General features: G+C 63.7%; 51 protein-coding genes and 3 pseudogenes (2 of these 54 only partly in view). 23 read left to right on the plus strand and 31 right to left on the minus strand.

Annotated features, from left to right (window positions below; genetic code table 11):
• The 5 genes in view from B4383_RS08310 to B4383_RS08330 are tightly spaced (each overlapping or abutting the next) and all read right to left on the minus strand, a layout consistent with a single transcriptional unit that may run on beyond the window.
• A protein-coding gene (locus B4383_RS08310) for a DUF58 domain-containing protein (RefSeq protein ID WP_078290104.1) crosses the window boundary here: on the minus strand, positions 1-377 show its 5' portion. It extends 973 nt beyond the left edge of the window; only the first 377 of its 1350 coding nucleotides appear in the window; its start codon is at positions 375-377; its stop codon lies off the left edge, out of view.
• Positions 377-1342, minus strand: coding sequence for a MoxR family ATPase (locus B4383_RS08315; RefSeq protein WP_078290105.1), 966 nt, complete (start codon positions 1340-1342; stop codon positions 377-379). Before B4383_RS08315 ends, B4383_RS08310 begins: the two co-directional genes overlap by 1 nt.
• The gene (locus B4383_RS08320; RefSeq protein WP_078290106.1) at positions 1339-2478 is read right to left on the minus strand and encodes a DUF4350 domain-containing protein; all 1140 of its coding nucleotides are present in this window, start codon (positions 2476-2478) and stop codon (positions 1339-1341) included. Before B4383_RS08320 ends, B4383_RS08315 begins: the two co-directional genes overlap by 4 nt.
• A complete protein-coding gene (locus tag B4383_RS08325; protein ID WP_078290107.1) occupies positions 2475-3122 on the minus strand; it encodes a DUF4129 domain-containing protein in 648 nt (215 codons plus the stop codon). Before B4383_RS08325 ends, B4383_RS08320 begins: the two co-directional genes overlap by 4 nt.
• Positions 3122-4150 carry a glycerophosphoryl diester phosphodiesterase membrane domain-containing protein gene (locus B4383_RS08330; RefSeq protein WP_078290108.1) on the minus strand — a complete coding sequence of 343 codons (1029 nt, stop codon included), beginning with the start codon at positions 4148-4150 and terminating at the stop codon, positions 3122-3124. Before B4383_RS08330 ends, B4383_RS08325 begins: the two co-directional genes overlap by 1 nt.
• Positions 4151-4426: 276 nt before the next feature.
• On the opposite strand from B4383_RS08330, the gene B4383_RS08335 reads away from it, so the two are divergent.
• Positions 4427-5125, plus strand: a complete 699-nt coding sequence (locus B4383_RS08335) for a class I SAM-dependent methyltransferase (RefSeq protein WP_078290109.1) — start codon at positions 4427-4429, stop codon at positions 5123-5125.
• Here the strand turns inward: B4383_RS08335 and B4383_RS08340 are convergent.
• The 4 genes from B4383_RS08340 to B4383_RS08355 all read right to left on the minus strand — a co-directional run bounded on the left by B4383_RS08340 (position 5122) and on the right by B4383_RS08355 (position 9214).
• A complete protein-coding gene (locus tag B4383_RS08340) occupies positions 5122-6450 on the minus strand; it encodes an HNH endonuclease signature motif containing protein (RefSeq protein ID WP_078290110.1) in 1329 nt (442 codons plus the stop codon). The two genes, B4383_RS08335 and B4383_RS08340, sit on opposite strands and share 4 nt — an antisense overlap.
• 92 nt (positions 6451-6542) lie before the next feature.
• Complete coding sequence (locus B4383_RS08345; protein ID WP_078290111.1) at positions 6543-7367, minus strand: 3-methyladenine DNA glycosylase; 825 nt, start codon at positions 7365-7367, stop codon at positions 6543-6545.
• A 38-nt stretch (positions 7368-7405) separates the two neighbouring features.
• The gene (locus tag B4383_RS08350; RefSeq protein ID WP_078290112.1) at positions 7406-8011 is read right to left on the minus strand and encodes a hypothetical protein; all 606 of its coding nucleotides are present in this window, start codon (positions 8009-8011) and stop codon (positions 7406-7408) included.
• A gap of 219 nt (positions 8012-8230) precedes the next feature.
• Positions 8231-9214: a NaeI family type II restriction endonuclease gene (locus B4383_RS08355; protein WP_286143810.1), complete on the minus strand. Its 984-nt coding sequence runs from the start codon at positions 9212-9214 to the stop codon at positions 8231-8233.
• A gap of 194 nt (positions 9215-9408) precedes the next feature.
• On the opposite strand from B4383_RS08355, the gene B4383_RS08360 reads away from it, so the two are divergent.
• The gene (locus tag B4383_RS08360) at positions 9409-10197 is read left to right on the plus strand and encodes an HNH endonuclease (protein WP_078290113.1); all 789 of its coding nucleotides are present in this window, start codon (positions 9409-9411) and stop codon (positions 10195-10197) included.
• Here B4383_RS08360 and B4383_RS08365 read toward each other — a convergent pair.
• Positions 10194-11189 (minus strand): DNA cytosine methyltransferase, encoded by a 996-nt coding sequence (locus B4383_RS08365; RefSeq protein WP_078290114.1) that lies wholly within the window; start codon positions 11187-11189, stop codon positions 10194-10196. The two genes, B4383_RS08360 and B4383_RS08365, sit on opposite strands and share 4 nt — an antisense overlap.
• A gap of 93 nt (positions 11190-11282) precedes the next feature.
• On the opposite strand from B4383_RS08365, the gene B4383_RS08370 reads away from it, so the two are divergent.
• From B4383_RS08370 to B4383_RS08380, 3 genes are all read left to right on the plus strand, one after another.
• Positions 11283-11744, plus strand: a complete 462-nt coding sequence (locus B4383_RS08370; protein WP_078290115.1) for a very short patch repair endonuclease — start codon at positions 11283-11285, stop codon at positions 11742-11744.
• Between the two features lie 216 nt (positions 11745-11960).
• The gene (locus B4383_RS08375) at positions 11961-13187 is read left to right on the plus strand and encodes an acyltransferase (protein WP_078290116.1); all 1227 of its coding nucleotides are present in this window, start codon (positions 11961-11963) and stop codon (positions 13185-13187) included.
• Positions 13188-13259: 72 nt separating this feature from the next.
• Entirely contained in the window at positions 13260-13952 is a 693-nt protein-coding gene (locus tag B4383_RS08380) for a GDSL lipase (RefSeq protein ID WP_078290117.1), read from the plus strand.
• A 5-nt stretch (positions 13953-13957) separates the two neighbouring features.
• Here the strand turns inward: B4383_RS08380 and B4383_RS08385 are convergent.
• The 5 genes and pseudogenes from B4383_RS08385 to B4383_RS27075 form a co-directional block, all read right to left on the minus strand.
• Positions 13958-14433 (minus strand): annotated as a pseudogene (locus tag B4383_RS08385) (GNAT family N-acetyltransferase); the annotation flags it as partial.
• Between the two features lie 161 nt (positions 14434-14594).
• Complete coding sequence (locus B4383_RS08390; protein ID WP_078290118.1) at positions 14595-15179, minus strand: hypothetical protein; 585 nt, start codon at positions 15177-15179, stop codon at positions 14595-14597.
• A 69-nt stretch (positions 15180-15248) separates the two neighbouring features.
• Positions 15249-15392: a hypothetical protein gene (locus B4383_RS26605; protein WP_176126413.1), complete on the minus strand. Its 144-nt coding sequence runs from the start codon at positions 15390-15392 to the stop codon at positions 15249-15251.
• Between the two features lie 459 nt (positions 15393-15851).
• Positions 15852-18938: an MMPL family transporter gene (locus tag B4383_RS08395; protein ID WP_067992162.1), complete on the minus strand. Its 3087-nt coding sequence runs from the start codon at positions 18936-18938 to the stop codon at positions 15852-15854.
• Positions 18939-19048: 110 nt separating this feature from the next.
• Positions 19049-19174 carry a hypothetical protein gene (locus tag B4383_RS27075; RefSeq protein ID WP_255620133.1) on the minus strand — a complete coding sequence of 42 codons (126 nt, stop codon included), beginning with the start codon at positions 19172-19174 and terminating at the stop codon, positions 19049-19051.
• 137 nt (positions 19175-19311) lie between these two features.
• On the opposite strand from B4383_RS27075, the gene B4383_RS08400 reads away from it, so the two are divergent.
• Complete coding sequence (locus B4383_RS08400; protein WP_085981140.1) at positions 19312-19953, plus strand: TetR/AcrR family transcriptional regulator; 642 nt, start codon at positions 19312-19314, stop codon at positions 19951-19953.
• Between the two features lie 91 nt (positions 19954-20044).
• Here B4383_RS08400 and B4383_RS08405 read toward each other — a convergent pair whose 3' ends face one another.
• A complete protein-coding gene (locus B4383_RS08405; protein WP_232783764.1) occupies positions 20045-20713 on the minus strand; it encodes a TetR/AcrR family transcriptional regulator in 669 nt (222 codons plus the stop codon).
• Between the two features lie 75 nt (positions 20714-20788).
• On the opposite strand from B4383_RS08405, the gene B4383_RS08410 reads away from it, so the two are divergent.
• A complete protein-coding gene (locus B4383_RS08410) occupies positions 20789-21658 on the plus strand; it encodes a metal-dependent hydrolase (RefSeq protein ID WP_011895469.1) in 870 nt (289 codons plus the stop codon).
• A 179-nt stretch (positions 21659-21837) separates the two neighbouring features.
• Complete coding sequence (locus B4383_RS08415; protein WP_052537336.1) at positions 21838-22386, plus strand: hypothetical protein; 549 nt, start codon at positions 21838-21840, stop codon at positions 22384-22386.
• A 31-nt stretch (positions 22387-22417) separates the two neighbouring features.
• Here the strand turns inward: B4383_RS08415 and B4383_RS08420 are convergent, their stop codons facing one another.
• Genes B4383_RS08420 through B4383_RS08430 form a run of 3 tightly spaced genes read right to left on the minus strand, consistent with a single transcriptional unit; the run spans position 22418 to position 25616 of the window.
• The gene (locus B4383_RS08420) at positions 22418-22969 is read right to left on the minus strand and encodes a carboxymuconolactone decarboxylase family protein (RefSeq protein ID WP_011895467.1); all 552 of its coding nucleotides are present in this window, start codon (positions 22967-22969) and stop codon (positions 22418-22420) included.
• Between the two features lie 59 nt (positions 22970-23028).
• Positions 23029-24126, minus strand: coding sequence for a medium chain dehydrogenase/reductase family protein (locus B4383_RS08425; RefSeq protein WP_067992164.1), 1098 nt, complete (start codon positions 24124-24126; stop codon positions 23029-23031).
• On the minus strand, positions 24123-25616 hold the full coding sequence (locus B4383_RS08430) for an acetyl-CoA acetyltransferase (protein ID WP_067992167.1): 1494 nt from the start codon (positions 25614-25616) through the stop codon (positions 24123-24125). The genes B4383_RS08425 and B4383_RS08430 overlap by 4 nt, the downstream gene beginning before the upstream one ends.
• Before the next feature lie 180 nt (positions 25617-25796).
• On the opposite strand from B4383_RS08430, the gene B4383_RS08435 reads away from it, so the two are divergent.
• The 5 genes from B4383_RS08435 to B4383_RS08450 all read left to right on the plus strand — a co-directional run bounded on the left by B4383_RS08435 (position 25797) and on the right by B4383_RS08450 (position 29902).
• Positions 25797-26390, plus strand: a complete 594-nt coding sequence (locus tag B4383_RS08435; protein WP_011895464.1) for a TetR/AcrR family transcriptional regulator — start codon at positions 25797-25799, stop codon at positions 26388-26390.
• 48 nt (positions 26391-26438) lie between these two features.
• Complete coding sequence (locus B4383_RS08440) at positions 26439-26873, plus strand: PaaI family thioesterase (RefSeq protein WP_011895463.1); 435 nt, start codon at positions 26439-26441, stop codon at positions 26871-26873.
• Positions 26874-26925: 52 nt separating this feature from the next.
• Positions 26926-27825: an alpha/beta hydrolase gene (locus tag B4383_RS08445; protein WP_011895462.1), complete on the plus strand. Its 900-nt coding sequence runs from the start codon at positions 26926-26928 to the stop codon at positions 27823-27825.
• 466 nt (positions 27826-28291) lie between these two features.
• The gene (locus B4383_RS26230; protein ID WP_131805205.1) at positions 28292-28591 is read left to right on the plus strand and encodes a hypothetical protein; all 300 of its coding nucleotides are present in this window, start codon (positions 28292-28294) and stop codon (positions 28589-28591) included.
• Between the two features lie 18 nt (positions 28592-28609).
• Entirely contained in the window at positions 28610-29902 is a 1293-nt protein-coding gene (locus B4383_RS08450) for a helix-turn-helix domain-containing protein (protein ID WP_078290120.1), read from the plus strand.
• 458 nt (positions 29903-30360) lie between these two features.
• Here the strand turns inward: B4383_RS08450 and B4383_RS08455 are convergent.
• The 5 genes and pseudogenes from B4383_RS08455 to B4383_RS08475 form a co-directional block, all read right to left on the minus strand.
• Positions 30361-31757 (minus strand): annotated as a pseudogene (locus B4383_RS08455) (IS1380 family transposase).
• 267 nt (positions 31758-32024) lie between these two features.
• Complete coding sequence (locus B4383_RS08460) at positions 32025-33581, minus strand: long-chain fatty acid--CoA ligase (protein WP_067992169.1); 1557 nt, start codon at positions 33579-33581, stop codon at positions 32025-32027.
• 126 nt (positions 33582-33707) lie between these two features.
• The gene (locus B4383_RS08465) at positions 33708-34862 is read right to left on the minus strand and encodes an acyl-CoA dehydrogenase family protein (RefSeq protein WP_067992172.1); all 1155 of its coding nucleotides are present in this window, start codon (positions 34860-34862) and stop codon (positions 33708-33710) included.
• A 58-nt stretch (positions 34863-34920) separates the two neighbouring features.
• Positions 34921-36936 carry a biotin carboxylase N-terminal domain-containing protein gene (locus tag B4383_RS08470; RefSeq protein WP_172527842.1) on the minus strand — a complete coding sequence of 672 codons (2016 nt, stop codon included), beginning with the start codon at positions 36934-36936 and terminating at the stop codon, positions 34921-34923.
• Positions 36937-36941: 5 nt separating this feature from the next.
• A complete protein-coding gene (locus tag B4383_RS08475; RefSeq protein WP_067992181.1) occupies positions 36942-38543 on the minus strand; it encodes a carboxyl transferase domain-containing protein in 1602 nt (533 codons plus the stop codon).
• Positions 38544-38670: 127 nt separating this feature from the next.
• Here B4383_RS08475 and B4383_RS08480 point away from each other — a divergent pair, with 127 nt between their 5' ends.
• Entirely contained in the window at positions 38671-39849 is a 1179-nt protein-coding gene (locus tag B4383_RS08480; protein WP_011895454.1) for an acyl-CoA dehydrogenase family protein, read from the plus strand.
• A gap of 147 nt (positions 39850-39996) precedes the next feature.
• On the opposite strand, the gene B4383_RS08485 is transcribed toward B4383_RS08480, so the two are convergent.
• Positions 39997-40638: a TetR/AcrR family transcriptional regulator gene (locus B4383_RS08485; protein ID WP_085981139.1), complete on the minus strand. Its 642-nt coding sequence runs from the start codon at positions 40636-40638 to the stop codon at positions 39997-39999.
• 141 nt (positions 40639-40779) lie between these two features.
• On the opposite strand from B4383_RS08485, the gene B4383_RS08490 reads away from it, so the two are divergent.
• The 8 genes and pseudogenes from B4383_RS08490 (at position 40780) to B4383_RS08525 (ending at position 50456) form a co-directional block, all read left to right on the plus strand.
• Positions 40780-41616, plus strand: coding sequence for an SDR family NAD(P)-dependent oxidoreductase (locus B4383_RS08490; protein ID WP_011895452.1), 837 nt, complete (start codon positions 40780-40782; stop codon positions 41614-41616).
• Positions 41617-41647: 31 nt separating this feature from the next.
• Entirely contained in the window at positions 41648-42571 is a 924-nt protein-coding gene (locus tag B4383_RS08495) for a hypothetical protein (RefSeq protein ID WP_011895451.1), read from the plus strand.
• Positions 42568-44238, plus strand: coding sequence for an NAD(P)/FAD-dependent oxidoreductase (locus tag B4383_RS08500; protein WP_011895450.1), 1671 nt, complete (start codon positions 42568-42570; stop codon positions 44236-44238). The genes B4383_RS08495 and B4383_RS08500 overlap by 4 nt, the downstream gene beginning before the upstream one ends.
• Before the next feature lie 71 nt (positions 44239-44309).
• Complete coding sequence (locus B4383_RS08505; protein WP_041800854.1) at positions 44310-45824, plus strand: NAD(P)/FAD-dependent oxidoreductase; 1515 nt, start codon at positions 44310-44312, stop codon at positions 45822-45824.
• Positions 45821-46783: an alpha/beta hydrolase gene (locus tag B4383_RS08510; protein WP_067992185.1), complete on the plus strand. Its 963-nt coding sequence runs from the start codon at positions 45821-45823 to the stop codon at positions 46781-46783. The genes B4383_RS08505 and B4383_RS08510 overlap by 4 nt, the downstream gene beginning before the upstream one ends.
• 62 nt (positions 46784-46845) lie before the next feature.
• A complete protein-coding gene (locus tag B4383_RS08515; protein ID WP_068001988.1) occupies positions 46846-48435 on the plus strand; it encodes an NAD(P)/FAD-dependent oxidoreductase in 1590 nt (529 codons plus the stop codon).
• Between the two features lie 271 nt (positions 48436-48706).
• Positions 48707-49492: pseudogene (locus tag B4383_RS08520) on the plus strand (cytochrome P450); the annotation flags it as partial.
• 163 nt (positions 49493-49655) lie between these two features.
• Complete coding sequence (locus tag B4383_RS08525) at positions 49656-50456, plus strand: SDR family NAD(P)-dependent oxidoreductase (RefSeq protein WP_109558230.1); 801 nt, start codon at positions 49656-49658, stop codon at positions 50454-50456.
• A 53-nt stretch (positions 50457-50509) separates the two neighbouring features.
• On the opposite strand, the gene B4383_RS08530 is transcribed toward B4383_RS08525, so the two are convergent.
• Entirely contained in the window at positions 50510-51187 is a 678-nt protein-coding gene (locus B4383_RS08530) for a TetR/AcrR family transcriptional regulator (RefSeq protein WP_225397498.1), read from the minus strand.
• 143 nt (positions 51188-51330) lie between these two features.
• On the opposite strand from B4383_RS08530, the gene B4383_RS08535 reads away from it, so the two are divergent.
• The gene (locus B4383_RS08535; protein WP_011895443.1) at positions 51331-52476 is read left to right on the plus strand and encodes an acyl-CoA dehydrogenase family protein; all 1146 of its coding nucleotides are present in this window, start codon (positions 51331-51333) and stop codon (positions 52474-52476) included.
• A gap of 604 nt (positions 52477-53080) precedes the next feature.
• Here the strand turns inward: B4383_RS08535 and B4383_RS27390 are convergent.
• The 5 genes from B4383_RS27390 to B4383_RS08560 all read right to left on the minus strand — a co-directional run.
• Positions 53081-53425: an adenylate cyclase regulatory domain-containing protein gene (locus B4383_RS27390; RefSeq protein ID WP_078281695.1), complete on the minus strand. Its 345-nt coding sequence runs from the start codon at positions 53423-53425 to the stop codon at positions 53081-53083.
• Positions 53385-54047 (minus strand): TetR/AcrR family transcriptional regulator, encoded by a 663-nt coding sequence (locus B4383_RS08545; RefSeq protein WP_011895441.1) that lies wholly within the window; start codon positions 54045-54047, stop codon positions 53385-53387. Before B4383_RS08545 ends, B4383_RS27390 begins: the two co-directional genes overlap by 41 nt.
• 413 nt (positions 54048-54460) lie before the next feature.
• A complete protein-coding gene (locus B4383_RS08550) occupies positions 54461-56197 on the minus strand; it encodes an acyclic terpene utilization AtuA family protein (protein WP_067992188.1) in 1737 nt (578 codons plus the stop codon).
• Entirely contained in the window at positions 56194-57006 is an 813-nt protein-coding gene (locus tag B4383_RS08555; protein WP_011895439.1) for a TIGR03084 family metal-binding protein, read from the minus strand. The genes B4383_RS08550 and B4383_RS08555 overlap by 4 nt, the downstream gene beginning before the upstream one ends.
• 2 nt (positions 57007-57008) lie before the next feature.
• Positions 57009-57671 carry the 3' portion of an enoyl-CoA hydratase-related protein gene (locus B4383_RS08560; RefSeq protein WP_011895438.1) on the minus strand. The gene runs 105 nt beyond the window's last position, so only the last 663 of its 768 coding nucleotides appear in the window; the start codon falls outside the window, past its right edge; its stop codon occupies positions 57009-57011.

Below are 57671 nucleotides of genomic sequence, written 5' to 3' on the forward strand. Positions count from 1 at the left end.
GGCTTGTGATCGCCACGGCGTAGGGGGCGCAAGGAGGTAAAAACCCGGGTGCGTTCGCCGGTGCGCAGATCCAACCGATGCGCACGCGGGGTGGCGCGCATACTCGGTGCCCAACTGTCGCGGATCCATCCGCGTGCCCGACGGCCCGGATTCTGGATCTGCAGGGCGACGTCCGCGGATTCGCCAAGTCGGATGGCATCGGGCCCTGACCGGATGAAGGTGAGTCGGCGTGGGCTGGCGGCGGCGAAGATATCGACGACAATCAGCACCGCGAGCGTCAGGAGCAGCAGCCAGAACAGCCGAACCGGCCATGGCGACACCAGAATCAGCAGCGCGCCGAGCAGCGCCGCCAATCCCGTGCGTCCGGTGAGAATCACTATCGCGGCACCGGAACCGTGACCAGGATGCCGTCCAGAACCCGGTCCGAGGTCGCACCCTCCAGCTCGGCCTCGGGGCGCAGACCGATACGGTGACGCAGGGTGGGGCGCGCCATGGCCTTGACATCGTCGGGGGTGACGTAGTTACGACCGGAAAGCCAGGCCCACGCGCGGGATGTCGCCAGCAGCGCCGTCGCCGCACGGGGGGAGGCGCCGAGCTGCAGCGAGGGTGACTGACGGGTGGCGCGGATGACGTCGACCACGTAGGCCAGTACCTCGGGAGCCACCAGCACCCGGCCCACCGCGGCGCGGCCCGCCTCCAAGTCGGCGGCCGAGGCCACCGGGGTGACGTGCGACAGATTGCGGGGGTCGAAGCCCTGTGCGTGCCGTTCCAGAATGGCGATCTCTTGATCACGTTCCGGTAGAGAAACGTTGAGCTTCATCAGGAAGCGGTCCAGCTGAGCCTCGGGCAGCTGGTAGGTGCCCTCGTACTCGATGGGGTTCTGGGTCGCGGCGACGATGAACGGATCAGGGAGTGGGCGTGGGGTGCCGTCGACCGTCACCTGACGTTCCTCCATGGCCTCCAGTAGCGCCGCCTGAGTCTTGGGAGGGGTGCGGTTGATCTCGTCGGCCAGTAGCAGATTGGTGAACACCGGACCGGCGCGGAATTCGAATGCTGCGGTACGCGCGTCGTAGACCAGGGACCCGGTGACATCGCCGGGCATCAGGTCGGGGGTGAACTGTACCCGTTTGAACTCCAGGGACAGTGCCGCCGAGAGTGTGCGCACCAAAAGGGTTTTCGCGACGCCCGGTACGCCTTCTAACAGTACGTGTCCGCGGCATAGCAGCGCGACGACCAGGCCGCTGACCACCGAGTCCTGTCCGACGACCACGGTGGCGATTTGTTCACGTAACGCGGCGAGGGCATTGCGTGCGGAGTCCTCACTGGAAGTTGCCTGTGTCACGAGTCGCGGACCTGCCTTTCGATGATGTCAAGCTGCTGAGTCAGATTGGTGAGCTGCTGGTCGTCCGTCGGGACGGGGCCGAACAGCACATGATGAATCTCCATGGGATTTACGCCGATTCGCTCTGCCACCGTGGCGGTGATGACCTGTGGTCTCTCGTCGACAGGGAGGCCGAGCCGGCGCACGATCCGGTACCGCGCCGCCTCGCGCAGTGAGTCGGAGGCGAGGTCGCGGGCACGGCGCGACCGGTACAGCCGTCCGCGCCCCTCGGTGGTTTCCGAGGCGCGCACGATCACCGGAAGTTTCTCGGCGACAACGGGTCCCAAGCGGCGTCCGCGCCAGATAGCCAGTAGCAGCACCACGATGCAGAGCTGCCAGATGGCCATGCTCACCTGGTCGGGGATCAGATCGCCCATGGATTTCGGTTGGGCGCTGGTGCCGACCTTCGGCCGTTCGGGTACGTACCACACCAGGTGGGAGGAGCGGCCGGCGAGATTCATGGCAAGCGCCGCGTTGCCCTGCTTGGTCAGTTGCACATTGGTCAGCGGGGTGTCATCACCGAGCACGGTGATGGTGTGGTTGCCGTCCTGGTAGCGCACCAGCGTGCCCGCATAGCAGCTGACCTGGCCCGGGCCGGGTGTGGTGAATGTGTAGGTGGGGCCGATGTATGTCTGAATTGTTCCGGCGTGCTGGGCTTCCCGTAGATCGCAGTGTGGCTCGGCGATCGCGTTCCCTTGATACGAGGTGATGCGTACCTGTGCGGCCAGTCGTTCTCGGGTAGCGGAAAAGGGCGCCAGCAGCAGGCGATCTCCCGGAAGCTCGGCGAGGACGTCCAGTATTTCGTCGGAGATGTTCCCGTTGTCCAGCACCATGAGTTGGCTGCCGGGTCGCATGGCATCGCGGACCTCGGAGATGGTGGTAGCGCGTGTGACGGTGACGCCGTGGTCGCGGAGCAGTTGGGCGAGCGCGTGCCCCCCACGCTGAGTGACGGCATCCGGATCGAGATACCCCTCGGGCCGAGGCGGTTTGGTGACGAGCAGGGCAGTGACGACAATGCCGGCCACGGCGGCCAGGACCCACGCCCAGGTACGCCAGCGGTCCCGGAGGCGCGGTGATGTCGCGGTGCTGGTGGTCATCGCACCGCCTCCCAACCCGTCGTCACAGCGGGATCCGCGGATGTGACGCGGACCGGCGCATCGCGGATGTGGTCGTCCAACTCGGCGATCTTGCGATACGACTTCTCGGTGCCCGGGCGTTCGCCGTAGCTCACGTCGTTAAAGATTTCCGCGCCGGACCGGAACTCCGCTGCTAACGACGGCAATTCGCGCCCGGCGTCGGCGGCCAGCTCGTTGGCGGTACGGCCCGGCACCGGGGTCAGAATCGTGCGCTCCTCGAGCTGGCGTGCCACCGCACGCAGTCGGTGTCGGATTGCCGATGCCCAATCACCCTGGGCTGCGGCAAGTTCGGCAGCTGCCCGGTGTTCTGCCGCGGTCAGATCGCCAGATTCGAACAGTCCGAAGTCACCGCCGTCCTTGGTTCGAACAGCGCGGCGGGCAATGCGGATCAACAGCACCACGGCGGCGATGACGATGAGTGTCGTCACCAGGATGGTGAACCAGCCGCCGGGAAGCTCGCTGGCCCGGAACTCCAGGTAGTCCAGGTGCTCGATGATCCAATTGATCAGACGGTCGAGCGGCGAGGGGTGCTCGTAAATCGGTTTGGCGAGTTCGTGTTGGGCTGCCTCGGCCGCGGATTCGCGGTCGATGTCGACGGCCGGCATTACACCTGAACCGGGGGATACGCGGGCAGCCACAACGCATCAGGGTCGATGCCCGGCTGGCTGAGGCGTTCTCGCGTTCTGGTTTCGGTTTGCAGCACCAGATCGAATGCCTCGGTGCGCATCCGCTGATCGGTGTACAGCAGCACGTTCATCGCGGCATTGAAGGGGAGCGTGATGATCTGGGCGATGATGACGCCCACAGTTGTCAGTGCCAGACCCAAGATCATGGTCGTGCTGCTGGTATTCGAGGTGCCCATACCCATGGCGACCTGCCCGCCGATGCTGAAGGGCATTCCCAGAATGCCCGCCACGAAGCCGACGATGATCGAGGTGAGTATCAGGATGCCCAGGAGGCGCCAGTAGCTTTTGCGCACCAACGACATCGATCGGCTCAGCGCCCCGAAGACGGTCCGGCGCTCCAGGATCAGCACCGGTGAGGCGAGGGCGAACACGGGGATCAGATAGAAGTACAGCGCCAAGAAGCCGAACCCGAGTGCGAAACCCGCGGGTACCGCGCCCCAGGGGCCGACGGTGAGGGCAAGCCCTACTACGCCGGCGATGCCGATCGCGAGAGGCAGGGTCAGCAAGAGACCCGAGGCGAGCGCCAGCCCGAGGAGGGCCCATATGCGTGGTTTGGCGCGCCGCCATGCCGCCGCGGGGGTGGTGTGTTCGCCGAACACCGAGCGGCCCACGGTGACCGTCAGCATGCCGCTGAGAACGATGGTGACCAGCATGGTGATCACATAGCCGATGAGTGCCCCGCCGAAGTACCCGATTCCGAATGCGGCGGCAAATGCGTCATCCCTGTTCGCGTCCAAGCCGGTGGCACCGCCCAGGAGCCCGATGATGGGGCCCGCCTGCAACGCGAAGGTCAGCAGCTGGCTGATGACCACGACGACGGCCGTGATCCCGATGGTTGCTTTGGGGTTGGCGCGGATGGCGGCGACGGCCCCGTTGTACAGGGCGGACAGATCCAACGGCCGCAACGGGATGACTCCGGGTTTCAGCGCGGGCGGCGCCGGCGTCACCCAGTAGGGAACCGGTGGCGGACTCGGGTATCCGGGTGGCGGCGACGGGTATCCGAAACCCGGGGGCGGATATCCATACGCCGGTGCAGCGGCATAGCCAGGCGTAGGAGGAGGGTAGGCAGGCGGGGGTCCCGGGGGTAGCGGAGACGGAGTGACGCCCCCCTCGTCGTTGCTCATTGCTCCATTTTGGCGGCTAAGGACGTTCCTGGCAATTGCCTCTCGATTCTCATGTCAATGCCTTTGACATATGTCAGGTGGGTTGACATTTTGAAATGTATGACTGAGAAGATCGCTACAGAGGAATTCGATCTCGCGTTCGAGGCCGCGTACCGCGGCGAGCGTTCCGATGGCCTGGGTGTGAGGCCGCCGTGGAGTATTGGCGAACCACAGCCGGAGATCGCGACGCTGATCGCCGAGGGCAAGGTGCGTGGAGAGGTGTTGGACGCCGGCTGTGGCGAGGCGGCAACGTCGCTGTATCTGGCCGAGGTGGGACACACCACCGTCGGGCTCGACTCCGCGCCCAAGGCTATCGAGTTGGCGAAAGGCTATGCGGCCGAACGCGGTCTGACGAATGCCAGCTTCGCGGTCGCCGATATCTCGGCATTCACCGGGTTCGACGGCCAATTCGACACCATCATCGATTCGACGCTATTCCACTCGATGCCCGTCGAACTGCGCGACGGCTATCAGCGTTCGATCGTTCGAGCGGCCGCACCAGGTGCTCGCTACTACGTGCTGGTCTTCGATCGTGCCGCCTTCCCGGCGGAATCACCCGTCAATGCTGTTACCGAAAACGAACTGAGGGATGTGGTTTCGAAGTACTGGTCTATCGACGATATTCGTCCGGCGAAGATCTACGCGAACTTCACTGGGTTCGAATCGGGTGTGGCGCAGGGCTTCGCCCGGCACCAGGTCGAGCCCGATGGCCGGGCATCGGTTGCGGCATGGTTGCTGTCGGCGCACCTGGCAGGCTAGCTGTCCAGGAGGAACCGCTCAGGGTGGTGGTAGGCATTAGTGCGGACCTGGCCGGTTTCGAGGTGCGGCGGAGGAATCCATTCGGTGATCCCGTCGCTGCGGCGTTTTCGGGTGGTCCAGCCCTGTTGGAGCAGTCGATGGTGTGGGCCGCAGGCGAAGGTCAGATTGTCGATGTCGGTGGGTCCGTCGTCGCGCCAATCCTCGACGTGATGCACCTGGCAGAGATAGCCGGGCACTGTACATCCGGGCGCGGAACAACCGCGGTCCTTGGCGTGTAAGACAATTCGTTGATCGGGAGTGGCGATCCTTTTGGACCGTCCGAGGTAGAGAGGACGGCCGTCGTCGTCGAATATTGAGAGGTAATGCAGGGCGTGGGCGGCCATCCGGATCAGATCGGGGATGGGCACCAGGTTGCCGCTACCCGACATCGCCTGCCCGGCCGCGCTCTGCAGCTCGCTCAGCGTCGTCGAGACCACCACGGTGACGGGCAATCCATGATGTGAGCCCAGCTTGCCCGAGGCCAAGGTGCTGCGCAGGCATGCTCGTAGTCCGTCGTGGTTTCGCTGGGCGGTAGTTCGAGTGTCGCGCTCGGCGGCTGCCGCGTCGGGTTCACCTTCGGTCATGGGAGATTCATCGCGCGGATCGCACATGCCCGGTGCCGCGAGCTTGCTCAGCACTGCGTCGAGGTAGGCGCGGGTCTCCGGATCCAGCAGGCCGCTGATGGCGCTCATTCCGTCGGTTCCCTGGCGTCCGAGCGATATGCCACGCCTGCGGGCGCGGTCGATGTCAGAGAATCTGCCGTCGGGATTGATAAGAGACGCGATCCGATCAGCACCGGCGCGGAGTTGTTCCGGGCCGAATTCGGTTCCCATTGACGCCAGCCGCTCTTCGGCAGCGTCGCGGGTATCGGCGTCGACCGCGTCGGGTAGGACGTCGAAGAACCTGCGGATGATCCGCACGTGATCGTCACCCAGGCGGCCCTCTCGTAATGCATGGGCGGTATGCGGAAGTAGGGGTCGCAGAGGCTCGCCGGTGAATGCACGCCGTGGACCGAGATGTGTGGTGTCAGCGAGGCGGCGCCGGGCAGTTGCGGTATTTATCGACAGGTGCCGTGCCAGCACCTCCGCGAATGATGTACCGCCCAACGCCACCGGTGAACCGCGTTCCACCAGCCGGGCGGTGAGCGTGTATGTGGCCGCGGTGATCTTGCGCTGGGCGACTTCCAGTTGCCTTAGTGCCGAGAGTAACTCGGGATTATTGAGCTCATCGAACGACGACTCGACGACAGCCGTGGCCGTCGTCAGCAGATCGTCGATGGGACTCATGCCTGAAGGCTATGGACGACGACCGACAGCTGGCCGGGGTTGTCCACAACCACGATGGCTATCCACAAGTTTGACGAACCGCTTGTCGGATGTCAGAAGTTGCGGTAGTCCCGGACCGGCATCCGTGATCCGCGCCGCTCTGGCTTGGGTGCCGCTAGCTCGATGAGCCGAATCACGCGATAGCGTTGCCCGGCATAGGGTTCCAGGAGTTCCAGCATGCCGGCGTCGTCAGTTTTGTGGCCGGTGAGCGCGAAGCCCACCTGTCCGGCGATGTGGTAGTCCCCGACGGGGACGGCGTCGGGATCGCCGAGCGCACGTGCTCGGATCTCGGCCTCGGTCCACGGTCCGACTCCGTGGATCGAGGTCAGGTGCTCCGGTTTGGTTTCCACGTCGACGGTGGCAGCGATACGGATGGTGCGCATGCGGACCGGCTCGGCACCGGACTTGTGCCACTCCCACGATGGGATGTCGAGCCATTCCCGTTGGGGCGGTGGGACCTTGGCGCCACCCACATCGGTACCGACATGGTTGATCAGATAGCGCCAGGCGCGCCAGGCCTCCGCGCCGGGCACCTTCTGTTCCAGCACAGCGGGGACGAGGGCTTCCCAGACGCGATCGCTAGCGCCGAGACGGACGCCTTTCGCGCCCTGGACCAGCCGGGTGATGACGTCGTGTTTTGGTGTGAGTGCCTCGGGTTCGTCGTCGGCGCCCAGTAGTCGTGGAAGGCGGTCGAGCAGCCATTCGGCGCCGTCACCGTAGGCGTGGCCGACGACGGTCTTGTCTTCACGCGAGATCGTCAGCACGCCAGGGCCATCCGGCGTATACGAGCCTCGGGTGATGGATCCTCCGGGGGATACGCGATATGTCGGGTCGGCCGACCCGCGGCGGTGAATGCCGAGGGTGCGGCGAATATCCAACGGCCACGGTGGAATCCACTCGCGGGTGAGTGGAGCTGCTAGGCCCCCGGGCAGAACTTCCAGCCGCCCGTCTCCTTCTTGAACTCGATGTCGTGCTTGCCCTTGGCGTCGGTGATGTGAATGACGGCGGTATCGCCATCGATCTCGAGACCAGTGATTTTCGACGGGCCATTATCGGCCTTGGTCAAGGCATTGAGATCGGGAGCTTGGCCGCTGCCCGCGATGTCCTTGAATGCCTCGCGGTACTTGGCGCAGAAGAAGGTGAGCATTTTCTTGAAGTCGTTGGCCTTGGCGGCCTCGGCCATCCCGGAGATCGTCTGCTTGATCTGCTTGATGTCCTCGTCTTTGTTGGCGCCCGAGGAGCGTGGCGCGTCGACGATCTGATCGTTGGCGGACGTGCGGGTGCTCTGGGTGCTGGAGTTGGTGGTGGTGAGGCCGAGCACCAGTAGCGCGATTAGGAAGATGCCGAGCGAGCCGCCGACGACTGCCAGGGCCTTCTGCTGCGGGGACATCGGTGGCCGGGGCGGCTTTGGGGTTGGGAAGTACCCGCCGGGGGGCTGACCATACTGGTCAGGCTGCGGGTAGCCCGGGAACTGCGGCTGAGGCTGCTGGAACTGGCCGTGGGGGTACTGCGGTTGCGTCATCTGTGTGTCTGTCCTAGCGCGGCGGCGGTCATGGCGTTCCCTGCCAGTGTGCCGGATGGGATGGCCGGAGGTGACAGCTGTTCGGATAGCCGATGGGTGAAAGTGGAGACGAATAGGCTGCCTCGCCTTTTGCTCGGCCCATGTGCGTTGCACGTCGTGCTGTCGACTCGCATATCCGGAGCGGCCGCCAAAGGGTGTTTGGAGCACCCGAGCTCTGGATCATGACCATGATGGCTGGAATTTCTCTTTGCCCCGCGGTATCTCGGGCGCCTCGGTTACATGATCGCCGTTGTGCGCGACTGCCCAGTACTCGCTGCTGATCTCTGCGATCGGATCGTCTCGGTCAGGCCGCGGAGAAATTACGCGTGTCGCGACAAGTTCACCTTTTCGGGGAACCGGGAGACCGAGAGCTCTCGCGACGAGAGGGTCGTTGTCTTGATGACCGAGAACGAGTATTCCCTCGGGCCGCAACGCAGTGCGTGCACCGCCGTTACCGCGCGCTCGCTTCATGAAGTCGTCTTGCTGGGCGACCGTGGCGAGTTCGGCCCTGCGGACGACTCGGCCGTGCACTCGGCGAAACAGTTCGTTGACCCGAGCCTGTCCATGTTGGTTTCCGCGTCTTGCTTTGGCGCTGAAGATCGCGTCGCGTGTCACGGCATCAAGTTGATGGAATAGGTTGGGCGCCAACCTCGAATGGTCTGGCCACAGCCAACGGACTCTCTTGCGGCCGACGGGCGAAAGTGATGTCTTAGCGTCCCGATTCTGGCTTCCTCGCGTTAGTTCAGGCGTGATACGTAGAAGACCGGCTCTCCATGTCGATCGCTCGTCATCTGCCGTCACGAGGAGCGCGATCTCCCCAATAACCTCGGGTGGCAGCATCCAACCGAATGGCTTCATCGAATACTTGCAGTCAACCTGAACACCGGCGATGCGATAGTCGGTCTTTTCTCCGTCATCAAAGTCGAACTCGCGGTGCAGATTTATCTCGACCAGCGTCCCCATATGGGTCTTTTCGGTCTTGTGGAGATCGTTGAAGTTCCACCGTCCGGTGTGCTGCCCGTCGTAGAGTTGATCGAAGGTATTGCGCAGCACGGCGGACACTCGTTCCCCCGCCGGATCCAGGCGATATAGGGCAGCTTCCACTGTGTCGAGTTCGAGGTCGTCGCCGATCGTTGGTGATTCGTTGAACGGAGTAGTCGTCAAGTGAGCCCCCAATAGTGTGTGCACGATGGGGCGAGATTATTCGGCCGCGTTGATTAACGCACCCTTTCGGATGACAACTGCTCGCGTTAGTCTCCGTGGCATCTGGCATCTGGCATCTGGCATCTGGCATCTGGCATCTGGCATCTGGCATCTGGCGGCGGCGTGACGGAAATGAATCAACGTAGGGGGACAAAATGGTGGCTGACTACCCGAACGAGGCGTACGCACCGAATGGCGTGCTGTGGTGGGAGCTGACAGTCGCACCCGGTCGTGAGAAGCAGCTGTTTGGCGTCGAACGGAAACTCGCTGCGTGGCTCCGGTTCAACAAGCGCGTTGGGGAAACCTTCACGACAAAGGAAGGGAGATCTGCGCTCGGTGAACCCGACACACCCAACGCTGATGAACACTTCCAGCGGCGTCTGCGTCAGCTACGAGACAAGGACGGGTGGGTCATCCCGTCTCGAAAGTACGATCCTAGTCTTGAGCCGGAGCAGTATCGCGTTGACAAGATTGGCTGGCACCCCGGTTGTGGAGAAGATCGTCCGAAGAAGACGACAATCAGCAAGCGGAAGCAGCGGGCGGTCTTTGACCGGGACGGTTGGCGGTGTGTCGTATGCGGTGCCGGCAGCAACGAGCCGCGCATCGGCAACCCCGACAAGACAGTTGCTCTCACCGTGGGCCATGTGTTGTCTAACGATTATGGCGGCGGTGTCGATGTACGCAATCTGCGCACCGAATGCTCGGATTGCAACGAGCCGATCCGGTCTGATGGCAAGAAGCCTGAGTCGCCTGAAGAAGTTGAAACAGCAATCCGGACACTCAGGAAGATGGACCGCGTGCGGCTGGCGCAATGGATCGAGGCGCAGCGCCACATCCGTGGCGCTGCGGAAGAGATTTACGATCGCTATAGACAGTTGTCTCCGGGCGACCAAGAAAAGATCAGACTATCGATCAAACAGCTCGCGGGCCTTGATGCCCATTAAGCACTTGCGATTTGACGCAAGCTGCTGCCGCTTCGCCGTCGCCTCACGGCCTTGCCTGTGATTGCAGATCGAATCTGCAATCCGACGGCTTCAGCGACGGGGGGAGGGAAGGCGTTCCCGATTTGTCGATAAGCCGCAGTTTTACGCCCGTAGAACTTCCAGTATTCGGGAAAACCTTGTACCGCAGCGGCCATTTCGAGTGTTAGTCGCGGTAGGTGATTAGTGGGCGTCAGCTGATCTGGCCCGAAGTTGGCTATTCCTTTGCCGTCAACGCCAAGCTCAAGCCAGCCCGCGCGAGCTCTCGTTGGCCCGAGATCTGGACCACCGTGCTTTCGTGAGCCGCCGACGATCGTTGGACCTATTCCTTGGGCACGCTCTGCCCAGTCTTCCGCACCCGACCAGCCGTCGCGGGCCATCAATGGAAGCAGGACATCGCCGACGGTAGGAGGCGTGCCGATGGGTGCCGGCCATTTGAAGCGTCCAAAATACTCAGGCTTTGCCGCAACCAGTATGAAACGAGGACGAAGCTGGGGGACTCCATACTCGCTTGCATTCAACACCTGCCAGTCCGATCTGTAGCCGAGGTCGTCCAGGCGCCCACGGATGGCGCTCCGATACGACTGAAACCTTGCAGTAGACAAGCCGCGAACGTTTTCCAGCATCACAACCTTCGGTTGTGTCTCCTCGATTAGCCGCAATGCTTCCGGGAATAGATCGCGCTCGTCATTTTCGCCAAGCTGCTTACCTGCGATTGAGAACGGTGGGCATGGCACCCCGCCAGCAAACAGATCGATGCCGCGATAGTCGCGTCCGTTGATTTCACGGACGTCACCCTCGTGAACATCCCATTTCGGCATATTGAGGCGCAGTGTTTGGCATGCGTCAGAGTCGATTTCGACGGCAAGGGTGTGATTAAACCCTGCCAGGTGCAAGCCTAGCGACTGACCACCGGCCCCTGCGCAGATCTCCAGGCAAGTTAAGCCGGTTGTCACGCGCTGCCTCCGATCGCTCGAACACTTGTTCGATGAAAAGACGGTAGCCGAACGCGGCCGGTACGTCAAATGCCTTAGACGTACCGTATTCACATGGAGAGGCCGAGTCTTGCAGGCGCGCCGCGGTCTTCAGGCACAGAGGTGTATGTCACTTCGTCGGGCCGGTCACGCAACATGGCTGCAGTCCGCCGAAAGGACACTAAACCCGAGTTGAGACTTCGCTCAGCCCTGCACCGCCTGGGCTATCGATTTCGTAAGGACTATCCGGTGCGCGTCGGTGAACTGCTCGTCCGGCCAGATGTTGCCTTTACGAGACGGCGAGTCGCGGTCTTTGTTGATGGATGCTTCTGGCACAACTGCCCTGAGCATGGCCGTCAGCCGAGAGTGAACGGCGAGTACTGGTCGCCGAAGCTCGAGGGCAACGCCAGGCGGGATCGCCAGCAGACAACTGCGTTGGAAGAAGCAGGATGGACCGTTCTCCGATTCTGGGAGCATGAGCCGGTGGCGTCGGCGGTCAGCGCCATAGCGGAGTCGCTTTCGGTACCAATGCGTTGAGCGGGGCGCCGGGCCGGTCGACTAAGCACCTGGCAGGTGTTGAAGGCCACCGAGAGCCGGTACGCCCACACACGCGCCATGTCCGAGATTCAGGCGTTGGCAGCTTGCGCTGTTAGTCTCCGAAGAACGCCGGAATTGGGTCGCGGGGAGGCGTGCTCGACCGGTTGATCGCAAGGAAGCGCGAAAGAGCTGGTAACGAGCCTGACGGAGAGAGTTGTGCGCGGCGGAGAGATTAAGGCCCTCACGGGACTTCGCATCATCGCCGCGCTCTGGGTTGTGCTCTTCCACTTCCGCCCGCTGCTGGAGGAATCCGTCCCCGGATTCCGCTCTGCGCTCGCCCCCGTCCTCAACTGTGGCGCTCAGGGCGTCGATCTTTTCTTCATTCTGAGCGGGTTCGTCCTCACCTGGAATTACCTCGACCGCATGGGTCACACCTGGTCGACCCGCGAAACGCTGCATTTCCTGTGGCTGCGCCTGGCCCGGGTGTGGCCCGTCTACCTGGTCACCCTGCATCTGGCTGCCCTGTGGCTGATCTTCACCATGCACGTCGGCCACATTCCGCCCGAGAGCGATGTCACCAGCGGATTCAATGCCGTCAGCTATGTGCGTCAGCTTTTCCTGGTGCAGCTGTGGTTCCAGCCGTTCTTCGATGGCTCCAGCTGGGACGGACCTGCCTGGTCGATCAGCGCGGAATGGCTGGCGTATCTACTATTCGGCGCCCTGATTCTGGTTGTCTTCCGTATGGCGCACGCCACCAGGGCTCGCAGCCTCATGGTCCTGGCCGTCGTCGCGTCGATGCCGCCGGTGATCATGCTGCTGCTGACGGGTCAGTTCTACACACCATGGAGCTGGTTGCCGCGCATCGTCATGCAGTTCACCGCGGGTGCGCTGGCCTGCGCGGCAGTGAGCCGGCTGCGCCTGACACACCGCGCACGCCAGGCGGCCGGCTACCTCGCGCTGCTGATGATCGTCGTGATCGTGGGTGCTCTCTACTACCTGGACGCCAACCCGATCTCGCACGTCACCGATAGCAGTGGGCTGGTCGACGTTCTGTTCGTGCCACTGGTCATGGCCCTGTCGGTGGGCGTCGGCTCGTTGCCGGTCCTGCTCTCGACGCGGGTGATGGTCTACGGCGGACAGATCTCCTTCGGGCTCTACATGGTGCATGAGCTCGTGCACACGGCGTGGATCTGGGCGGCCAAGCAGTTCGAGCTCTCACTCACGGACCCGGGCGGCGGATGGATCATGCTCGGTTTGTTGGCGCTGGCCGTCGTGCTCGCCATGTGTCTCTATCACTGGGTAGAGGAGCCGGGGCGACGCTGGATGCGCAGCATGATTGGCGTCACCAAGCCGGCGGTCACCGATCACTCCGCCCATAACGGTCAGAAACACCCCGCGAGTGCCGAGCAGGAGCCGGTGTCGACCACCGTAACGCGCCGTTAGTTTCAAACGAATAACGCTGTGCCGCAGTCGGGTTTGAGGGCCCGTAAAATGCTGGGGACAGTGGAGGTAGCAGTGGTCCGTCTGGCGGCGTTCGTCATCGCATGCGCGTTTCTCTTCGGTGTGGCTGCCCCACAGCCCGCACCGGCGCGCTCCTACCGACTCGCCTACTTAGGTTCCGGGCTGAACCATGTCGCGGTGGTCAGCGATTCGTACACCACCGGCACCAGGGAAGGCGGGCTGGGCGCCAAATCGTGGACATCGCTGACCTGGCGGATGCTGAGCCGTGAAGGTGTCCGGGTTACTGCAGATGTCGCGGCCGAAGGACGCGCCGGATACGGCGTGCGCGGTGACCACGGCAGCGTTTTCGCCGACCTCACCGGCCGGGTAGTGCATCCCGACGACGAGCTCGTGGTGTTCTTTGGCTCGCGCAATGACCAGGGCGTTGATCCCGATGTGTACGCCGAGGCGACCCGCAACACGCTGGCGTCGGCACGGCGGATGGCTCCGGCGGCCAAGCTGCTGGTGATCGGCCCACCCTGGCCGACGGCCGATGTCCCCGACGTGGTGCTGCAGCTGCGCGACATCCTGTACGGCGAGGCCCACGCGATCGGCGCATCCTGGGTAGACCCGTTGGCCGAACGGTGGTTCGTCGGGCGTCCGGAGCTGATCGGCTCCGATGGCGTGCACCCCAACGATGCCGGGCACGCCTACATGGCGGACAAGATCGCCCCGCTCATCGGCACGCGGCTGACCCGTCGGCTTTAGTCTGCGACCAGGCGGCCGTTATCGAAGGAACCGAACACCGCCCAGTGATCCAGCTCCACCTGGGCACTATCCAGGTCCTGTTCCAAGGCAACCGATTCGAACGCTGCGAAGATGGCTGCGTCGTCCGCCGTCAGCCGACGGATATCTCCGGTTGGTACCTCGGCCGCGAGTGCGGCGCGGGCGTCGTCGGTGAAGTAGAACAGGTTGTCCGCATCGTGCATTGCGATGCCTGCGTTGTCCAGGTTGTCCCAGAAGTCGGACTCCGAAATTGTTTGGGCGCCGTTGATTCCGACGCGCTTGGCGAGTTCCGGAACGAGCGCGACGCCGGTCTTGCCGGCCACCGTGCACAGCACCATCAGCTGGCTGTCCTCGTCGAGGTTGGAGTAGACGGCGAGCTGGAAGTTCTCATCGCTTTGCCGACGGTGCCGCGACCCAGGGAGCTGCGCCAGAAATCGGTGATGATCGGGGAGAAATCAGGCATCGGCTCTATCTTGTTTGAGGTAATCGATATGGCCCAAACGGATCCAGAGCAGATACCGGGATGGGGTGGCGCCACGAATACTGCGGTGAGTCATCATGAATCAGGCCGCCTACGTCCCGGGGGACGCAGGCGGCCTGATCTAGTTCTGAAGTTCTAACGCGTCAGTGCAGCAGCGACGTCAGCAGGGGATTGCCCGAGGTCTCGGCTCGCTTCTCCGGATCGGTGCAGTCCTTCCACTTTCCGTTCTCCTGCACGAACTCACGCTGCTGGTTGGCGGTTACGTCGTGACCCTGCGCGGTGACTGCCGCGGTCGCAGTCGGCCCGGTGACGTTGATGTCCGAGACGTTGTAGGTGACGCCGGAGAGCACCTCGCGCGCCGCGTTGCGGAACGAAGTCCGGTAGGCCTTGTCGTCGTTGTTCTGGATCGCGGTGGTCAGCGCCTGGGTGGTGGGGCCGGAGACCCCTGCCGCCGAGGCGACCGCGCTGATCATTCCGGGTCCGTAGCCGGAGATTTCACTGATCGGGGGGATCTGGTCTTCGGCGGACTTCGAGGCGATCGTGCCCCGGTACTTGTCGCAGAAGAATGTCGAGAGCGTGGCGTTGTCGAGCGACTTGATAGCCGAAGCCTCGCCGGAAATGATCTGCCGGACCTGCTGCTCATCGGCAGGGGCGGCGGCGGCCAGCGCCGGTCCGCTGAGTGCGGCTGCCAGCGCGATCACGCCAGCGCCCATAAGGCGATTCTTCATCTGAAAGCTCCCATCGTCGGGTTTTGTCAAAAACCTTACCGAATGAAATGTCGTGCTCCTGCTTAGCTGTTACCGGTACATCGCGATCAGGAGCACCAGCCCTGCCAGCACGCCGATCAGCATCACGGCCTTGCGCAGCTTCCACACGAGAAGCAGACCGATGGCAATGGCCGCGAGAGCGACAGGATTCGACGCGAGTTCAGAGACGGCCATATCTCCACCATGTCACGGTCGTGGGGTAACGCGCTGCTCCGCCATGCGTATGAAAAAGGCCCTGACCTGGTATTCCCTGGTCAGGGCCTTACTTCCAGCGTCGGGGTGGCGGGATTCGAACCCACGACCTCTTCGTCCCGAACCACGCCACCTGGGGTTTTGATGACGTTGGGTACGTTGGCCCGCGTAAGTTTTCCCAGCTCAGCTGCATTGGGTGGGTTGGCGCGCGCAGGAGTCGCGAAAATCTACTGCGGACTGCCTGCGGACTGAGACACCTTGGTGGTCAAGGCCGCCTTTGATTTACCGAGAGCGGGAACCTTGAAATCAGGATGTCAGTTTGGACGCTTACTCGACGGGCTTGCAACACCAGATCACGACGGATCCGCAACCAAAGATCACGTCTGCGAATGGACCTCGCGTTCCTCGCATTCCTCGCTTCCACTAGTAGTGCGTTGCTCCTTATTTCTGCGTGGCGGTGTCAGCTACTGGGGTCCGCGTTGCTTTGGAAGGCCACCAGCTGGCTTCGCGTAGAAGTGTGGCGATGGCGGGCACGGTGAGGGTGCGCACGAGGAAGGTATCGAGCAGCAATCCGAAGCCGATGATGAGGCCGGCTTGGATCATGATTGCGACTGAGCCGACCATGAGGCCGAACATGCTGGCGGCGAATATCAGACCAGCTGAGGTGATGACGGCTCCGGTGTTTGCCACGGTGCGCAGGACGCCGACGCGGATGTTGGTCCCGGATTCTTCGCGGAGCCGTGAGACGAGCAGCATGTTGTAGTCGGCGCCGACGGCGACGAGGATGATGAATGCCAGTAATGGTACGGGCCAAGCGATTTCGTAGCCCAGTCCCCATTGGAATACCACAACGCCGATGCCGAGCGAGGCGAGGTAGTTGAGCACGACGGTGCCTAAGAGGTAGAGCGGTGCCAGGAGTGCGCGCAGCAGTAGGACCAGGATGACGCCGACGATGATTATGGTGGCGACGGCCAGTTGTGCGAAGTCGGCCCATAGGAATCGTTGGATATCGGAGTTGACGGCGGGGAAGCCGGCGACGGATACGGTGGCGTCGGCGAGCGACGTGTTGGGTCGTGCGGTGTTGGCGGTGTCGGTGATGCGGCTGGCGAGCTCCATGGCTTCGACGCTGTAAGGGTCGTGGCTGCTTTCGATCATGAACCGCGCGGTCTTGCCGTCCGGTGAGAGGAATTGCTTGGCAACATCGGTGAATTGCCGGTTCTCGAATGCATTAGCGGGCAAGTAGAAACCGCTCGAGGAGTCGGAGTCCGCCGCTGCGCGTGAGGAATTCTGTAGTTGGGTGGCGATCTGGCTCATACCGGACAGCATTTCGATGTTGCTGTCGGCGAGGGTGCGGACACCGGTCGCGAGTGCTTGAGCGCCGGAGGCGAGCTGTCCGATTCCCTCCTGCAATCGGCGGAGATTGGTGGCTAGGTCGGCGGGGTCACCGAGGGCTCCGAATGCCTTGTCCAGCGAGGCGACTGCGTTCTGGACGTTGGAGAGGGTGCCACCAACGGTGGCATTGGTCGCGGGATCGTAGCGGTCCCCGAGGTCGGCGATCTGGTCGAAGAATCCGCTGTCGCGCAGGCTGACCAAAATCTTCACCTGGTCACGAATTTGGGCGCACTGCGGGGTGGCGGCACACCACGGTGAGGTGTTGAGCGCGCCCACGAGTGGATCGAGCTGGGTGATCGCGTTCTGCGCCTGGTTGGCCAGCGGTCGCAGTCCTGGGCCGGATTGGATGGCTTGGTCGACGGCGGGGGCGGTGGCGGAAAGTTGTTGCAGCAGTGGGCGGAACTGGTTGACCTGAGTTCCCGCGGATTGAGCTTGGGTGAGGATTCCGGCCAGTGGCGCGAGGGCGGTGCGCACCGTGCCATCGAGTTGGGCGAGGCCGTCGGCGAGCTGGTCGGCGCCGCCGGTGAGTTTGGCGAGGTCGTCCTTGCGTGAGTTGCCCTCGGCGACCGCGCCGGCCATTTTCTCGCCGATCTGGCCGTTCTGCCAGGCCAGTTCTGCTTGGTCGAGGCGCTCCCCGGTGGGGCGGGTGACTCCGGACACCCTGGTGACGCCGGGGATCTGGGAGACGCGAGAGGCCATCTCGTCGAGATCGGCCAGCCCCCTCCCGGTCCGCATGTCGGTCGGGTTCTCTACGACGAGGAACTCGCTGATGACGACGTCCTTGCGGAAGTGGCGGTCCAGAAGTTGGTAGCCCTGGTTGCTGGCCGTGGTGTCTGGTTGTCCCTTGCGGTCGTCGTAGCTGATTTTGATGGTCGCAGCGGCTGCCGACAGGGCGAGCAGGATGGCCAGGCTGACGATCAGCAGTGGCACCGGACGGCGGACCACGGCGACGGCGACGCTGTTCCAGTAGCGGCGGGTGCGATCGGATTTGGGTTCACCGATGCCGCGTTTGGCGGCTAGCGACAGCACGGGTGGCAGCAGGGTGACGGTCGCCAGAAATCCGAACAGCACGGCGATGGCACACGCGGGGCCCAGGGCGGCGAAGACGCTGAGCCGCGCGAAGACCATGGCCAAGAACGCGAGTGCCACGGTGGCGGCGGACGCCAGGATGACGCGCCCGATGCTGGCGGTGGCGTGGATGATCGCCTGATCGGCGGGTACTTGGGCGCGGCGCTGCTCGTGGTACCGGCTGATCAGAAAAACTGTGTAATCAGTTCCGGCGCCGAGCAGGATCGCCGTCATGAATGCGACGGTGAACTGGGAGACCGGCATGCCCATCTCGCCGAGGGCGGATAGCACGCCGCGCCCAACCGCCAGGCTCAACCCGATTACCAGCAGTGGCAACAGCGCGGTGAACACTGACCGGTAGACGATCAGCAAGATCAGGGCGATCACGCCGGCGGTAGCGATCGAGATCAACAGCAGGTCGTGCTCGGCGGAGGCGATCATGTCGCTGAAGGTCGCCGGTGGTCCCGTCACTTGGACGGTCGTGGTCGATCCGGTGAACACCTCCGCGGCGATGTCGCGCACCGCGTTCAAGGATTCGGCTGCCGTGGGGTCTCCGAGGGTGCCGGTGACACCGACGGGCAGATACCAGGCTTTGCGGTCGGCGCTGACTGCCTGAGCTTCGGTAATCGGATCGGCCAGCAGGTCCTGCACCAGCAGGACGTGGTCGCCCTCGGCCTGCAACCGGCGCACGAGTTCGCCGTAGCGCTGCCGTGCAGTTGGAGTCAAGCCAGTGGGGTCTTCCATGGCGACGAACACCATGGTTTTCGAGCCTTCTTCGCCGAACGCGGCGCTCATGCGGTCAACCGTCTGCAAGGACGGGGCGTCGCGAGGAATGAGGTCCACCGACTGTTGGCGCACCACGGTTTCCAGCTGTGGGAACAGCAGCGCGAGAACCACCGCGGCGCCTAGCCATACCCCGATGACGAGCGCTTTGTGTCGGAGGGTGAACCGGGCCAGGGTCGCCAACCGTTCGCTGTACTCGCGAGTGTCGGCCGGGTCGGTGGATCCGTTGGCGCGCCGACCAGGCCGCTTGGCCTGGCTTGGGGCATCTGCACTGCCGTCGGTCACTTGGCCTCCACTGGTAGCGATACTGCCGGTATCGGTACGCTACCGCACGTAGTGCAAGTGGTGACGGCGACCGGTGGGGGCCTCGCTCAAGAGCGTCATGAGTCGACTCCCTACGGGATTGCGGCGGGCCAGTCGGCCGCGAATACCTGCACGGCGTGCAGGGCGCCTCCTACCGCCACCGTCGCCAGTGCCGCACGATCACTGCTGGGGGCGGGAATGACGACAGCCGCTGCCACGTCTCTGAGAACTCGAAGTTTGAGCGTTCTGATCGTCAATCGCTGCCCTCCGCGGAGTCCTATGGTGGCACGCGCCCCCATTGGGGGCGGATGCTACCAAAGTGTTGCGACCTACTGTGGCTTGCCAAGATGGACATGTGCGGACGCGGTCGAAGAGATGGGGCGGGCGTACCGGTGCTGAACGCCGGGCGGAGCGCCGTCAGCGCCTCATTGATGCCGCGACGGAAATCTGGAGTGAAAGCGGTTGGGCAGCAGTCACGATGAGAGGAGTGTGCGCCAAAACCGGCCTGAACGACCGTTACTTCTACGAAGACTTCAAGACCCGCGACGAGTTACTTGTCGCTGCATGGGACGGCGTGCGCAACGAGATGCTCGGTGAGGTTTCTGCGACGCTCGCAGAACGCATCGGGCAGCCGCCGATGGAGACCATCCGCGTGACCATCGCCGCGGTGGTCGACCGGATTGCAGAGGATCCGGGCAGGGCGAAGATTCTACTGGCTCAACACGTGGGCAGTTCCCCGCTTCAGGATCGGCGCGCTGTCGCACTGCAGGAGGCGACACACCTGGTGATCGCAGCCAGTGAGCCACACCTGAGGCCGGAAGCCGATGAAACCGCCCTTCGGATGGACACACTGGTGGCCGTTGGTGGCTTCGTCGAATTGATCACCGCATGGCATGCAGGTTTGCTTGACGTCATCCAGGGGGAGATCGTGGAGCACACGAGTCGGCTTGCCGAGACGCTCGCCGAACGTTATTTGGTCGACGACGCTGGCCTCTAATGTTGTACAGCGGCGTTCATGTGTTCAGTCCGGAATGAAGCAAGCGGAGGCACCTCGACATTCGCGAAGCGCGGCCGGGAGGCGCCAGAAGCTAACTCTGAGGTTTGGCTTTGGTCGTGGCCGACTCGACTGCGTTCTGCAGCAGCACATAGCTGCCGAGGCTGCCCAGGAAACCTGCGCAGTGCTGAACGAGTTCATCGGTGGTGAACTCGAGTTCTCCGTCGAGCCAGCGGCGCAAGACTTCGAATAACCCACCCACACCCAATGTCGAGGCCAAATGGGCAACGCCCACTGCGGAGTCGGCGATGTCAAGGTGAAGTCTGGCCTCACGCAATACGAGGTCGGTGAAACCGGTCATCATGTCGCTGCGTAACTCCCGAAGCAGCGGCTCCGTTGCAGATTCCACGAACAAGATCCGACCCAGTCGAGGATCATTGTTGATCATGCTGACCAGCCCGCGGATCGGCGCGTACGCGAGCACCTCGGGTGGGGCGCCGGCATCGGGGATCGCGTCAACTATCACCTCCTGGAAGGTTGCGTAGAGCTGCTGGTAGACAGCTCGCAAGAGGGCGTCTCTGTCAGGGAAATGCTGATAGAAGTAGCGTGACGTCACGCCGGACTCAGCGCATACGGCAGTCACCGTGGCGGCGGCAACGCCGTGCGTGCCGATCAACTCCATCGCGGCCTCGATGAGACGCGTGCGCCTGTTCCGGTGACGCTCCTCGGCGGACATCCCGCTGTACACCCGCACCGATCGCACAACGCATAGCTTGCCATCTAATTCTGACTAGGCGTAAAGTCAGATCATCAGTGCCCATGACAACAGGAGAACAACATGAGCGACGATTCGTCCACACGGCCCACCACGCGGGTCGTCCCGAAGCCCCGCCGTGTCCGATTCGACATGCCTGCTGAGACCAGTCGGCAGCACTTCGTCGATGGCGACTTGGTGATGAGCCACTTTGTGTCCACCTTGTCGGCCACGTTCCCCGAAGGCGAAGACTTCTTCATCCGGTCAGTCCGCGAGTACCGGGACCACATCAGCGACGCTGACCTGAAGGAGGCGGTCAAGGGATTCATCGCTCAAGAGGCCACCCACCGGCACCAGCATCGGCTGCTCAACGATCGCCTTCAAGCGATGGGCTATCCCACCGAGGGGATCGATCGGCATATCAAGAAGTTGGTTGGCCGACTCGAGAAGCGTTTTTCTCCCAAGATGCGCCTGGCTGTGACGGCAGCCCTCGAGCACTACACGGCGACATTCGCCGAGATCATTCTCACCAGCGACGAAGCTCAAGAACTGATCGGCTACACCGAGGTGCGGCCGATTCTGCTTTGGCACGCACTGGAGGAATGCGAGCACAAGGCCGTCGCTTTCGATGTCTACGAGACGGTCGGTGGAAGCGAACGCACCAGGGTCTGGGGAATGCGGATCGCCAGTCTCCTATTGTTCACCGAGTTGGTCATCCAGACCACCCGCTCTCTGGCCGGCGATCGTGCCGCCTACAACCCGGTGCGGTTGCTGCGCAGCCTTCGAGCCTTCCGTCATAACCCGCTGTTCAGCCGAGCAGCGATTGAGCGCTTCCGTTCCTACACCCACGCCGGGTTCCATCCCGACGACTGGGATAGCGCAGAAATCCTCGAACGTTGGACCAAGGAACTCTTCGACGCCGATGGCGGCCAACAGCTACGGAGTAACGTGTAGGTCGACAAGTACTTTTGTGGTGAAAGCCGCCATATGGAACGACCTCTTCACGAAGAAGTGCGTTGCGCCGTGGCCGCATCGCGCGTTCAGGCATTCCGCTGATGCGGGCGGAAGGGCCATTACCGCCGTCCCGTCAGCGTCCGAAGACGTCCCGGCAAATCTGCACACAAGTTGGCGCCGTGTCAGCGAGCGCGCATGTCTTCTACGAATTGCTGTCCGGAGTTGCGATGCCGTTCGCGTCGGTGATTGGTCCGGTGCCGGCAGCGACGGGTTGGGGCATGAGCACCGCAGTAGTACTTCGCATGGCGGAACGTGCCGATAAGCGTCACGAGGCTGTCCTCGGTGTTGTGAACGGCCTGTTCCTGACGACCGTGTTGGCTCACTTCATACACTGGCCGAAGCGCTGGAGATTTGGTGTGCCAAGCCTGTCCGAGTGCGAAGGACTATGCGGCCCAATCCTGGTGCCTTACAACGGTATTCTTTACATTTCGGGGCTCAGTGCTGTAGCCGGATTGCTGGAGAATGGTCGCCGAGGTGCGGTCCGTGGTGCGATCGTCCCGCTGCTGGGTGTTCCAGTTCTCCTTCGACTGCAGCGGATGGAATTCCGTCGGCTCAGTCTTCAGGCCCGGCGCAATCCTCGGTGGTGGAATCGCCGTCTGCAGATGCAACCGCCCGACCGTTCGACATCGTCAGATCCCGACCAACAGGTGCTAGGGGCAGAGTCATAGCACGGAGTCGACATGGCGAGCCGATCACCCTTCAGTCAACGGAGGGTCGAACTCCGTCAGGGGGCCATCCTTCGAGGCCGTCTTCTAGCGGCACGTGCAAGGACCGCAGCAGCGCTGAGAACAATCTCCAATTCCCGATCGCGGCGACGAGTTCGACGAGGACGGCCGGGTCCCCGTGCAACGCGCGCTGACACTCAGCCCAGGTTTCATCCGAGATGGTGCCGTCACGCAACGTCTCGTCTGTCGCCGCCAGTACCGCCCGCTCGGCTTCGCCGAAGTGGCCGGCGTTCTGCCAGTCGCGCACCCCGAGCAGGTCGCGTTCGGGCACATCGAGCAAGCGGGCAACCCTCCAGTGTTGCGTCCACTCATAGACCGAATCAGTGACCCAGCCGATTCGCATGATGATCAGCTCCCGTAGCCGCGCATCCAGCGCGCCTTTCCACAGCAACGCCTCCAGCATTCCATGCAATGCGACGGCTACAGGGGGCTGATGAAGCGCGATCCTGAAAACAGACAGTTCAGCCATGGCGTCCGGAATCCCGCATTGAGCGGCGCGCTCGCGGGCATCTGTCAGGGCAAGCATGTCAACCCGGCTTTGGCTGCTCACGGTGGATCCTTCCGGTTGGGCGCTAGTTGGCGCTGTCAGGCGATCGGCACAAAGACGTTGTGCAGAGCGGGGACCCGGTCCGGCTCGTTGCCGGCCAGAAGGTCGAGCAGCCCGGGCAGGCCGGCGAAACCGGTGATCTCGCGGTGCAATTCTTCGAAGGGCCAACGCCTAGAGACCAGCAGCTCGATGGCGCTCTGGTAGGCGGGGTAGTCGACCCCCAACGAACCGAAGATGCGTAGTTCCTTGAATACGAGCAGGTCTGGCTCGAAGCCCGGCGCTCCGCCGCCGCCGCGTGTGCCCGCGACCACCACGCGTCCGCCGGGCTGCGCGAGTCCGACGGCGTCCGCGAATGCGGCTGGCGCCTTCGCGGTGACGTCGACGACGACATCTGCGAGCCGGCCGGTCGCCATTTGCAGGGCCTGCGCCGGGTCGTCTTCGGTGACGTCGATGGTCAGGTCCACGCCGAACTGGTGGGCTGCGGCTAGCCGAGTTCGGTCGCGAGGGCCGACCCCGGTCATCGCGACGAATGCCGCTCCGGCCTCCTTGGCGGCTACGGCAGCACAAATCCCGCGGATCCCTGGTCCGAGGACCGCGACGACGTCGCCCGGGCTTGTCTCGGGCAACATGGCAGCCCATTTGATCCCTGCCCCAAGCGGATTGAACAACGTCGCGACGATCGGGTCGAGTCCGTCCGGGACCGGCAACGGCATGGAATCGAACGGCAGATGCAGGTGGGTTGCATAGCCTCCCCACAGGCCGGGCGGGATGTTCACGTCGACGAAGCCGAACATGGTGGCGAGGCCGTTGCTCGAGCACCTGCGATACTCGCCGCGGCCGCACGAGTCGCACTCCCGACACGATCGGAACACCTCGACGGCGACTCGCTGACCCACCGAGACGCCCCAACGCTCGCGCGCGGCGTCACCGATTCCCTCGATGACGCCGATGATCTCGTGTCCGGGGATGAAGGCGAACCCCGTCGGCAGGTGTCCGCTGAACTGCTCGTGGTCGGTTCCGCAGAGCCCGCACGCCTCGATCCGCAGGAGACCGGACTCGTCGTCGATGCGCGGCACCGGAAGATGCCGCCGTTCAAGGGTGCGCGGCTTGGTCAGCACGAGCGCGTCGGCGTTCACGACAGTTCGAATTCGACGTGTCCGTCCGCCTGCCGCACGGCGACTTGGTGTCCGACGCACATGTCTCGTGACATTGCCACCGCCACCTCGGCATCGTCACTGCGCGCCGCGACGCGGCGGCCGTCGGTCATGCGCGCGAAAATCGGCACCCAGGAGGGGCCTTGGTCACGGTCGTGCACGACCGTGTATCCATCTATGGTCGCCTCTCCGGATGCGTCGGCGGGAGAAGCGACCGGGAGGGAGGTGCCGTCGATCGCAGACTGCGCATCGGCCATGTCCGGAGTCTGCCATCCCGTTGGCGGTGGAGTCGCCGACCACAGACCCAGCGAGTGCTTTGTGATGTACCAGCCCAGTCCGGACACGAGCCCGACGGCGTCCGGGTCGCTCCTGCAGCGTCGCACCATCTCGACGATCGAATGGCTGACATAGTTGTTACCCGGCCCTCCGTGGTAGGGCAGTCCGCCGGTCACCGTGAACCCGCGGTCATCCGCCGGGTCGAGATCCAAGGCGTCGATCGCCGCCTCGACCGCGGAAGGAAAGCAAGAGTAGAAATCAAACCATCTAATGTCGTCGATGTGAAGTCCACTGGCCGCCAATACCGCCTTGCCGGCGGCCCTTATTCCGGCGGAACGACCCAGATCAGGCCGCTGAACCGGGAAATACACGTCGTTGCATGTGGCCGACGACCACGGGAAGACCCAACGATCACTGGGCACTCCGAGTTCCTCGGCGACTTCGGCGGCCATGATCACGAAAGCGGCAGCCATATCCACGGCGATGATGCTGTTGAGCAGCTTCGGATACGGCTCGCACACCATCCGGTTAGCCGGGGAGACCGTGCTGAGCTCGTCTGCGCTACGGGCACGCGGAAACCAGGCCTGCTCGAGATGTCGGGACGCCTCAACCGTGAACGGAGCCATCAAGTCACCCAGCCAGCGGCGCTGTTCGTCGAATGTGCGGCCTGATCGGGCCGCGATCGCGGATTCGAAGATCGGGTACACCTCGTGCGGCCAATGTAACCCGGCGCCCACCTCGGCTTCGCTCAGTCCCGGGCGGGTGTCACCGAGTGACTCGTCCTGTGCTGCGATGGGTTTGGGCTCCAAAAGTGCGCTACCGGATGCGACTTTGCGTGCTGACGCGCCGCTTTCCGCTCCGACGATCAGAGCCCCGTCGCTGACGCCGCGCCAAATGCGGCGGCCGAGGACCTCGACCAGATACTGGGGGGTGTTGCCGCCGACCGGACAACTGATGCGATGATCCGGCGTCAGCCCAGTCGCTTCGGCAATCCTCGACGCGGGGTTGTCGCGTGGGATCATCAAGATTCCGGGCGTCGCCACGGTATCGATGCGATGCCCGATCGCGGCCGAAGCATCATGCAGCGCTCGACGCGCGGCCTCGGCGGCCAAATCGATGGGATCGACGGTGCCTTCACCGCGATGTGTCAGTTCACCGACGCCGACGACAACCGGAGTGCGTGGTGGGATGGCCAACGGTCAGATCACGCTCATCGTCGAGGTCTTCTATGCGACACGACTGCGATATTGTCACATCCGTTTCCATGCGACAACCGCGGGTGTTCGACAGAGCGGGTCCCTTGACAGGGCATACTCGTACCCGTGACGAAGAGATCGTTGCGGCGGGGCGACGCGACTCCTGGGCGAAACCGCGATATGGCGCGCGATCGCCTACTCGACGCCGCCGAAACGTGCCTGCAAGGCAAGGGGCTGTCGGGCACCACGATGGAGGATATCGCCAGGCATGCGGGCGTATCGCGCGCCACGGTCTATCGCTACTTCGCTAGTCGCGAATCCGTCGTATCCGGTGTCATCGTCCGCGCAGCGGAACGCTACCTGCACCGCACCAGCGGACGGATCTTGGCGCACACCGACTTGGGCTCTGCCATATTGGACTTCGTTGCAGTCACGGTGCGCGCGGCACGCCGCGAACCGATAATCGGCATGCTCTTCGCCAGCGACGATGAACTCGCCGGCGTGGGACTGGCCGAGGGAACGTCGGTGGCGCTGTTCGAACTCGTCGCCGAGTTTCTGCGACCCGTGTTCGCCGCACACTGGCATCAACTCGAAGCCGGCGTTTCGGTCGATGACGCCGCCGAATGGATTTTGCGCATCATCCTCAGCTTGCTCGCGGTTCGCGGCCCCCGGCACCGCAGCCCCGAAGGAATCGATGCTTTCTTGCGCCGATTCCTGCTTCCCGCGCTACTGGCCGACACTCACAGTTGCATTGCTGCGACAACTGCGGAGTAGTGTCTCAGCGATGGCATCGGTATCGCTGAACGAAACGAGGCGCTGACCATGGACTTCCCCCAGTTCAACAAGCAAATAGCCGAGGAGCTCCAGCACGCGGGGGGAACCTCGGGAGGGCTCGCCAAGTACTTGGACTTCCGCCACATCGAGTTCTCCGCCGGGAGACTGGTAGTGGAAATGGACGCCCGAGCCGATTTGTTGACTCCTTTCGGCACTCTGCATGGCGGATGCCTGTCAGCGATGGTCGACCACTGCTTGGGCGTGGTGTTCTATCCGGTGATCCCACCTGGGTCATGGGTGGCCACAACCGAATTCAAACTGAACCTCCTACGTCCGGTGTCCAGTGGAGTCTGCGTTGCGGTCGCCGACATCATCGCGCTGGGGAAGCGTAGCGGCGTCGCCAGGATCGACATCACCAATACGGGACGCCCGGTATGCGCCGCACAGGGAACAGTGACCGTCGTCGCCCAGAGCGCCTCGTGATCCGGTCGCGGAACGAGAACGCTGCCCAAGGCGACCATCGAGGACACAGCAAATGACCTCAACGTTCGAGCGCGTCCGCAACGAAGACGGAACCGCCCTTGCAGCCGATGTCTACCGACACGAATCCGCCCGCGCGGTCGTCATACTGCTGCACGGCGGTGGACAGAACCGCCATGCCTGGGCGACTACCGCGCGCCGCTTACACGCGCGCGGGTATACCGTCGTCGCTTACGACGCCCGCGGTCACGGCGACAGCGAGTGGGACCCCGATGGTCGATACGATCTCGACCGACTTGCATCCGACCTGCTGTCGATTCGCCGATATGCCAGCGATGGCCGCCCGCCAGCTGTCGTTGGCGCATCCTTGGGCGGCATGACGGTGTTGGGAACGCATTTGGTGGCGCCTGCCGATCTGTGGGGAGCCGTCGTACTGGTCGACATAACTCCGCGAATGGAGTTTCACGGAGCACGCCGCGTCGTGTCTTTCATGGGCGCCCATCCCGACGGATTCGATACGCTCGACGCGGCCGCGGACGTCATTGCCCAGTACAACCGGCATCGCGCTCGGCCCAAGAACTTGGACGGTCTCCGAAAGGTCTTGCAGCAGCGCGACGACGGTCGGTGGATCTGGCGATGGGATCCGGCGTTCATAGCTTCCAACTTCGAGTTCCTGCAGGGCGACCCAGCAACTGGTGCCAAAGAATTCGGCGCCATAAGCGACCTTCTCATCGAAGGGGCCCGCCGCGTGCGAGCACCAACGCTTCTCATTCGCGGCGTTCACTCCGACGTGACGTCGCAGCAGTCGGTCGAGGAGTTCCTCGAAGTCGTACCGCACGCCGAGGCTGTCGACGTTTCGGGCACGGGCCACATGGTTGCGGGCGACGACAACGACGCCTTCACTTCGGCAGTCGCAGATTTTCTCGACCGCACGCTGAACGACTCGTCGGACTGAGCGTCTTTCAGGGCCCTGCGATGGCCGCGGCCCGGCCACTCTGGTTCGTTGTCGAGGTGTCAGAACTACCTCCATGAACGGAACCCCGGCGGCGCAGTATCGGCGCATCCGAAGGCAGCGATGCCAAACCGTATGGTTCGACCATCGCCTGGGCCGAATTATCATTCGAACCGAAGCATTTTGCTGGTGGGCGCTGTCCAGGTCGGATCGAGCGGTCGGAGTTCTCCGAACCAGTGCCCGCACACCTTGACGAACACACCCGCCGCCGGGGCGACCCGGATCAGATCGGCGCTGCTGTTGGGATCTTGGAGTCAGTCGACGGCCGGGGGCGAGTCCAGAGGACAGCCTACTGCTATCCAGGCTTCAGCTTCGGTATGCGGGAGGCGGGCGGGCATATCCGGCGCCCGATTCGACCACCTCGTCAGAGCGGCGGGCGTTCCTTCGCATGAGCAGTTCCGGAAACTTCGTGGCCGAAACGATCGAGAAAGTCGTCTATTGCGGCCAGGGCGGTGCTGATCGTTCCTCGCAATGGGGCTGCTCCGGCCGCGAAGGCCGCAAACAAGGTTATTGCGAGCAGACAACTCATGCCTCCGCCTTCCTCTTCACGCGCATCCGTTCGCCGTGGCCCACAGCAATGCCTCGTTCGGCTGCTGAAATGGTAAAACGTGGCTCACCGCTCCTTAACAGCGTAGATACCCGGATCCGCGATCGGTATGTCTCGAAGGGTCGAACCTGCGGGCGTCTGTTGTCTCGCAAAGACAAGTAATCGAGTACGGTCGCAGCTGTGCTTGATTCATCCGAAGTTCAAGACACCCCCGGTCACGCGGTTCATCACCTATTCCGAGACCTCGGCGACCTCGTCAGAGAATTGCCCGAGTCCATACATGGCCTTCTGATTGAGCAAGTTGCCGAACTCGCTGCCGATCAACAGCTCAAAGAGCTACTGAGTGACACCGTCGCCGCGAACGTAGACACTTGGTTCTCCGTCGTCCGTCACTCGATCCCGTTCGACCGCATGGAGTCACCGACGGCCGCCCTTGAACACGCCCGGAGGATGGCGCAACGCGAGGTACCCGTCAACGCGCTGCTGCGGGCATACAGGCTCGGGCACCAGTATGGATTGAACCTCATCATCGCTGGCCTTCGGAGCGCGGACCTACCGCCCGAGGAGAAATTGGCGCTCATTGAACACATCACCCGTGTGTCTTTCCGCTACATCGACTGGATGTCTGAGCAGGTCTTGGAGACATATCAGACTGAACGCGCGGAGTGGGACGAGCGCCGACGAAGTTTGCGTGCACAAGCCATTCGAGACATCCTCAACGGACGCGACGTAGACCTGACCGAAGCGTCGTCGGCTATGAGGTACTTCTTGGGCGCAACGCATGTGGCTCTCATGGTATGGCTCGACCGAGATGCGGGCGCCGACACCGACGAGTTCATCGCCATGGAGCGCTTCATGCAACACGCGGTCTCCGCCACTGGAGCGAAGCAATCGGTCTACTTCTCCATCGACCGCCTCGTCGGATGCGCATGGATGACGGTTCACCGCCCGTCGGACTATTTATCGCAGCTGCGCGACTTCGTCCGGGCTCAACCTGACGGCCCAAGACTTTCCGTCGGTGAACCACTTCCGGGGATTGAAGGCTTCCGCCGCACCTACCGACAGGCTGAGCAGGCCCGTGTGGTCGCGGTGGCAGCCGACGGCTCCTCACGGCACCGGATCGTCGCTGCACGAGATCCCGGTGTGGCCCTGGCCTCGATGCTGATGACCGATGACGCGACTCTGAAGGAATGGATTTACGATGTGCTGGGCCCGTTGGCTCAGAACACTGCATCGGACCAGCGTCTACGAGACACGTTGAGGGTGTTCTTGCGTGCCGGTTCCAGCTTCAAAGCCGCCGCCAACGAATTGCAGATACACGCCAATACCGTCAAGTATCGCGTAAATCGAGCACTCGAGCGCCGCGGTCGCCCGATCGCCGCGGAACGATTAGACGTCGAGGTCGCCCTACTGATGTGCTATTGGCTCGGCGAAGTAGCACTGAACCCAACACAAGCCTTGGGGCGGTCCTAGTCGTTCGTGTCCCGCGAACGCCCTTGCTGCGTAACTGTGCCGTCTACTGACGAACACGCCGAATCTGAGGATGGTCAGCGCGACGATCCGGCGCCGCCCGGCCTGATAATCCGAGTTCGATTCATGTTTCGACGCTGCCGCGGGGCTCTGCTGCGGGCAGGCTGATCGAGTGGAGTCGTCGATCGCCGCCGTACGGAGCTGAAGCAACCCATTCACCGAAGCTCATCGACGTCAGACACGCTCAAGCACCCATCGCGCAAGGCGACAGGCGAGTCGTGGCGCAGGTTGCGACTTGTCGGCCCAGACAACCAGGAGGCATAAGCCTTGATCCACCGATGAGCTGTCGTGGCTGAGGCTGGAATGGTTTGGTGGTCGCTTGCTGGCTGTGAGCAGGGGGTATCGGCTGGTCTGTCCAGCTTTTTCCTGTGTGCTCCGGTCGTGGCCTTTCGGCGGATTGGTCAGGTGGGGGCGGTTGCTGGCGGGCTGTGGCCGATGGTGTTGCGCCACAATCGGAGCCAGTGCGTCGCCCACGGCCAGTGGGCTGGTAGGTGCAGGATGGGTCGGCGTTGGGGGCGGGCCAGTCGGGCCGGGATGGTGATGAGGCGTCGGCGCAGGGTGGCGCCGCGAGCCACCGCGTGTGCACCGCCGGCCAGGATGCCGGCGGCGCGCTGCAGGTTGTGGGCGATGGCCGCGCACAGTATCCAGGCAGAGTTCGCCCCGAAACGTCCCGAGGGCATGTGGGCCAGGGGTCCGTCGATGAGGTCGGCGAACACGGTTTCGATGATCGCGTGGCGGCGGTGAGTGATGTCAGCGACGTCGACGGGTTCGTCGGTGTCGGTGAAGAACGGGTGATATCGCCAGACCGGGAACAGGGCGTCGGGGTATCGGGCGTCTTTGACCCGGCGCACGATCAACCGTGCCGTGATCGGAGTCTTCGTGGAACTGAAAGCGGTGCAGGTGGTTTCGGCGACTTCGGCATCGGAGATCCAGGCACCGGTGTCGGGATCGCGGCGGGATAGCACACCGGGATCCACGCGGTGTCATTGATGTCGGCGATGGCCGCGACGACTGCGGCGGTCTTGGTCAGCACCAGCGAGAACCGGGCACCGGCGCGGCGGCAGGCGGTGACCACGCTGCTGTTGCCGTAGGCCGAGTCGCCGCGCACCAGGATGCGCCCGGTGACACCGGCGCCGCGGGCGGTGGCGACGGCTTGGGCGATCATGCGGGCCGCGCCTTTGCCCGAGTTGGTCTTGCCCGCCCGCAGTCGTGCTCCGGTGATCACCGGAGCGCAGTGTTCGGTGCTGATGGTGGTCACCAACGGGGAAAGACCCTTGCGCAGGATCTGCTTGCCGGCGATTTTGGTGTGGCCGTAGCTCGCACCTTGTTTGGCCTGGCCGTAGACCGGGCGCAGCAGTGAGTCGATGTCGATGAACACCCGCCCGTCGGCGCCGGGCAACAGATCGACACGCTCGCACAGAGCGCCCACGTGCTCACTGAGCACCGACTCCAGTTGCCGGGCATGGCCGAAGGTGAACTCCCGCAACAAGGTTCCGATGGTCGACGGGGCGTACACCTCGCCGAACAGGGTCTTCATCCCGCCGCTACGAACTACGTCGAGGTCGTCGATGCTGTCCGCGCCGGTGCACATCCCGGCGATCAGCGTGGTCAGCTTCGGCGACGGATTGGCCGCACCGGACTTGACCCGCTCGCAGCTGAACCGAACTTTGTCGGCCAATGACGATGACAGTCCGGTCTGCTCGGCAAGGGCCATCACCGGTACCAGGCCTGCGCACGACACCAGACGCTCATCATCGAAGACCGCCGACGATGCGGCGAACCTATGGGACACTTGCACCGGAAGTGCCTTTCCGAGTTGTGCCGATAAGTGCGTAGAGAACACTCATCATCGCAGCTCAGAGGGCACTTTCCTCATTCCGACACCCCACGACCAGCCAATTCATCGGTGGATCGAGGATAAGAACATCCGACAAGTGGCGCGCGTGGTCTTGCCACGCGCTAGACGTTAGCGACGATTAACATCTTCAGCTATTTGCAGCGGCGACCGTGGCTACTCGTCGTGACAACACTTCCCAAACCCGCGCTCCGCCTCCGGTGTCGTGCCTCAGCGCTGGACGACGCCGCCCTCGACGCCGGTGAATCGCTTGCGCAGCTCGGTCTTGAGGAGCTTGCCGGTGGCGTTGCGGGGCAGCTCGGGAAGGAGGTGCACTTCGCGGGGGCACTTGAAATGCGCCAGCCGTTCGCGGCACCAGGCGATCAGTTCGTCGGCGCTGGGTTCCTGCTCGGCGGCTGGGTCGGCCACCACCACCGCGACGACGCGCTCACCCCACTTGTCGTCCGGACCGCCGACCACCGCGGCGTCGAGCACACCGGGGTGACGGAACAGCACCTGCTCGACCTCGATGGGGTAGACATTTTCCCCGCCCGAGATGATCATGTCCTTCTTGCGGTCGACGAGCGTGATGTAGCCGTCGGCGTCGATCCGGCCGAGGTCGCCGGTGTGGAACCAGCCGCCCCGGAAGGCCTCGGCGGTGGTCGCCGGCTTCATCCAGTACCCGACGAACACGTTGGGTCCGCGCACCAGGAGTTCGCCGACGGTGTCGGCCGGGACGTCCCGGTCGTCGGCGTCCACGATGCGGGCATCGACGTGCATGGCGACCCGGCCGATTGATCCGGCCCGCGTCGTGATGTTGGCGGCGTCCAAGACCGAGACCATGGGTGCAGTCTCGGTCATCCCAAATCCCTCGGTGAAGGGGACGCCACGTTGCTGCATGAAGTCGATGACAGTCAGCGGCATCGGTGCGCCGCCGCCCATGGCCAGACGCAACGCGGAGAGATCGTAGGAGTCGAAGTCGGGCACCTGGGTCAGCGCCGACCACATCGCCGGCACCATGAACTGGACGGTGGCGCGGCTTTCGGCCATCGCCTTGAGCGTGCTCACCGGGTTGAACGACGGGAGGATCACGCTGGTCCCGCCGACGTAGAGCAATGGCAGCGTATGTACCCCGAGCCCGCCGATGTGGAACATGGGGGCGACTGCAACAGTCACGTCGCTGCCGGTCAGGCCTTGTTCGGCGCCCAGCACGTTGATGGCGTTCCACAGTAGGTTGTCGTGGGTGAGGATGGCGCCCTTCGGGCGGCCGGTGGTGCCCGAGGTGTACATGATGAACGCGGCGTCGCGGCCCTCGACGTCGCTGTCGAGAGGCTCGGGGGCGCCGCCGGAGAGCAGGTCTGGGTAGGCGATCTCGCCGTCGGCCGGGGCGCCCCCGGCCCGGACCGTGTGGCGGACCCGGACCCCCGGCTCGGCCAGCGCGCTGACCGCCGCCGCCGCGAGCGGCTCGTGGAACACGAACACGTCGGCGCCGGAGTCGGCGAGGATGTAGCCGATCTCCGGGCCTGCGAGTCGGACGTTGATCGGGATGGTGATGGCGCCGATCTTCGCGCAGCCGAGGAGGACCTCCATGAACTCGACCGAGTTCACCAGCAGTATGGCCACCCGGTCCCCCTTGCGGACGCCGAGACGCAACAGGTTCGAAGCGACCTGGTTGGTGCGCCGATCGAAGTCGGAGTACGTGAAGCTGGTGTCACCGCAGACGAACGCCGTGCGCTGCCCGTTGAGGAAGGCCCGTTTGGTGACCCACTGACCGATACCGCGATCCATGTTGATTTGCCTCCTCGGCAGTTTTGGTTGACAAATGCTCGGTAAGGCAGGACCCGGCCCCGGCGGGCGACCGATCACCACCGTCCGTCTTGTAGACCGAAGCGGACACGAACGGATGAAGGATGCTCAGTATGAGCGGGGCAGGTTCAGGCTGTGCTGAGCCACATAGTTGAGGATCATCTCTCGGCTGATCGGCGCGGTGCGCATCAGCCGCACCGGGCCCCAGAGAGTGGCCAGCCCGTACTCGGTGGCCAACCCGTTGCCGCCGTGGGTCTGGATCGCCTGGTCGAGGGCCAGGATGCCGGCCTCCGCCGCAGCGTATTTGGCCATGTTCGACGCCTCCGCGGAACCGGGGTCGCCGGCGTCGTGCAGTGAGGCCGCCCGCTGGGTCATCAGCCGGGCCAGCTCCAGCTGGATCTTGGCGTGCGCAAGCGGGTGGGACAGGCCCTGGTGGGCTCCGATCGGCACGTCCCAGACCTTGCGCTCGCGCGCGTAGGCCGACGCCTTGTCCAGCGCGTAGCGGCCGATGCCGTTGCCCAGGGCGGCGCCCATGATGCGTTCGGGGTTGAGGCCCATGAACACCTGACGCAGACCGTCGTTTTCCGCGCCGATCAGGTTCTCGGCCGGCACCCGCACGTCGTCGAAGAACAGCGTGAACTGCTTCTCCGGTGTCACCGCCTGCACCGGGATGAGGGTCTTGGTCAACCCGGGCGCGTCGGTCGGGACCACCAGCAGGCTCAGCCGTCCGCGGCCGCGGTCGTCGGTCGCGGTGCGGGTGACGACCAGGATGGCCTCCGCCTCGTCGACGCCGGAAATGTAGTACTTGGTGCCGTTGAGCACCCAATCCCCACCGACGCGCTTGGCGTGGGTGGAGATGTTGTGAGAGTTCGAGCCCGCATCCGGCTCGGTGATCGCGAACGCCATGATGATCTCGCCGCTGGCGATGCCCGGCAGCCAGCGCGCCTTTAGCTCGTCGCTGCCGAAAGCCTCGATGATCGTGCCGCAGATGGTGGGGGAGACCACCGTCATCAGCAGCGGGCAGCCGGCCGCGGCCAGTTCCTCACCGACGATCTGCATGTCGTAGATGCCGCCGCCACCGCCGCCGTACTGCTCGGCGATGTTGACCCCGAGGAACCCCTGCTTGCCCACGGCCTGCCAGAGTTCCGAACTCTTCTCCCCGCCGAGCGACTTGGCCACGTAGTAGTCGTGCCCGAAGTCCTTGGCGATCTCGGACACGGCCTTGCGCAGCGCTCGCCGTTCCTCGGTCTCGTGCAGTTCCATACCGCTCTCCTACTTCGAAGTCACCCGCCACCGGGGCCGGTGACGGGTCTGATGGTGCTCAATCCTCGTCTGCACTGTCGGCCGCTCCGACCACCGCGAGGGCATCGCCGGTGGACACCTGCTGACCCACCTCGACCGAGAGTTCGGCGACGATCCCGTCGATCGGGCTGGCGATGGTGTGTTCCATCTTCATCGCCTCCACCACGACCAAGGCCTGCCCGGCCGTCACGACGTCGCCCGCGGCGACGGGCAGCCGGATCACCGAACCCGGCATAGGCGCCGTCAGCGAGCCCGCCGGCTTGAGCGTGCTGGGGTCCAGGAACCGCGGTACCTGGGTGAACGCAGTGGACCCGGCAGGGCTGTCAACGTAGGCGATGTCGCCGTCGAGGACGACGTCGTAGCCGCGCCGTACCCCGCCGGTCTCCAGGACCACCCGGTCCGGCCGCTGCACGAGCACCCTGACGTCCTCGACCGGTTTGCCGTCGACTTCGACCTCGACGCCGTCGCGGAGCAGCGCATAGCCCACCCGACGCTCGCGGCCGTCGGCGGTCAGCCATCCGGTGGACTGCAGTTGGGACGGGTTGTTGCGCCACCCGGCAGGCAGCGTCGGCTGGACGGGGGCCGCCGCGCGGCGTCCCGCGACCTGGGCGAGTGTGGCCGCGATGGCGTGCAAGCCCTCCCCGTCGCGGTCGATGAGGGCTGCGCCGAGGTCGGCCACGTCGTGGCGGTCGAGGAACCCGGTGTCGGTGCCGCGTCCGGCGAACTCGTCGTGGCGCAGAACGCGAACCAGCAGATCCCGGTTGGTGGTGAGTCCGTGGATCCGGGCGCCGGCGAGCGCGGCGGACAGCGCGCCGAGCGCCTCGGCGCGGGTGGGCGCCCAGGCGATCACCTTGGCCAGCATGGCGTCATAGTGGTGGCTGACCACCGAGCCGTCGCGCACGCCGGAGTCCACCCGGACCCCGACGTGGTCGGGGATCTGCATCGTGCGCAGCGTTCCGGTCTGCGGCAGGTAGCCCTTCGTGGGGTCCTCGGCGTAGAGCCGGGCCTCGACCGCGTGGCCGGTGATCCGCGGCTTGCTCACCTCGGCAGGCAGTGGCCGACCCATCGCCACCAGCAACTGCAGGCGCACGAGGTCGAGCCCGGTGACGAGTTCGGTGACCGGGTGCTCGACCTGCAGCCGGGTGTTCATCTCCAGGAAGGCGAACGTCCCGTCGTCATCGCCGCCGTTCGCGTCGAGGACGAACTCGACCGTTCCGGCCCCGACGTAACCCACGGCCTGTGCCGCCGCGACCGCCGCCGCGCCCATCCGGGCGCGCAGGTCGTCGTCGACGACGGGCGAGGGCGCCTCCTCGATGACCTTTTGGTGGCGGCGCTGCACCGAGCACTCCCGCTCGAACAGCGAGACAACCGTGCCGTGCATGTCGGCCAACAGCTGGATCTCAACGTGGCGGGGACGCTGCACGTACCGCTCGAGGAACACCGTGCCGTCCGAGAACGCCGACATCGCCTCGCGCGAGGCCGAGGCCACGGCTCCGTCGAGGTCGTCGGCCGACTCGACAACCCGCATGCCGCGCCCGCCGCCACCCGCGCTCGCCTTGACCAGCAGCGGGTAGCCGATCTCGGCGCCGAGCTTGCGCAGCTTGTCGGGGTCCAGGCCGGTCGCGTCGCCGCCCGGGAGAACCGGCACGCCCGCATCGGCCATCATCGCCTTGGCCGTCAGCTTGGAACCCATCGCGTCGATGGCATCCGGCGGCGGGCCGACGAACACGAGCCCGGCGTCGGCGCAGGCCCGCGCGAAGCCGGCGTTCTCCGACATGAAGCCGTAGCCGGGATGCACGGCGTCGGCGCCGGTGAGGAGGGCGGCGGCGATCACCCGGTCACCGTCGAGGTAGGTCTCCGCCGGCGAGGAACCCGGTAGCCGGACGGCCTCGTCGGCATCGTCCACGTGCCAGGCGTCGGCGTCGGCGTCGGAGTACACGGCGACGGTCGCGATGCCGAGTTCGCGACAGGTGCGAAACACGCGTCGGGCGATCTCTCCCCGGTTGGCCACCAGCAGCTTCTTGATCACGGGCATCGCCATCACATCCGGAACACGCCGTAGCCACGCTGGCCACGGATCTCGCTGTTGTGGACCACGGAAAGGCAGAACCCGAGAACGGTACGGGTGTCGCGCGGGTCGATGATCCCGTCGTCGTAGAGCCTGCCGCTGTTGGCCAGCGCCAACGACTCACGCTCGATCTGGCCCTCGACGGCAGCGCGCATCTGGGCGTCGGCCTCCTCGTCGAACGGGAGCCCCCGGTCGGCGGCCGACTCGCGGGCCACGATCGACAGCACGCCCGCGAGCTGGGCCGGGCCCATGACGGCCGAACGCGAGTTGGGCCAGGTGAACAGGAAGCGGGGAAAGTAGGACCGCCCGCACATCCCGTAATTGCCCGCACCGTAGGACGCGCCCATCACGATCGTCAGGTGTGGGACAGCGCTGTTGGAGACGGCGTTGATCATCTTCGCGCCGTCCTTGATGATGCCACCCTGCTCGTACTCCGCGCCGACCATGTAGCCGGTGGTGTTCTGCAGAAACACCAGTGGCGTGTCGATCTGGTTCGCCAGCTGAATAAACTGGGCGGCCTTCTCCGCCTCCTCGCTGAACAGGATTCCGCGCGCGTTGGCAAGGATCCCTACCGGGTATCCGTGGATCGAGGCCCAACCGGTGACCAGCGAGGTGCCGTATAGCGGCTTGAACTCGTCGAAGGCGGACCCGTCCACGATTCGGGCGATGACATCACGTGGGTCGAAGGGAACCTTCGGGTCCACCGAAGCGATCCCGAGGAGTTGGTCGGGGTCTCGCAGCGGGGGGGTCGGTGGCTGTGTCGGGCCGGGCCCGAGCTTGCGCCAGTTCAGTCTGGCCATGATGCGCCGCCCGATCCGGATGGCGTCCTGCTCGTCCTCGGCCATGTAGTCGGCCAGCCCGGAGGTGCGGGCGTGCATGTCGGCGCCGCCGAGCGACTCGTCGTCGGACACTTCGCCGGTCGCCATCTTCACCAGCGGCGGACCACCGAGGAAGACCTTGGACCGGTTGCGGACCATCACCACGTAATCACACATGCCGGGGATGTACGCGCCGCCTGCCGTCGAGTTACCGAATACCAGCGCCAGTGTCGGCAGGCCCTGCGCGCTGTGCTGGGTGAGGTCGTTGAATAGCTGGCCCCCGGGCACGAAGATCTCGGCCTGCGTGGGCAGGTCCGCCCCGCCCGACTCGACGACGTTGATGATGGGCAGCCGGTTCTCGCGGGCGACTGCCATGCCCCGGAACACTTTTCGGAAGGTGTAGGGGTTCGAGGCTCCGCCGCGCACGGTCGGGTCGTGCGCGATGATCATCGACTCGACGCCTTCGACGATGCCGATGCCGACCACAACGCTGCCGCCCACCGGAAACTTCGTGCCCCACGCCGCGAACGGACAGAGTTCCAGGAAGGCCGTGTCGGGGTCGATGAGCAGCTCGACGCGCTCCCGAGCCAGCATCTTGCCGCGGCTACGGTGCCGGGCGACGTACTTCTCGCCGCCGCCACCGTTGGCCAGCGCCAGCTGTTCGGCGAGCGCATGGAGCTGCGCGATGAGTCCCTCGCGATTCTCGAGGTATACCGGCGCGCGGGTGTCGACCCGGTCGGGCAGGACGTCAATCAACTTTCCTCCAGGTGACATCAACGTCGATCTCCTGACACGCTACGTTATCGGTCATTAACATTCGACGACAATGGGGTCGACGTGGCAATCGTGCCGTCCCCGAGTGATCACAGCAGGAGCAACTCACATGAAACAGCCGGATCAGCGGGAAGCGGAGGCGGCCGCAGCCGACCCGTGGATGACGCCCGAGCGCATCTCGTTGCGCAACCTCGCGATGTCGTTCACCCAGAAGGAGATCGTTCCTCACCTGCAAGACTGGGAGGACGCCGGAGAGCTCCCTAGAGAACTCCACCGCCGCGCAGCCGCAGCGGGGTTGCTGGGCATCGGGTTCGCCGAAGAGATCGGTGGCTCCGGCGGTGACCTGCGCGACCTGGTGCTGCTCACCGAGGCCGTGATGGAGGCCGGCGGCTCGTCGGGCTTACTGGCCAGCCTACTTACGCATCACATCGCAGTGCCCCATATGGCCGCGCAGGGCGATCCCGAGCAGATCCGCAGCTTCGTGGCGCCGACCCTGGCCGGGGAGAAGATCGGCAGCCTTGGCATCACCGAACCCGACACCGGTTCTGACGTCGCCGGCATCCGCACTACCGCACGGCGCGACGGCGACCACTACGTGGTCAACGGTGCGAAGCTGTTCATCACCTCGGGTGTCCGCGCCGATTTCGTGACCACCGCCGTGCGTACCGGCGGCCCGGGCCCGTCGGGGATTTCTCTGCTCGTGGTGGAGCGTGGCGCCACGGGTTTCTTGGTCTCGCGGGCACTGAAGAAGATGGGCTGGCTGTGCTCCGATACCGCCGAACTCGGATTCACCGACGTGCGCGTGCCGGTGGTCAATCTGGTTGGCCCCGAAGGCAGCGGATTCCTGCAGATCATGCAACAGTTCCAGGTCGAACGTGCTTTCATCGCCGTCCAGTGCTACGCCACGGCCCAGCGCTGCCTCGACCTGACGCTGGATTGGGTGAAGAAGCGCGAAACCTTCGGTCGACCGCTATCCACCCGACAGGTGGTGCGGCACAAGATCGTCGATATCGCGACGGCCGTCGACGTCGCCCGTACGTACACCCGTGCCGCTGTGGACCGCATCGTCGCCGGAGACACCGACGTGCGGATGGTCTCGATGGCCAAGAACCAAGCCGTAGAGGCCTGCGCGCTCGCCGTTGACACGGCCGTCCAACTATACGGTGGCATGGGCTACCTACGCGAGACCGAGGTCGAAAGGCACTATCGCGATTCGCGCATCCTGGGTATCGGGGGCGGCACCACCGAAATCATGAAGGAGATCATCGCCAAGCAGATTGGCCTCTGAGTGAAGCCGCCATTCGACAGCAGGAGCGTCGGCTTGGCAGGTCGACGAGACGGACCTTCCACCGTTTCTAAGGTAAGTCAACGGTGTGTCACGACCCCTGCGGCCAATGCAGCCTCCGCCACCGGGAAATTGCCTCCGGAGTACCAGCTAGCCAAACTTATCAACCACGTAGCGGCGAGCCAGCGTCTCAGCAAGTCTACTCGTATGTTCGACGATGTCGACCTGACTTACATCGACCAGTAGTCCTGCGTGCCAAGCGCTGATCAGTTCGACGAAGCCGCCGACCGCTACAAACGTGTCCATACGCAGAGCCATTTCGTCTGCGTCAGGCTTCAGATGCGGCTTGCTGGCGGCCATGACGAGCTGGGTTGCTTCCTGCAAGGCCACCGCTCGGCGATCTTGCAATGTTGAACTGCCGACGTGCTGTGTCAGCAGGATCTGTGCTCGCCCGGCATCCTGCGCGATGCGGAGAACAACGATCGAGATTGCGGCGCGAATGGTTTCGATCGGTGGTTGACCGACGCGTTCGGCAAATGTTGCCGAAACCTCGCCGAGCATCTCGTCCCGCACGTTGTCCCACGCTGCTACGAGCAACTCATCGCGCGTCTTGAACTCCTCGTAGAAATATCGGTCGTTCAGCGCGGCTCTGGAGCAGACCCCACGCATTGTCACGGCAGCCCATCCGCTTTCCGTCCAGATCTCCGTCGCCGCGTTCACTAGGCGCCGCCGCCGGTCAGCCCGTCGTTCGGCGCCAGTACGCCCGCCCCACCTTGCTGCCTTTGTCCGCACGAATACATCTTGACAAAGGCAGGAGCGCCGCATCAAACTGGTGGCAGGCGACCACAATTGTGTTCGCCGCCACCAGATGGCTGCAGGCCGGCTTGTCTCACAGGTCAGGCGTCGCCGTAATCTGCAAAGGATTCAGTAGTGATGGATATCTTGAGGTGGGACAGACCGCCTCGCCTGAGCCGCCGCGCCAACGCGGTCGTAACGGGAGCGGGCAGCGGAATTGGCCGTGCCTTCGCGGTGGAGCTCGCCCGTAGAGGTGGACGAGTGGTGTGTGCCGACATCGACCCGGTGCGTGCCAAGGAGACGGTCGGGCTCGTCGTCCAAGCCGGCGGCGAGGGGCTCGACATCGCATGCGATGTCACGGACGAAGAGCAGGTCCGCGAACTCGCCGACAGCGCCGAGAAGTGGTTCGGCGCGGCAGCCAGCCTGGTGATCAACAACGCGGGCATCGGAATCGGTGGCAATGTCATCGGCGCGACGCCCAAGCGGGACTGGGAAGCGACACTTTCAGTCAACTTGTGGGGAGTGATTTACGGCTGCGAGATCTTCGTACCGCGACTTCGTGCGAAGGGCAGCGGGGGAATTATCAACGTCGCATCGGCTGCAAGTTTTGGAGCAGCGCCCCGGATGGGTGCCTATAACGTCAGCAAGGCCGGCGTGCTCTCGCTATCCGAGACTTTGGCGGCCGAGCTGAGTGGTACTGGTGTGGCGGTGACTGTACTGTGCCCGACATTTGTCAAGACCAACATCGTCGATAACCCTGGTATTGAGGAGTCGGCCGCCAAGCTGGCAACGAATTTGATGAAGTGGACCGGCGTGTCGGCGGAATCGGTGGCGCGCAAAACGTTGGACGCGAACGATCGCGGTCAGTTGCACGTCCTACCCCAAGTCGACGCGAAGATTCTCTGGTTATTTAAGCGGGCAGTGCCTGCCACGTATACCCGTGCGCTCGGTTTGGTTGAGCGAATCGCGCGCTAAGTCATTCCAGACAAAGACAAAGGAGACTCCAATGGCATTCAAATACAGCGATATGCTCGAGACGATCAAGAATCGGCAGTGGGCGCTGGCCGACATCGATTGGGATGCGCCGGGCGCCGATAAAATCACTGATGAGCAGCGGCCCGAACTGAAGCAGTTCATGGCTGACGTGGTGTGGATAGAACACGTCGGTGCACGCGCGTTCGCCGCCATGGCGCCGAAAGCGCCGTTCGAGGCTCTAGGTGACATCTACCGGTATTTCCATGCCGAGGAGCAGCGGCACGCCAACGCGGAGCTGGCGCTCATGCAGCGGTGGGGGATGCTCGAGGAAGGGGAAATCCCGGTGCCGAACAAGAATATTCGACTGGTCATCGAGTGGATCGACCGATACGCCGAGGCCCTCCCGCTGACGGTGATCGGAGCGGCGATCCCAGCCTTGGAGACTGCGCTCGACGGAGCATTGCTCAAGTTCCTTCTCGACGAGGTGCAGGATCCGCTCTGCGCCGAGGTCTTCAACAAGGTCAACAACGACGAATCGCGGCACTTGGCAGTGGGATTCCAGGTTCTGAACGACCTCGGCGCCAGCCCCATGCGCATTCATGCGACTCAGACGATGGGGGCGCTCATCGACCCGAGAATCCTTCTCGGCGGCGTCCTCTACGTGCCGTTGCTCACCAGGATGTTGACCAATCTCAACGCCATGGGATTGTCGGAGGAGAAGCTCTACAACGCGGTGATGCGGTACGAGAACGTCGGAGATCGTAGTGAGTTCACGCGCCGCGTTCCGGGCTACCACATCTTGAAGGCTCACATGTCCGCCAGCATCAAGCGTTCTCAGCCATTGCATTTCATTTCGCAGCGGCTGGGTACCGCGATCGACCACTTCCCCACCGAGGTGCTCGGTAAGTCACCGACGTGGACAGAAGAGCTGACCTACGAACCGGTGGCCAGATGAGCGACACCACGACCGTCTTGATCGTCGGTGCGGGTTTCGCCGGCCTGGGAACCGCAATCCGGTTGCTACAACAGGGTATCGACGATTTCGTTGTCCTTGAACGTGCCGACGAGGTGGGTGGTACCTGGCGGGACAACACCTATCCCGGCGCGGCGTGCGACATCCCGTCGCTGCTCTATTCCTACGGGTTCGAGCAAAATCCGGACTGGTCCCGCGCGTATTCGGGCAGCGCCGAGATCCTCGGCTACATCAAGACGATGGTCGACAAGTACTCGCTGTCGCGTTTCATCCGGTTCGGAGTGAACGTCACCGGTCTGGAGTTCGACGAGGAAAGCGCACTGTGGACGGCGCAGACAGCTGACGGCTCGCAGTTCACGGCGCGCACCGCAGTGATGGCCAGTGGGCCGCTGGCGAATGCGAGCCTGCCGGACATCCGCGGACTGGACACCTTCGATGGTCACAAGATCCACAGTGCGCGTTGGGATCACGACTACGACATGAGCGACAAACGTGTCGCCGTGATCGGCACCGGAGCCAGCGCTGTTCAGATCATTCCCGAACTGGTGAAGACTGCGCGGTCGGTCAAGGTCTTCCAACGCACCCCCGGCTGGGTCCTCCCTCGGCCCGACTTCTCCCATCCGCAGTGGGTGCGGACGGCGTTTCGTCGCTTGCCTCGCGTGCAGAACGTCGGACGGCAGGCGTGGTTTTGGGGCCACGAGCTCATGGCCGTCGGCATGGTCTGGGATACCCCGGTCACCACTGGCATCCAGCTACTGGCGAAGGCGAATTTGCGGAGGCAGGTATCGGATACTTGGCTCAGGCGCCAGCTGACGCCGAACTTCCGTGCCGGCTGCAAACGGATGCTGATGAGCAGCGATTACTACCCCGCTCTTCAGCGCGACAACTGCAAGCTCGTCTCATGGCCGATCGCGACCCTGTCGCCGAATGGCATACGGACCGCAGATGGCATCGAACACGAACTGGACTGCATCGTCTTCGCCACCGGCTTCGATGTATGCAAGGCTGGCACACCTTTTCCCATCCGAGGCGCGCATGGTCGTGAGCTCTCCGACGAGTGGTCCCAGGGCGCCTATGCGTACCGGAGCGTCACCGTCGCAGGCTATCCCAATCTTTTCTTCACCTTCGGACCAAATTCAGGGCCCGGCCATAACTCGGCCCTCGTGTACATGGAGGCCGAGATCAACTACATCGTCAAAGCCATCGGCGCGATCATCGCGAATGATCTCAGTACGCTCGAGGTCCGCGAAGATCGGCAAAATAATTACCACGGCGAGGTACAGCAGCGGTTGGGAAGTACGACTTGGAATTCGGGTTGCAAGAGCTGGTACCTCACGAATGACGGATACAACGGCACCATGTACCCCGGTTTCGCCACCCAGTTCAAGCGCGCACTGTCCAAGGTCGACATGGGTGATTATGTAACGACCCCGACAACCGCACGAACTGAGCACCACCCAACCGAACACGCCCAAAACGGCTCGAATGTGGCCAAGGTTGCCCAGGGCCGCAAGGCCAAGGTAGCCCAGGGCCGAAAAAGCGCAGGCGCCCTGCCAACGCGGTCTGACGTCAAAGCCGACATCCTGGACGTGGGCGTCGGGAAGGTACCGCCTAAGCGCGCAGCCTCGAGAGTGAGGAAAGACGCTTGAGTGTCCATGTTGCGGGCGACGAGAATGCCCCCACCTCCGGAGCCCCTACGTACGAGGTCCCCACCCACGAGATATTGGTCATCGGAGCTGGATTCTCCGGGATCGGAGTGGGCATCAAGCTGCTGAAGGAAGGTTTCTCGGACTTCCTCATCGTTGATGAGGCCCAAGGGGTGGGTGGAACCTGGTACTGGAATACCTACCCGGGGATTGCAGTAGACATTCCGTCATATAGTTACCAATTCTCCTTTGAGAAACGCCCGTCGTGGTCCCGTACCTATGCGCCGGGGATCGAACTGAAGAACTACGCGAAGCATTGCGTGAAAAAATATGGCCTCGCGTCGCGCATCCGCTTCGGAGTCACGGTTGTGAGGGCTGAGTTCGACGAAGAATCGACATTGTGGCGTTTGTTTACCTCGACGGACGAGGAACTGACAGCGAGGTTCGTCATCAATGCCTCCGGGGTTCTCACGCGACCAAAATCGCCGGACATACCGGGGGTCGGGGACTTCGGCGGGGTCACGATGCACACGTCGCGCTGGGACCACCAGCAGACCCTCACCGGAAAGAGGGTCGCCGTCATCGGGACGGGCGCCTCGGCGGTGCAACTGATCCCCTCGATAGCCAAGGACGTGGACACACTCACCGTCTTTCAGCGCACCCCGATATGGTGTCTGCCGAAATTCGACTTCGCGGTGCCCCGCCCGCTGAGTGCTCTTCTCCGGCTCGCACCCGGAGCGCAGATCGCCGCGCGGGGAGCCAGCCAGGCCTTTGTCGAACTCACCTTTCCCGTCGCAGCGCACTTCCATACCGCCATACCGCTGGCGTCGGCGATCGAGCGTGCAGCGATCAGCTATATGCGTCGGCAGGTCACCGACCCGGTCGTTCGGGAGAAGCTGACGCCGCGTTACGCGCTGGGCTGCAAGCGACCAAGCTTTCACAACGAATATTTGAAGACGTTCAACCGCGAGAACGTCCTTCTTGAAACCAACCCCATCACCCGGGTGGATGAGACCGCGGTAATTACGGCCGATGGCGTCAGACACGAGATCGACGTGCTCGTCCTGGCAACGGGATTCAAGGTCATGGAATCGGACAGCATGCCCACCTACTCGCTCAGAGGTGTCGCCGGCCGAGACCAGGCACAGTGGTGGGACGAGAACCGACTCCAGGCATATGAGGGAGTCAGCGTGCCAGGATTCCCGAACCATTTCTCAGTGTTTGGCCCGTACGGATACAACGGGTCGTCCTACTTCGCACTCATCGAGGCACAGGCGGGTCACATTCTCCGTTGCCTCCGGCATGCCAGGACGGCCGACTCGAACTACGTCGAGGTACGCGAGGAGGCGAATCAACGCTTCTTCGCGGAGATGCTGGCACGGCGGCATACGCAGGTCTTCTGGCAGGACAGCTGCGCGGGCGCGAACAGCTATTACTTCGACAAGCATGGGGACGTGCCTCTGCGTCCCACGACGACGGTCGAGTCGATCTGGCGCAGTCGACGATTCGACTTGGCCGACTACCGTTTCGAACGGCGACCGGCGAAAAAGGCGGACACTGCCCCACAGAAGGTGGACACCGCCGGATGAGTTCACCTGCCAGGCCGAATCCGAGCATGGCGAGCCACCTGGTCGCGGCAACGGCGCGAGGCGTTCTTCGACCTCTCACGCAAGTGATTCCGGCCAACGACCATGGCTTCGCGGTCATGGACCGCGTGCTACGGGGAACACTCGTGGTGTCGCGGCCAAGGCGCGCAATCAGTGTCGAGAAGGTAGACACGCCCTTCGCCGGTGAACGTGTGCGAGGCGACTGGGTCAAGGCGGCCAACGTGGCCTCGGATGCTCCGCCGATTCTTTATATACACGGCGGCGCATTTTCTATGTGCTCTCCCGAGACCCACCGTGGCCTCATCAGCGAACTGTCCGCGGCCGCCCGCAGGCCGGTATTTGCCGTGCGCTATCGATTGGTCCCGAAATATCCCTTCCCGGCGGCCGCAGATGATGCACTGATCGCCTATCGATGGTTGACAGAGGGAAGCGCGATCACCGCGTCTTCTGGCACGGTGGCGCTCGCCGGCGATTCCGCAGGCGGCCAGCTTGCTGCGGCGACGGCGCTTGGCGCTCGGGAACATCGACTGCCGACGCCGGATGCCATGCTGCTGATGTCGCCGGTGCTGGATTTGACATGCCAACTCGCGATGGACCGTGATCTGCGCAGACGGGACCCCTTTGCGTCCGCCATCTCTGCGTCGAGAACAATTGGTCTGTACGTGGCGGGCGCCGATCCAGCCGACCCGAGGATAAGCGTGCTCGATGCTGATCTCACGGACATGCCACCAACTTTGATTCAGGTCGGCGGACGAGAGATGTTGCTCGACGACTCCAGAGTCTTTGCCAAACGTCTGCAAACTGCAGGGGTCTCCTCGCAGTTGCAAGTTTTCCGCGGCCAGATCCATGTCTTCCAGGCGATGTTTCGCCTACTGCCAGAAGCACGTGAGGCCCTCAGGCTCGGTGGCGAGTTCTTGGCTACTTCGGCCACCGTCCGTTGACAGCGTCCCTGCGCACGCCTTGACCACGAGGCGCCCCAGCACGAAGGTTGTATGAGCTAACGATGAAACCCGTGAAACGTGAACCAACCCAGGACAATCCCCCTGGTAACCCCTCGATCGTCATCATCGGCGCTGGCTTCGCCGGAATTACCCTTGCACTTCGCCTCAAACGCGCAGGGTTCGACAGGGTCCTCATTGTCGAAAAGGGCGATGGTGTCGGGGGAGTCTGGCGGGAGAACACCTACCCAGGGGCGGCCTGTGACGTCCCGTCGCAGTTGTACTCGATCTCCTCGGCGCCGAATCCCAGGTGGGGTCGGCGTTACGCAGAACAAGGCGATATCCTCGCCTACCTTCGCCGCGTCGCCGACGAAAGTGGTTTGCTGTCCCTCCTTCGGACCAAAACCGAAATCGCTAAGGCGGCCTTCGATGAGCGCACGAACACATGGCGTCTGACCACGACTACCAGTCAGGAATTGGAGTGCGATGTCGTCATTTCGGCCGTGGGCCAGCTGTCCCGACCCTCAGTTCCTGATATTCCTGGAATCTCGGGCTTCGCGGGCCCGTCGTTTCATTCCGCGAATTGGGACCACGATCTGAATCTCAGCGGCAAGCGGCTTGCGGTCGTCGGCACCGGCGCTAGTTCGGTGCAGTTCGTCCCGGTGGTCGCCGCAGGCGCTGAGCACTTGGACGTTTTCCAACGGTCAGCCCCATGGGTGCTGCCCAAATTCGACCGTCAGTACGGTGGGCGGCATCACCAACTGCTGCGCAAGTTGCCCATTCTGCGGCTCAGCGAACGTCTGATGATTTGGACGATATTCGAGTTCTTGGCGTTGGCACTCGTCGACGCGAAGCCAGTAGCGCGAGTCTTGGGAGTCATCGCCCTCCGGCACCTAGGTCGCCAGGTGTCGGATGCCCGGCTGCGTTCCCACCTGACGCCGGACTATGCGCCCGGGTGCAAGAGGATTCTGTTCTCCAGCGACTATTACCCCGCGCTCGCACGTCCCAACGTTTCATTGGTCACCGACGATATCCGGGCAGTAGAACCTGGCGGAATCCGCACGGTGAACGGCGACTTCCACGCCGCCGACGTGATCATCTACGGCACTGGCTTCAGTGCCACCGAGTTTCTTTCCCCGATGGAGGTCTACGGCCGCTCGGACCGGAAATTGTCGGACGTGTGGGCGGATGGCGCGCACGCCTACTACGGCCTATCGGTGCCAGAGTTTCCGAATTTCCTCATGATGTACGGGCCCAACACCAACGTGGGATCCGGGTCCATCGTCTACATGCTCGAATCGCAGGCCCGACACATCGTCAGGTTGATGAAGGTTCTCCGTGCCCATCCAGGAAGTGTTATCGAGGTCCGTGCCGATGTGGAGAAGCGCTTCAACGACCGGTTGAGTCGCCGCCTGGACAGATCCGTGTGGACTATGTGCACGAGCTGGTATCGCTCGGCGCGGGGGTCGATCTCTACCAACTGGCCCAGCCCGACCTTCTTGTATCGCCTTCGTGCGCGCAGGCCGAAGCGGCGCGCTTACGTCCTGTCGCGTCCCGCGCCCGCGAACTCGTCGCGCAGGGGGACACCCGAGCCGGCCAACACCCATCTGGCCGACATGCCCTATGCCCCAAGCGGGGCCGATAGCGTCGACTAGTGGCGGCTCTGTTCAGTGACGGGTATCCGAGGACGGCGGGGAGTCGCTGACATTCGAGCGGCAACTGTGACCGCCGTTGACAGGGTGGTCACCGGTGTAAACGATGGGTGAAATCCTTCCGATAATGCGAGAAACAACATCAAGGGGGCACTCGATGACCAAATCGCCGTCCGGTTCGGCAAGCAAGTCCCGTGACCGGCTGTTGTCGGTACTACTGAATCCCCTCCCGCAGCGCGTCGAGCGCGCTATCCAGGAGTGAGTCGACGATGGCCGGTTCGCGAACTTGCCGCGCCGCCGACCGGTAGCGGATTGAAGCCAGTTATCGGCGATCAGGGATTGCCTCTCGTTGGCCTTCGCCCGGAACTTACCGGCGGCACGCTCGGGGCAGAATGGTGATTTACTCGCCGCGCTATGTGAGGCGCGCGCCAGGACGGCGAACGCTTCACTGATGCGGACAGCATAAATCAAATGATCTTTCTGATGATGGCCGCTCATGACACGTCAACGATCACCACTGCCGCTGTGGCGTACTTCTTGGCGAAGAATCCTGAATGGCAGGATCGACTTCGTGCTGAGTCTGACCGTCTAGGCGACGATCTGTCGGACATTGAGGACCTGGAGGGGCTTACGGCGATGGACTTGGTCATCAAGGAGTCGCTCAGACTAGTTGCACCGGTACCGTTGGTTATGCGTAAGACGGTGACCGACACCCTAATTGATGGCTACTACGTCCCCTCCGGAGTGCTCGTCGTCATCACGCCTGCGGTCAACCACTTTGCGCCCACAGTGTCGACCGAGCCGGACCGGTTTGACCCAACGCGACTCGAGCCGCCACGGCGCGAGGATCAGGCCCACCGCTTCGCCTGGCTTCCGTTCGGAGGAGGCGCGCACAAGCGCATCGGGATGCACTTCGGCACCTTGGAGGTGAAGGCAATACTGCACGAGATGCTGCGGGAATTCACCTGGAGTCTGGATGACGGCTACCGCGTTCGGTGGGACAATACGTCCCTGCCTGTTCCCTGTCGACGGCCTACCTATTACGTTGTGTCGCCGATGATATCTAGGTCATTCCACGAGACTTTTGAGTGCTTAGCCGAGCACATCGCCCTTACAGGGCGCCGGCGGAATCGACGCAGTCCTCCAAGTGGCCTCGGAGATCCTCAACAAACCCCGGCGAACCGTAGTCGGCAAACCTACGCAAACTGCCGGAAAGGATGGTCATGCTAGAACCATCAACAGCCGTCGTCACAGGAGCAGGTCGAGGGATTGGTCTGGAGATCGCGAGACAACTCGCCGCTGCCGGTCACAAGGTTTTGCTCACGGATGTGGATGGCGACGCAGCGGAGCGCGCTGCCACCGAGGTCGGCGGTGGCGCTTGGAGCGCCACGCACGACGTACGAGATCCGTCGGGTCATCGGGAAGTCGCTGCTCAGGCTTTAGCCGCTGGCCCTCTGGCGGTGTGGGTAAACAACGCTGGGATCCTACTCGCGGGTAACAGCTGGAGTCACAGCGATGCCGAGATTGCGTCGATCCTCGATGTCAATGTACGAGGTGTCGTTGCCGGCTCACACGCGGCAGTTGTCGCTATGGGCGCGGGTGGGGGCGCGATCCTCAACATCGCGTCCCTCTCGGCTCTGGCGCCCATCCCTGGATTAGCGATGTACGCAGCAACCAAAGCGGCCGTATTGTCGTTCACCACATCGCTGCAGGGCGACCTTGACCATGCGGGATTGCCAATCCACGCACGGGCGCTATGCCCTGACGTGGTAAGTACGAAAATGGTCACCGACCGGGTTGCCGACCCTGGGGCGGCGCTTCTGTTCGCCGGACCGCGTCCAATGGATGCTGCGGCCGTGGCCCGCGCGGGACTCGAGTTGCTGGAGAGTCGCCAGATATTCCGGGTAGTTCCTCGGTGGCGTGGCGTAGTTGCGCGCACTAGCGATGCTGCGCCGTCGCTTGGATTGAAAGCTTTCGCGTTGATGCGCGGCGTCGGTGAGCGGCGCCAACGCAATCATCGTTGATGGCGGTGTCGAAGACGGAGGGTTTAGCGTGGGGAGGCTCGAATTGTACCTGGTCAGGTTTTCGGTTCGCAGAGTGGTAAGTGGGGATCAAGCTGGAATCCCAGTTCCTGCAGCCTGTCATTGATTATCAACCAGGTTTGCCGTGTCAACCGAATGACGAGTTCGTCACGAGTGGAGTCGCGATGGTCCAGCCACCATAGGACCGAAGCGTCCATCAAGCCCATGATGGCGGCGACATTGCGGTCTGCCGCCTCTGAGTCCTCGCCGTAGCGAGGAAAGTAACGGGCACCCGCGACGGCGAGTTCAGAGGCGAATGCGCTGCTGCCGGGCGCGGTCTTCTCGGTGCTGCGCCGATAGTGTCGGTTCACCAGGAACCGATAGAGGTTGGGGTGTTCGTCAGCCCACATGACGTGCTGAGTGACCGGCGCGCGTATCACGTCTAGCGGCGATCCCTGGACATCCAGAGTTAGGCGAATCTTCGCAGTGAGTTCGCGGTGGACGTGACGAGCCACGGCAAGATCGAGTTCTTCTTTACTTGCGAAGTGGCGGTAGAAGTGTGTGCGTCCCAAACCGGCCTTGTCTGCGATTTGGCCCGTGAGTGCGTGGGGCCCGTTCTCTTCGATTGCGCTGAGCGCCGCTTCGATGATCTGTTCACGACGTAGTTCACGGCCCGGCAACCTACTGGCCGCGCGGCGTACCGCTGTGGTGTCCACCCAGTGCTGTCGCTCCACGATGTCACCGTAACGCCCCGCGCTCTGGAAAGTTCTGGGTACGTGTTGTACCCGGCGTGCGATTCGTGGTACACCATGTACCCACAGGCGAAGCGAGACCATTGCGGGATCGGTGCGCAAGCAAACACAGTGAGGACTTTGTAATGGCAGCCAACCGCTCTAGCTGGATGGACGACGACCTCGACGCACTGCGGGATTTGGCACGTACGTTCTGTGAGAAGGAGGTCGCGCCGCACAGTGCCCGCTTCATCGAGCAGCACCACGTGGATCGGGACCTGTGGACCCGGGCGGGTGATCTTGGGTTGCTGTGCATGTCAATCCCCGAGCAGTACGGCGGAGGTGGGGGAACGTTCGCTCACGAAGCAGTCTTGATTGAGGAACAGGCCCGCATCGGCGATTCGGCATGGGGCGCGCCGCTTCATAGTGGAATCGTCGCCCACTACCTGCTCGAGTACGGCACCGATGAGCAGAAGGAACGCTTTCTTCCCAGACTGGCAACTGGTGAGATGGTTGGCGCGATTGCGATGACGGAGCCGGGCACTGGCTCCGATCTCCAATCTGTCACGACCAAGGCATCGCGCGTTGGAGACGAATACGTTGTCAACGGTTCCAAAACGTTCATCACCAACGGCGCTCAGGCCGACCTCATCATCGTCGTTGCGAAGACCGACCCCAGTGCCGGAGCGAACGGAATCTCGTTGGTTTTGGTCGAAGGCGATCGACCGGGCTTTCGGCGGGGTCGGGTGTTGGACAAGGTCGGTCAGCGCGGACAGGACACCTCCGAGCTCTATTTCGAAGATGTGCACATTCCGGTTGAGAACCTCCTGGGTACGACTGAAGGCCAGGGGTTCATTCAGTTGATGCAGCAACTTCCCCAAGAGCGATTGATCCTTGCGCTTGGTGCAGTGACAGTACTAGAAACAGCGCTCGAGTTCACTGTGGAATACACCAAAGATCGGCATGCCTTCGGCAAGCCCGTCTTCGCCTTCCAAAACACCAAGTTCAAGCTCGCCGAGGTCGCCACCGACGCCCACATCAGCCGCGTTTTCATCGACGACTGCGTCGCCCGCCATCTGCGCGGTGAACTCGACATCCCCACCGTCGCGATGGCGAAATGGTGGACTACTGAGCGTGCGATGGTCGCCCTTGATGACTGCTTGCAGCTCCACGGCGGCTACGGCTATATGACCGAGTATCCCATCGGCAGGATGTGGGCCGATGCTCGCGTTCAGAAGATCTACGGTGGGACAAACGAGATTATGAAGGAGATCATTGCTCGGTCGCTTTAGATCGAATTCGACCGCTAGATTGGTTACGAGGGGCCGCGATAGCGAGGTGGCGTTCGCTTATCAAGTCGGTGGTGACTGTTCATTAGGCGGTCACTGTTCACTAGGCGGATACCCGGCGAGCTCGCTTCAAACGGGGGCCTTACTCGGCCGGCCTGGGCGCGCCGCGCCCGAGACAGGTTGACCTTGCTGCTGACGCCCTTCAGACGATATGCGCCGGCGGACGACCACCGGAGGCCTGCGTCGTCGACGATCACCCGCGTGGAGTCCCACCAACACTGCGCCTGGCCGCGCCGCCGCGCTCACTCGGCTGGCCAGGTTCACGGGGTTGCCGAACCAGTCGCCCGCGCGCGAGACCGCTGACCCGGACGCCACGCCAATCCTCAAGGAAGGCAGGTCATTTGCTGACGCGCTGTCGATCAGGTCCAGCATCGTCGTCACCAGCGGCGTCGGTCGTGATGAGACCAGCATGACCGCGCCCCGAGGGTTTCACGAATCTCAACCGGTGGGTTGGCAGCCTCGCGCGCAGCAGTCGCGAGTCGATTCGCGAGCCTCTCCAAATCGTCGGGCTGAAGCTTTCAACATGTTCAGCGCGCGAAGCCACGCATCATCTCCGTGGCCTGCCCGATGCCTTCCGTGAGGGCCCGCAATATGGCGACTGTTTCGTCTGGATTCCGGTTTCCGTGCTCAGCTCGCGCAGAGAGACGTACCGTCCCTCATCACCCAGTACGCGGCTTGTAGGAAGAAGGAGAGGGGTTGGGGCCACCAGTCGGCTTTGATCAATCGTGAAGCCCTGGGCATGCAGCCAGGCAATTAGATGAGTCCTTTCCTGGCGGCTGTCGCCCTCAAGACCGTCGTGCAGACATACTGAGCGAGGTCGTCTTCGTGTGTTGCTGACACCCTGGACCTGCTTAGTGCTGCGGCGTACCGGGACGCGGACAGGATGGTTCAGTGTTCACGCCGCGCACCTGGTGACTCGACGCGGGGACGCCGAGCACGGCGTGACCCATCGCAACGAGCAGCGCAGAGGTCTGTTCGGGAGCCAGGCCAGTGCCGCGGTAGTGCAAGATCGATTGAATGGCTCCGATCGCTCCATGAACCATCGCCCGAAGTTCAATCTCATCGACCGCGGGCCGCAATTCTCCGACGAGGTGTACCCACTCTTCTAGATAGAGTCGCTGCTTTCGGCGCAACCGGCTCTGGTGCTGATCCGACAGATTGTGCACTTCGCGGTAATACACCATTGCCAGCTCGCGTTGATCCATTACCAAGGCGACTTGGTCTGACACCAGCAGGGTCAGCGCCTCCGCCTCGTCGCGGGACTGCTCGACGATCGCCGTCGCACGCTTAAGGAGTTTGTCCACCACTCGCTCGAAGAGGGCCGCCAGTAGATCGCTCTTACTGTTGAAATGGCGATAGATGGCCGGCCCGACAACCCCTGATGCAACGCCGATGTCGGCCATGGAGACAGCGTGGTAGCCCCGCTCGGCAATCAACTCGGTGGCAGAGGCGAGAATCCGTTCCCGACGTTCGCCGCCGACCCGGGTACGTCCGGCAACGACCACCTTGTTCACTACTACCTTCCTTCGCTCGCAACCAGGGCTCGCGCAGCACTGCAGCGCCGGGAGCTACACTACGAACGTTAACACCTGCTCACAATCCCAGGTTGAGTTGAAATGTAGACGCCCAGTGGCAGGTGGCTGGCGCCTGCGCGTGTGATCCCCATTCGTGGATGTGCCCGCTCATTGGCCAAGATCGGCAACCGCGTGGGCAGATCGCTGCGCCCTCTTTGGATGTCCAGTTCGGCAAGGAACTGGACAAAGCCATCTCTCCGTCTGCCGGACGCTGTTGGCGTCATCCGATCGTCATCACATCGTTCGGCAACACGGCTTTGGCAAAGGGGCTACGTCAAGCAGCAGGCAGAGGACGGCGACTTGATTGGCGATACGTCGACAGAGTGGCCCGGCTACTCCAAATTCGGGATTTGTCAGGTCGCGCCGACAAGGGATTGCGGTATGTCCACGATGCGGGAGCGCAGGTACTCGCACAAGCCCTTCGCCTGGGCATCCGGCCGGGTCGAGGATGCCACGCCTTCCCCCAGCAGCCCGTGCACCACAACGTTGAGCGCACGCAGGTTGGGCAGCTCGAATCGCTCTATGCGCAGCTGCGCAGCCTCCGGGCCGAGCAGCCCGCGCAGTCGCTCGACGGTTAAGTGCTCGCGCACCCAGGCATAGCCGGCGTCGTCGCGGGCCCAGAGACCAATATTGGCGTTGCCGCCCTTGTCGCCGGACCGCGCGCCCAGAACCGCGCCCAGCGGCGCGCGGCATGTCGGCTCGGTCGGCGGCGCGGCTGCCGCGCTGCCCCGGACCTTCGCGGCCGGCACGCTACCGGTCGGCGGATCGGCGATCCTCCGGCGCTCACCGTTGGGCAGCACCACGACCTGCGTCACGCTCGACCGGGGCACGGTCGCTGGGCGATACACGCCGAACACTGACTCCGACGTGGGTGGCGTGGTGGTGTGGAAGCCGGCATACCCGGCCAGAGCGATCTCCATGATTGCGCTCGAGAACGCCCGGCCGACCTTGCGCGGGTCGGTGTCCTTGACCGTGATCCGCAAGTGCGCGCACGCCTGGTCGTTGGTGGGGGCGTCCGGTGTGTCGAAACGCAGAAACCGGACGTCGACCTCGGCGAAGGATCCCCGGCCGCCGAGGATGTCGAACAGCTGCTGCTGCGCGAACGCGGCTTTCGCCTCCAGGTCCAAGCCGGTGAGCACCATCGTCATGGTGTTCCGGTAGCCCCCGACCTCGTTCAGCGCCACCTTGAGCGTCTCCGGTGGCGGGCTGCCGGTGACACCCGTGATCGCCACCCGGTGCTCGGCCTGCTGGGCCAGCGAGATCGTGTCGAAGTGAGTCACCACGTCGGGCCCCAGATAGGCCGGCTCGGCGATCTCGTAGAGCAGCTGGGAGGTGACCGTACCGACCGACACCAGCCCCCCGGTGTCGGCGTGCTTGGTGATCACCGACGAGCCGTCGGCCGCCACCTCCGCGATCGGGAAGCCCGGGTAGCGACGGTCGGTGATCTCGTCGAGGAAGGCGTAGTTGCCGCCCGTGGCCTGTGGTCCGCATTCGATGACGTGGCCGGCCACGACGGCACCGGCGAGCCGGTCCCAGTCGGTGCGCTCCCACCCGTGCCACCAGGCGGCCGGGCCGACGACCAGCGAGGCGTCTGTCACCCGTCCGGTGACGACGACGTCGGCGCCCGCACCCAGCGCTTCGGCGATACCCCAACCCCCGAGGTAGGCGTTGGCCGAGACCGGCTTGACCTCACCGACCGCAGGGGTGATCGCGGAGAGGTTCCCGCGCAAGTCGTCACCTTCGATGTGGGCGATCCGGACGGTGATACCGAGCCGGTCCGCAAGCTCGCGCAATCTGACGGCCAGCCCGGCCGGGTTGAGCCCACCGGCGTTGGCCACGATCTTGATACCGCGGTCGGAACAGGTGCCCAACACCTGCTCCATCTGGGTCAGGAACGTGCGCGCGTAACCGCCCGCCGGATCCTTCGCCTGGGCCTTCGCCAGGATGAGCATCGTCAGTTCAGCGAGGTAGTCCCCGCACAGCACGTCGATGCTCTGCTCGCCCGTCCCGCCCTCGACCATCTCCCGCGCCGCGGCGATCCGGTCGCCGTAGAAGCCCGAGCAATTTCCGATGCGTACCGGGTCCCTCACGACACACCTCCGTCGAACTGTCCTGCGGTGCGCCCGCCACCGGGAGGTCCGGCGAAGGCCTGCGCGATGGAGAGCCACTGGTCGGCGAGCGGACCGGTGACGTGCAGTGCGGTGTCGTCGCGATGCCTGCGCTGGGTGACGAGCAGGCAGAAGTCGTGCGCAGTGCCGGTGACCCGGTTGGGCACGCCGTCGGGGCCCCAGGTCCACAGCGTGCCCCCCGGTGCGGTGAGCTCGACACGGACGGGTTCCTCGGGCACCTCCAGGCCGTTGGCCATGTAGCTGAACGCCCGCGCTCCCACGCCGATGTGGGCGACGTGGCGCAACCGGGCCGAGGGCACACGGGTCACTCCCAGCGCGTCGGCGATGTCCTGACCGTGCGCCCAGGTCTCCATGATCCGCGCGGTCAGCGAGGAAGCCGCGCTCATGGGGAGGCCGAACCACGGCACCCGCATCGAGGGGTCGATCGCTGCGAAGGCAGCGACGAGGGCGCGGCGCGCGCCGTCGAACCAGGACAGCAGCTCCGCTGTCGGCATCGGCCGGTAGCGCTCGGCGATGGTGTCCGGGGAGATCCGGCCGTCGGCGAGCATGGGCAGCACCTCGGCCGTGAACCCTTCGGGGTCGGTGGCTGAGCGCACCGCGGCGTCGTCGAAGAACGCAAGATGGCTGATCTGATCGCGGACCGCCCAGCCTGCCGCGGGGGTGGGCGCGTCCCACCCGGCTTGCCCCTCGGGCAGCTCGGCGATCAGTGACCACAGCTCGGCCGTTTCCGCCCCGATGTCGGTGATCAAGGACTCCATCGGCACGGCCACGTCTAACGTCCCTTCCAAACCGGTGTGCGCTTCTCGCGGAACGCGGCGGGACCCTCTAGCGCGTCGGCGCTGAGGTACACCGGCTCCCATATCTGGTCGGCGTGGGCGTAGGCCTCCGTCAGGTGGTGCGCTGCGGAGAGGTATACGGTCTTTTTTGCCGCGAGTACGGACAGCGGTGCGTTGGAAGCGATCCGCAGGGCGATCTCCTGAACTCGTACCCGCAGCTCCGCTGCGGGCACGACCTCGTTCACCATGCCTACCTCGCGGGCGCGCTCGGCAGTGATCGGGTCGCCGGTCATCAAAATCTGCAGCGCAATCCGCGGCGGCAGCAGCCACGACAGCGGGACAGCCCATGGCGAGCCGCGGCCTACCTTGACCTCGCTGACCGCGAACCTGGCGTGCTCGGCTGCGATGACGAGGTCGCACTGCTGGGCCAGTAGGAATCCGCCGGCGAAGGCGACGCCGTTCACCGCGGCGATGGTCGGCTTGGCGACCTGGATGTTGCGCCCGAATTGCGGCGCGAAGTCTGGCGGCGGAACCGTGAGCGCCGTCTCCGCCATCTCTTTAAGGTCCCCTCCGGCGCAGAACGCCTTATCGCCTGCCCCGGTCAGCACCAGAACCTTGGCGGAGTCGTCGGCGTTGAAGCGGTGAACGCTGTGGAACAG

The organism is Mycobacterium sp. D16R24, from assembly GCF_002013385.1.
In the GTDB taxonomy this organism is placed as follows: Bacteria; Actinomycetota; Actinomycetes; order Mycobacteriales; family Mycobacteriaceae; genus Mycobacterium.

Excerpts from the sequence above, each read along its gene's own strand:
- B4383_RS08410 (WP_011895469.1), top strand. The coding sequence starts at position 20,789 with ATGAGCGACGATTCGTCCACACGGCCCACCACGCGGGTCGTCCCGAAG.
- B4383_RS08320 (WP_078290106.1), bottom strand. The coding sequence starts at position 2,478 with ATGACCACCAGCACCGCGACATCACCGCGCCTCCGGGACCGCTGGCGT.
- B4383_RS08470 (WP_172527842.1), bottom strand. The coding sequence starts at position 36,936 with ATGCCCGTGATCAAGAAGCTGCTGGTGGCCAACCGGGGAGAGATCGCC.
- B4383_RS08390 (WP_078290118.1), bottom strand. The coding sequence starts at position 15,179 with ATGAAGAATCGCCTTATGGGCGCTGGCGTGATCGCGCTGGCAGCCGCA.
- B4383_RS08465 (WP_067992172.1), bottom strand. The coding sequence starts at position 34,862 with ATGGAACTGCACGAGACCGAGGAACGGCGAGCGCTGCGCAAGGCCGTG.
- B4383_RS08490 (WP_011895452.1), top strand. The coding sequence starts at position 40,780 with ATGGATATCTTGAGGTGGGACAGACCGCCTCGCCTGAGCCGCCGCGCC.
- B4383_RS08460 (WP_067992169.1), bottom strand. The coding sequence starts at position 33,581 with ATGGATCGCGGTATCGGTCAGTGGGTCACCAAACGGGCCTTCCTCAAC.
- B4383_RS08325 (WP_078290107.1), bottom strand. The coding sequence starts at position 3,122 with ATGCCGGCCGTCGACATCGACCGCGAATCCGCGGCCGAGGCAGCCCAA.
- B4383_RS08340 (WP_078290110.1), bottom strand. The coding sequence starts at position 6,450 with ATGAGTCCCATCGACGATCTGCTGACGACGGCCACGGCTGTCGTCGAG.
- B4383_RS08435 (WP_011895464.1), top strand. The coding sequence starts at position 25,797 with ATGGCGCGCGATCGCCTACTCGACGCCGCCGAAACGTGCCTGCAAGGC.
- B4383_RS08510 (WP_067992185.1), top strand. The coding sequence starts at position 45,821 with ATGAGTTCACCTGCCAGGCCGAATCCGAGCATGGCGAGCCACCTGGTC.
- B4383_RS08535 (WP_011895443.1), top strand. The coding sequence starts at position 51,331 with ATGGCAGCCAACCGCTCTAGCTGGATGGACGACGACCTCGACGCACTG.
- B4383_RS08480 (WP_011895454.1), top strand. The coding sequence starts at position 38,671 with ATGAAACAGCCGGATCAGCGGGAAGCGGAGGCGGCCGCAGCCGACCCG.
- B4383_RS08335 (WP_078290109.1), top strand. The coding sequence starts at position 4,427 with ATGACTGAGAAGATCGCTACAGAGGAATTCGATCTCGCGTTCGAGGCC.
- B4383_RS08350 (WP_078290112.1), bottom strand. The coding sequence starts at position 8,011 with ATGACGCAACCGCAGTACCCCCACGGCCAGTTCCAGCAGCCTCAGCCG.
- B4383_RS08420 (WP_011895467.1), bottom strand. The coding sequence starts at position 22,969 with ATGCTTGCCCTGACAGATGCCCGCGAGCGCGCCGCTCAATGCGGGATT.
- B4383_RS08445 (WP_011895462.1), top strand. The coding sequence starts at position 26,926 with ATGACCTCAACGTTCGAGCGCGTCCGCAACGAAGACGGAACCGCCCTT.
- B4383_RS08495 (WP_011895451.1), top strand. The coding sequence starts at position 41,648 with ATGGCATTCAAATACAGCGATATGCTCGAGACGATCAAGAATCGGCAG.
- B4383_RS08515 (WP_068001988.1), top strand. The coding sequence starts at position 46,846 with ATGAAACCCGTGAAACGTGAACCAACCCAGGACAATCCCCCTGGTAAC.
- B4383_RS26605 (WP_176126413.1), bottom strand. The coding sequence starts at position 15,392 with ATGGCCGTCTCTGAACTCGCGTCGAATCCTGTCGCTCTCGCGGCCATT.
- B4383_RS08440 (WP_011895463.1), top strand. The coding sequence starts at position 26,439 with ATGGACTTCCCCCAGTTCAACAAGCAAATAGCCGAGGAGCTCCAGCAC.
- B4383_RS08525 (WP_109558230.1), top strand. The coding sequence starts at position 49,656 with ATGCTAGAACCATCAACAGCCGTCGTCACAGGAGCAGGTCGAGGGATT.
- B4383_RS08370 (WP_078290115.1), top strand. The coding sequence starts at position 11,283 with ATGGAGAGGCCGAGTCTTGCAGGCGCGCCGCGGTCTTCAGGCACAGAG.
- B4383_RS08500 (WP_011895450.1), top strand. The coding sequence starts at position 42,568 with ATGAGCGACACCACGACCGTCTTGATCGTCGGTGCGGGTTTCGCCGGC.
- B4383_RS08360 (WP_078290113.1), top strand. The coding sequence starts at position 9,409 with ATGGTGGCTGACTACCCGAACGAGGCGTACGCACCGAATGGCGTGCTG.